Annotated in this window: 54 protein-coding genes (2 of these 54 cut by a window edge); 31 read left to right on the top strand and 23 right to left on the bottom strand. The window is 67.7% G+C overall.

Features of this window, described 5'->3' with window-relative positions; genetic code table 11:
• The 7 genes in view from trkA to def are tightly spaced (at most 23 nt apart) and all read right to left on the bottom strand, a layout consistent with a single transcriptional unit that may run on beyond the window.
• On the bottom strand, positions 1-597 hold the 5' portion of the coding sequence (gene trkA, locus TVD_RS01310; RefSeq protein WP_018144642.1) for a Trk system potassium transporter TrkA. Its footprint begins 783 nt before the window's first position; only the first 597 of its 1380 coding nucleotides appear in the window; the start codon lies at positions 595-597; the stop codon falls past the left edge of the window.
• Between the two features lie 23 nt (positions 598-620).
• Positions 621-2000 carry a sigma-54-dependent transcriptional regulator gene (locus tag TVD_RS01305; RefSeq protein ID WP_047250604.1) on the bottom strand — a complete coding sequence of 460 codons (1380 nt, stop codon included), beginning with the start codon at positions 1998-2000 and terminating at the stop codon, positions 621-623.
• A complete protein-coding gene (locus TVD_RS01300; protein ID WP_018144644.1) occupies positions 1997-4198 on the bottom strand; it encodes an ATP-binding protein in 2202 nt (733 codons plus the stop codon). The genes TVD_RS01305 and TVD_RS01300 overlap by 4 nt, the downstream gene beginning before the upstream one ends.
• Positions 4183-4761 carry a DUF4390 domain-containing protein gene (locus TVD_RS01295; RefSeq protein ID WP_047250603.1) on the bottom strand — a complete coding sequence of 193 codons (579 nt, stop codon included), beginning with the start codon at positions 4759-4761 and terminating at the stop codon, positions 4183-4185. The genes TVD_RS01300 and TVD_RS01295 overlap by 16 nt, the downstream gene beginning before the upstream one ends.
• Complete coding sequence (gene rsmB / locus TVD_RS01290) at positions 4761-6119, bottom strand: 16S rRNA (cytosine(967)-C(5))-methyltransferase RsmB (RefSeq protein WP_047250602.1); 1359 nt, start codon at positions 6117-6119, stop codon at positions 4761-4763. Before rsmB ends, TVD_RS01295 begins: the two co-directional genes overlap by 1 nt.
• The gene (gene fmt, locus TVD_RS01285) at positions 6119-7084 is read right to left on the bottom strand and encodes a methionyl-tRNA formyltransferase (RefSeq protein ID WP_047250601.1); all 966 of its coding nucleotides are present in this window, start codon (positions 7082-7084) and stop codon (positions 6119-6121) included. The genes rsmB and fmt overlap by 1 nt, the downstream gene beginning before the upstream one ends.
• The gene (gene def, locus TVD_RS01280; RefSeq protein WP_019568137.1) at positions 7084-7617 is read right to left on the bottom strand and encodes a peptide deformylase; all 534 of its coding nucleotides are present in this window, start codon (positions 7615-7617) and stop codon (positions 7084-7086) included. Before def ends, fmt begins: the two co-directional genes overlap by 1 nt.
• Before the next feature lie 142 nt (positions 7618-7759).
• Between def and TVD_RS01275 the strand changes: the two genes are divergently transcribed.
• The 16 genes from TVD_RS01275 to TVD_RS01200 all read left to right on the top strand — a co-directional run bounded on the left by TVD_RS01275 (position 7760) and on the right by TVD_RS01200 (position 23175).
• Complete coding sequence (locus TVD_RS01275) at positions 7760-8920, top strand: LysM peptidoglycan-binding domain-containing protein (protein ID WP_047250600.1); 1161 nt, start codon at positions 7760-7762, stop codon at positions 8918-8920.
• 21 nt (positions 8921-8941) lie between these two features.
• On the top strand, positions 8942-10081 hold the full coding sequence (dprA, locus tag TVD_RS01270; protein WP_047250599.1) for a DNA-processing protein DprA: 1140 nt from the start codon (positions 8942-8944) through the stop codon (positions 10079-10081).
• Positions 10078-10563 carry a Smg family protein gene (locus tag TVD_RS01265; RefSeq protein WP_018938919.1) on the top strand — a complete coding sequence of 162 codons (486 nt, stop codon included), beginning with the start codon at positions 10078-10080 and terminating at the stop codon, positions 10561-10563. The genes dprA and TVD_RS01265 overlap by 4 nt, the downstream gene beginning before the upstream one ends.
• Positions 10564-10704: 141 nt before the next feature.
• Positions 10705-13275: a DNA topoisomerase I gene (locus tag TVD_RS01260; protein ID WP_047250598.1), complete on the top strand. Its 2571-nt coding sequence runs from the start codon at positions 10705-10707 to the stop codon at positions 13273-13275.
• Positions 13262-13867 (top strand): L-threonylcarbamoyladenylate synthase type 1 TsaC, encoded by a 606-nt coding sequence (gene tsaC, locus TVD_RS01255; RefSeq protein WP_047250597.1) that lies wholly within the window; start codon positions 13262-13264, stop codon positions 13865-13867. Before TVD_RS01260 ends, tsaC begins: the two co-directional genes overlap by 14 nt.
• Positions 13868-13883: 16 nt before the next feature.
• Positions 13884-14813, top strand: coding sequence for an oxygen-dependent coproporphyrinogen oxidase (gene hemF, locus TVD_RS01250; protein ID WP_019563325.1), 930 nt, complete (start codon positions 13884-13886; stop codon positions 14811-14813).
• A gap of 23 nt (positions 14814-14836) precedes the next feature.
• Positions 14837-15853, top strand: a complete 1017-nt coding sequence (gene hemB / locus TVD_RS01245) for a porphobilinogen synthase (protein WP_047250596.1) — start codon at positions 14837-14839, stop codon at positions 15851-15853.
• Positions 15850-16698, top strand: a complete 849-nt coding sequence (aroE, locus tag TVD_RS01240) for a shikimate dehydrogenase (RefSeq protein ID WP_047250595.1) — start codon at positions 15850-15852, stop codon at positions 16696-16698. The genes hemB and aroE overlap by 4 nt, the downstream gene beginning before the upstream one ends.
• A 103-nt stretch (positions 16699-16801) precedes the next feature.
• Complete coding sequence (locus TVD_RS01235; protein WP_018650581.1) at positions 16802-17464, top strand: YiaD family glycine zipper/OmpA-like lipoprotein; 663 nt, start codon at positions 16802-16804, stop codon at positions 17462-17464.
• A gap of 192 nt (positions 17465-17656) precedes the next feature.
• Positions 17657-18097, top strand: a complete 441-nt coding sequence (aroQ, locus tag TVD_RS01230) for a type II 3-dehydroquinate dehydratase (protein WP_018176254.1) — start codon at positions 17657-17659, stop codon at positions 18095-18097.
• 9 nt (positions 18098-18106) lie between these two features.
• Positions 18107-18562, top strand: a complete 456-nt coding sequence (gene accB, locus TVD_RS01225; protein ID WP_018951815.1) for an acetyl-CoA carboxylase biotin carboxyl carrier protein — start codon at positions 18107-18109, stop codon at positions 18560-18562.
• A gap of 51 nt (positions 18563-18613) precedes the next feature.
• The gene (accC, locus tag TVD_RS01220) at positions 18614-19960 is read left to right on the top strand and encodes an acetyl-CoA carboxylase biotin carboxylase subunit (protein ID WP_018144660.1); all 1347 of its coding nucleotides are present in this window, start codon (positions 18614-18616) and stop codon (positions 19958-19960) included.
• Positions 19961-19991: 31 nt separating this feature from the next.
• On the top strand, positions 19992-20873 hold the full coding sequence (gene prmA, locus TVD_RS01215) for a 50S ribosomal protein L11 methyltransferase (protein WP_019568146.1): 882 nt from the start codon (positions 19992-19994) through the stop codon (positions 20871-20873).
• A gap of 228 nt (positions 20874-21101) precedes the next feature.
• Positions 21102-21749, top strand: coding sequence for a DUF3426 domain-containing protein (locus TVD_RS01210; protein ID WP_082119053.1), 648 nt, complete (start codon positions 21102-21104; stop codon positions 21747-21749).
• Between the two features lie 110 nt (positions 21750-21859).
• On the top strand, positions 21860-22852 hold the full coding sequence (gene dusB / locus TVD_RS01205; RefSeq protein ID WP_018176256.1) for a tRNA dihydrouridine synthase DusB: 993 nt from the start codon (positions 21860-21862) through the stop codon (positions 22850-22852).
• The gene (locus TVD_RS01200) at positions 22849-23175 is read left to right on the top strand and encodes a helix-turn-helix domain-containing protein (RefSeq protein WP_018144664.1); all 327 of its coding nucleotides are present in this window, start codon (positions 22849-22851) and stop codon (positions 23173-23175) included. The genes dusB and TVD_RS01200 overlap by 4 nt, the downstream gene beginning before the upstream one ends.
• A 56-nt stretch (positions 23176-23231) precedes the next feature.
• Here TVD_RS01200 and TVD_RS01195 read toward each other — a convergent pair whose 3' ends face one another.
• Positions 23232-23993, bottom strand: a complete 762-nt coding sequence (locus tag TVD_RS01195; RefSeq protein WP_018176257.1) for an inositol monophosphatase family protein — start codon at positions 23991-23993, stop codon at positions 23232-23234.
• A gap of 161 nt (positions 23994-24154) precedes the next feature.
• On the opposite strand from TVD_RS01195, the gene TVD_RS01190 reads away from it, so the two are divergent.
• Positions 24155-24472 carry a DUF2322 family protein gene (locus TVD_RS01190; RefSeq protein WP_018938908.1) on the top strand — a complete coding sequence of 106 codons (318 nt, stop codon included), beginning with the start codon at positions 24155-24157 and terminating at the stop codon, positions 24470-24472.
• Positions 24473-24490: 18 nt separating this feature from the next.
• On the opposite strand, the gene TVD_RS01185 is transcribed toward TVD_RS01190, so the two are convergent.
• The 3 genes from TVD_RS01185 to TVD_RS01175 are packed head-to-tail and all read right to left on the bottom strand — an operon-like array spanning position 24491 to position 26009.
• On the bottom strand, positions 24491-25075 hold the full coding sequence (locus tag TVD_RS01185; RefSeq protein WP_047250593.1) for a histidine phosphatase family protein: 585 nt from the start codon (positions 25073-25075) through the stop codon (positions 24491-24493).
• On the bottom strand, positions 25072-25629 hold the full coding sequence (gene ampD / locus TVD_RS01180; protein ID WP_047250592.1) for a 1,6-anhydro-N-acetylmuramyl-L-alanine amidase AmpD: 558 nt from the start codon (positions 25627-25629) through the stop codon (positions 25072-25074). The genes TVD_RS01185 and ampD overlap by 4 nt, the downstream gene beginning before the upstream one ends.
• The gene (locus TVD_RS01175) at positions 25626-26009 is read right to left on the bottom strand and encodes a thioredoxin family protein (protein WP_018168378.1); all 384 of its coding nucleotides are present in this window, start codon (positions 26007-26009) and stop codon (positions 25626-25628) included. Before TVD_RS01175 ends, ampD begins: the two co-directional genes overlap by 4 nt.
• A gap of 86 nt (positions 26010-26095) precedes the next feature.
• On the opposite strand from TVD_RS01175, the gene TVD_RS01170 reads away from it, so the two are divergent.
• On the top strand, positions 26096-28147 hold the full coding sequence (locus tag TVD_RS01170) for a UvrD-helicase domain-containing protein (RefSeq protein WP_018176258.1): 2052 nt from the start codon (positions 26096-26098) through the stop codon (positions 28145-28147).
• A 41-nt stretch (positions 28148-28188) separates the two neighbouring features.
• Here TVD_RS01170 and TVD_RS01165 read toward each other — a convergent pair whose 3' ends face one another.
• The gene (locus TVD_RS01165) at positions 28189-29916 is read right to left on the bottom strand and encodes a potassium/proton antiporter (RefSeq protein WP_026330508.1); all 1728 of its coding nucleotides are present in this window, start codon (positions 29914-29916) and stop codon (positions 28189-28191) included.
• Between the two features lie 88 nt (positions 29917-30004).
• Here TVD_RS01165 and TVD_RS01160 point away from each other — a divergent pair, with 88 nt between their 5' ends.
• Complete coding sequence (locus tag TVD_RS01160; RefSeq protein ID WP_018938902.1) at positions 30005-30964, top strand: lipid A deacylase LpxR family protein; 960 nt, start codon at positions 30005-30007, stop codon at positions 30962-30964.
• A 10-nt stretch (positions 30965-30974) separates the two neighbouring features.
• Here the strand turns inward: TVD_RS01160 and TVD_RS01155 are convergent, their stop codons facing one another.
• On the bottom strand, positions 30975-31949 hold the full coding sequence (locus TVD_RS01155; RefSeq protein ID WP_047250591.1) for an MBL fold metallo-hydrolase: 975 nt from the start codon (positions 31947-31949) through the stop codon (positions 30975-30977).
• A 160-nt stretch (positions 31950-32109) separates the two neighbouring features.
• On the opposite strand from TVD_RS01155, the gene TVD_RS01150 reads away from it, so the two are divergent.
• The 3 genes from TVD_RS01150 to dut all read left to right on the top strand — a co-directional run bounded on the left by TVD_RS01150 (position 32110) and on the right by dut (position 34708).
• The gene (locus TVD_RS01150) at positions 32110-32706 is read left to right on the top strand and encodes a DUF502 domain-containing protein (protein ID WP_018176261.1); all 597 of its coding nucleotides are present in this window, start codon (positions 32110-32112) and stop codon (positions 32704-32706) included.
• 302 nt (positions 32707-33008) lie between these two features.
• The gene (coaBC, locus tag TVD_RS01145; RefSeq protein ID WP_047250590.1) at positions 33009-34226 is read left to right on the top strand and encodes a bifunctional phosphopantothenoylcysteine decarboxylase/phosphopantothenate--cysteine ligase CoaBC; all 1218 of its coding nucleotides are present in this window, start codon (positions 33009-33011) and stop codon (positions 34224-34226) included.
• A gap of 20 nt (positions 34227-34246) precedes the next feature.
• The gene (gene dut / locus TVD_RS01140) at positions 34247-34708 is read left to right on the top strand and encodes a dUTP diphosphatase (protein ID WP_018951826.1); all 462 of its coding nucleotides are present in this window, start codon (positions 34247-34249) and stop codon (positions 34706-34708) included.
• Between the two features lie 24 nt (positions 34709-34732).
• Here the strand turns inward: dut and hmpA are convergent, their stop codons facing one another.
• Positions 34733-35914 (bottom strand): NO-inducible flavohemoprotein, encoded by a 1182-nt coding sequence (gene hmpA / locus TVD_RS01135; RefSeq protein ID WP_047250589.1) that lies wholly within the window; start codon positions 35912-35914, stop codon positions 34733-34735.
• 176 nt (positions 35915-36090) lie between these two features.
• Here hmpA and argB point away from each other — a divergent pair, with 176 nt between their 5' ends.
• A complete protein-coding gene (gene argB, locus TVD_RS01130; RefSeq protein WP_018168391.1) occupies positions 36091-36969 on the top strand; it encodes an acetylglutamate kinase in 879 nt (292 codons plus the stop codon).
• Here the strand turns inward: argB and TVD_RS01125 are convergent.
• The gene (locus TVD_RS01125; protein WP_018951828.1) at positions 36959-37627 is read right to left on the bottom strand and encodes a DUF4124 domain-containing protein; all 669 of its coding nucleotides are present in this window, start codon (positions 37625-37627) and stop codon (positions 36959-36961) included. The two genes, argB and TVD_RS01125, sit on opposite strands and share 11 nt — an antisense overlap.
• Between TVD_RS01125 and TVD_RS01120 the strand changes: the two genes are divergently transcribed.
• Positions 37620-38381, top strand: a complete 762-nt coding sequence (locus tag TVD_RS01120) for a sulfite exporter TauE/SafE family protein (protein WP_047250588.1) — start codon at positions 37620-37622, stop codon at positions 38379-38381. The genes TVD_RS01125 and TVD_RS01120 overlap by 8 nt on opposite strands.
• 233 nt (positions 38382-38614) lie before the next feature.
• On the opposite strand, the gene TVD_RS01115 is transcribed toward TVD_RS01120, so the two are convergent.
• The 3 genes from TVD_RS01115 to TVD_RS01105 form a co-directional block, all read right to left on the bottom strand.
• Positions 38615-40798 carry an HAD-IIB family hydrolase gene (locus TVD_RS01115; protein ID WP_047250587.1) on the bottom strand — a complete coding sequence of 728 codons (2184 nt, stop codon included), beginning with the start codon at positions 40796-40798 and terminating at the stop codon, positions 38615-38617.
• A complete protein-coding gene (locus TVD_RS01110) occupies positions 40795-42192 on the bottom strand; it encodes a glycoside hydrolase 100 family protein (protein WP_018168395.1) in 1398 nt (465 codons plus the stop codon). Before TVD_RS01110 ends, TVD_RS01115 begins: the two co-directional genes overlap by 4 nt.
• A gap of 180 nt (positions 42193-42372) precedes the next feature.
• Complete coding sequence (locus TVD_RS01105) at positions 42373-43455, bottom strand: EAL domain-containing protein (protein ID WP_047250586.1); 1083 nt, start codon at positions 43453-43455, stop codon at positions 42373-42375.
• A gap of 113 nt (positions 43456-43568) precedes the next feature.
• Here TVD_RS01105 and msrB point away from each other — a divergent pair, with 113 nt between their 5' ends.
• The 3 genes from msrB to TVD_RS01090 all read left to right on the top strand — a co-directional run bounded on the left by msrB (position 43569) and on the right by TVD_RS01090 (position 46464).
• Entirely contained in the window at positions 43569-43967 is a 399-nt protein-coding gene (msrB, locus tag TVD_RS01100) for a peptide-methionine (R)-S-oxide reductase MsrB (protein ID WP_047250585.1), read from the top strand.
• 54 nt (positions 43968-44021) lie between these two features.
• On the top strand, positions 44022-45221 hold the full coding sequence (locus TVD_RS01095) for an MFS transporter (RefSeq protein ID WP_018951830.1): 1200 nt from the start codon (positions 44022-44024) through the stop codon (positions 45219-45221).
• A gap of 289 nt (positions 45222-45510) precedes the next feature.
• Complete coding sequence (locus TVD_RS01090) at positions 45511-46464, top strand: IS1595 family transposase (protein ID WP_047250584.1); 954 nt, start codon at positions 45511-45513, stop codon at positions 46462-46464.
• A 115-nt stretch (positions 46465-46579) separates the two neighbouring features.
• Here TVD_RS01090 and TVD_RS14860 read toward each other — a convergent pair whose 3' ends face one another.
• The 5 genes from TVD_RS14860 to gshA all read right to left on the bottom strand — a co-directional run bounded on the left by TVD_RS14860 (position 46580) and on the right by gshA (position 54241).
• The gene (locus TVD_RS14860; protein WP_082119052.1) at positions 46580-46786 is read right to left on the bottom strand and encodes a hypothetical protein; all 207 of its coding nucleotides are present in this window, start codon (positions 46784-46786) and stop codon (positions 46580-46582) included.
• A 376-nt stretch (positions 46787-47162) separates the two neighbouring features.
• Positions 47163-50303 (bottom strand): efflux RND transporter permease subunit, encoded by a 3141-nt coding sequence (locus TVD_RS01085; protein WP_047250583.1) that lies wholly within the window; start codon positions 50301-50303, stop codon positions 47163-47165.
• The gene (locus TVD_RS01080) at positions 50300-51412 is read right to left on the bottom strand and encodes an efflux RND transporter periplasmic adaptor subunit (protein WP_047250582.1); all 1113 of its coding nucleotides are present in this window, start codon (positions 51410-51412) and stop codon (positions 50300-50302) included. Before TVD_RS01080 ends, TVD_RS01085 begins: the two co-directional genes overlap by 4 nt.
• A gap of 76 nt (positions 51413-51488) precedes the next feature.
• Positions 51489-52505 carry a glutathione S-transferase family protein gene (locus TVD_RS01075; protein ID WP_019572071.1) on the bottom strand — a complete coding sequence of 339 codons (1017 nt, stop codon included), beginning with the start codon at positions 52503-52505 and terminating at the stop codon, positions 51489-51491.
• 149 nt (positions 52506-52654) lie between these two features.
• Positions 52655-54241, bottom strand: coding sequence for a glutamate--cysteine ligase (gshA, locus tag TVD_RS01070; RefSeq protein WP_047250581.1), 1587 nt, complete (start codon positions 54239-54241; stop codon positions 52655-52657).
• A gap of 175 nt (positions 54242-54416) precedes the next feature.
• On the opposite strand from gshA, the gene TVD_RS01065 reads away from it, so the two are divergent.
• From TVD_RS01065 to TVD_RS01055, 4 genes are all read left to right on the top strand, one after another.
• Positions 54417-55274 (top strand): helix-turn-helix domain-containing protein, encoded by an 858-nt coding sequence (locus TVD_RS01065; protein ID WP_047250580.1) that lies wholly within the window; start codon positions 54417-54419, stop codon positions 55272-55274.
• A gap of 140 nt (positions 55275-55414) precedes the next feature.
• Positions 55415-56503 carry a class I SAM-dependent methyltransferase gene (locus tag TVD_RS01060; RefSeq protein ID WP_047250579.1) on the top strand — a complete coding sequence of 363 codons (1089 nt, stop codon included), beginning with the start codon at positions 55415-55417 and terminating at the stop codon, positions 56501-56503.
• Between the two features lie 152 nt (positions 56504-56655).
• Positions 56656-56796: a globin family protein gene (locus TVD_RS14665; protein WP_167540806.1), complete on the top strand. Its 141-nt coding sequence runs from the start codon at positions 56656-56658 to the stop codon at positions 56794-56796.
• Between the two features lie 34 nt (positions 56797-56830).
• Positions 56831-56902, top strand: partial view of a DUF302 domain-containing protein gene (locus TVD_RS01055; protein WP_047250578.1) — the start only. The gene runs 381 nt beyond the window's last position; the window shows 72 of its 453 coding nt (coding positions 1-72); it begins with the start codon at positions 56831-56833; the stop codon falls past the right edge of the window.

Raw genomic sequence — 56902 nt, 5'->3', positions numbered from 1 at the left:
ACCATCCGGCTGGATCGAGCGATCCTTGCGGAAGATCGCGGCCACCCGGGTCTGGATGCCCGGCATGTCGTTTTGCAGATTCTTCAGCTCGTGCCCGACCAGCGGGCCCCCATAGTAGGCGCGCACCCCCACCAGCGAAACTCGGCCCTCGGCGAATTCCAGCACCTGGAGCGAACCGGGGTGCTCGATCAGGCGCTGGATGTGGCTGGTCACGATGGCCTCGGGCGAGATCAGCATGTCCACCGGCATCGCGTCCTGGGCGAACAGCGCCGGGGTCTCGTGATAGTCGCGGGCCCGCACCCGGGCGATCTTGGTCTCAATATTGAACAGCGTGGAGGCCACCTGGCAGGCAACCATGTTGGTCTCGTCCGAGTTGGTGACCGCGATCAGCATGGACGCGTCCTGCGCACCGGCTGCCTCCAGCACCGAGGGGTGCGCGGCAAAGCCGTGCACGGTCTTGATGTCGAAACGATCCTCCAGCTCCGCCAGCATCTCGGCGCGGTAATCGACCACCGTAATGTCGATCCCGTCGGCGCTCAGCGCCTCCGCCAGCGACTGCCCGACCTGCCCGGCCCCGAGGATGATGATGTGCTTCATGCGTCTCCCGTCCCGAAGCGGGTTCAGCTATCGGATTTCACGCGCTTGGGGTCGATCCCCAGCGCCTTGAACTTGCGGTACAGGTGCGTGCGCTCCAGCCCCACCCGTTCCGCCAGGCGCGTCATGTTGCCCTCGGAGCGCTCCAGCTGTTGCTGCAGGTATTCGCGCTCGAACTGTTCGCGCGCCTCGCGCAGCGGCAGATCGGGGATGGCGACCGTCCCCTCGCCGCCCTCCTCGGCGCGCTGCGGCTGCCCGCTGAGGGTCCGCTCCACCTCGTCGCGGGTGATCTCGTCGCCCGAGCCCAAAATCATCAGCCGCTGCACCAGGTTGCGCAGTTCGCGCACGTTGCCCGGCCAGTGGTACTGCTGCAGCCGTTCCAGGGCCGGACGCTGGAAGGCGCGCGGCGGCAGCCCCTCCTGCTGGTGCAGGTGGCGCATATGACACTCCAGCAGTTCCGGGATGTCTTCGGGGTGCTCGCGCAGGGGCGGGATGGTCAGTGGCAGGACATTCAACCGGTAGTACAGGTCCTCGCGGAAGTGGCCCTGCTTGACCGCCTCGGCCAGGTCGTACTGGCTCCCTGCGATCACGCGCACGTTCACGCTGATGGGCTGGTTGCCGCCGATGCGGGTGATGCGCTGGGTATCCAGCGCATGCAGCAACCGCCCCTGGGTCTGCAGATCCATCTCCGCGACCTCGTCCAGGAACAGCACGCCACCCGCCGCCTGCTCCAGCAGGCCATAGCGCACATGTTCTCCCTGCTCGCTGCCGAACAGCTCGGCGATCGCCTCCTCGCCCGAGAGCGACCCCACCGAGACCACGATGAACGGGCTCTCGCGGCGCGCGCTGCGCGCATGCAGCAGCCGCGCGAAGGTCTGCTTGCCAACGCCTGGCTCGCCGGTGATCAGCACCCAGGTATCGTGCTGCGCCATGCGCTGCACCTGGTCGCGCAGGTTCACCATGGTGGCGCTGTCGCCCACCGGGTCGGCCACCGTACCGGCGTGGCGCTTCAGGCCCACGTTCTCGCGCTGCAGGCGTGCGGCCTCCAGGGCATTGTTCAGGGTGATCAGCAGCTTCTCGATGGACAACGGCTTCTCGATGAAGTCGTAGGCGCCCAGGCGCGTGGCATCCACAGCGGTCTCGACGTTGCCGTGACCGGAGATCATCACCACCGGGCAGGGCAGCCCCTCGTCATCGCCCCACTCCTTGAGCAGGGAGATCCCGTCACCGTCCGGCATCCAGACATCCAGCAGGATCAGGTCCGGGCGGCGACTGCGACGCTGTGCCTTGGCCTCGGCCACGGAGCCGGCGAGTGCTACCTGATAGCCCTCGTCCTCCAGCACATCCTGCAGCAGCATGCGGATGTCCGGCTCGTCGTCGACCACGAGTATGTAGGCTTCGCTCATTCGGGCTCCTCGTGAACCACCGGACCATGCTCCACCGGGATGCGGATGCGGAAGACCGCCCCGCCCGGCCCGGACTCTGCATTATGGCACTCAATCATGCCGCCATGCTCCTCCACGATCTTCTGCGCGACGGCCAGACCGAGACCGGTTCCACGCGGCTTGTCGGTGGTGTAGGGCTCGAAGATGCGCTCGAGGAACTCCGGCTTGATGCCCGGGCCGGTGTCGATCACACGCAATTCGATATGCGGCCCGGCCGAGTCGTCGAGATACGCCGTGGCGACATGCACCTCCATGTCCTCGTGGCCCTCGCCCGCCTCCAGGGCGTTCTTGATCAGGTTGTGCAGCAACTGGCGCAGACGCCCGGCGTCGCCATGGATTCGCGGCAGGGACGCATCCAGCGTGACATCGACCCGCGAGCGCCCGTCCTGGTCCAGGTACAACTCGCAGACGTCCCGGATCAGCTGGTTCAGATCCACCGACGCGCGCTCCAGCTGCGGGGCCTGGGCATAGTCGCGGAAGGCGTTGACCAGGGTCTTCATCGCCTCCACCTGCTGCACGATGGTACCGGTGGCGCGATCCAGCACCTCGCGATCCGCCCCCTCCAGCACCTTGCCCAGACGCCGCGACAGGCGCTCGGCGGACAGCTGGATCGGGGTCAGCGGGTTCTTGATCTCGTGCGCCAGACGCCGCGCCACCTCGCCCCAGGCGGCGTCACGCTGGGCCTTCAGGAACTCGGTCATGTCGTCGAACACGATCGCGTGCAGACCGCGGCTGGACCCCGAGGTCGGCAACCACACGGCACGGGTCATCAGCACCTTGCGCCCGCTACGGGTAAACACCACCACCTGGCGCGACCATTCTTCTTCCTGGCGCACCAGGGCATCGCTGATCGCCTCGAAAAACTGCGCCACCAGCGGGCACTCGGCGCCCACCTCCGACATCACCCGGGTGCGCGCCCGCTGCAGGTCGCACTCCAGGATCTCGCTGGCCGCGGCGTTCGCGGTACGCAGGCGCAGGCTGCCATCCAGCGCCAGCACGCCGGAGCGCAAGTGTTGCAGCACGCTCTCCAGATAGGCGCGCTCGGCGTCCAGCAGGCGGCGGTTGCGTTCCGCCTCGTCGCGCGCCTCGTTCAGGGTGCGCGTCATGGTATTGAACGACTGCACCAGGAAACCCAGCTCGTCGGCGCGCTGCACCGCCAGGCGGGTGCTGTAGTCGCCCTGGGCGACCATGCGTGTGCCCTGCACCAGGTCGGAGATCGGGCGCACCATGCGCCGCGCCACCAGCAGCCCGGCCCAGAGCGCGGCCATCAGCGAGATCGCCAGCGCCAGTGACAGGGTGAACACAAAGCCCTGGATCATCGGCCCGCGCAGGTAGGCGAATTCGCGATAGTCGGCGAAGGCGTCCTGCACCCGTAGCGACAACGCGCTCATGCGCGGGTCCACGGGGTAAATGCCCTGCAGGATACGGTTCTCCGAGCCCGGGCGGCGGCTGCTGGTGGTGGCCACCACGCGGATGATCAGCGAGCCGTCGGGCTGCGGCTCCAGCCGCGAATACGGCTGTTCCGGGCGTACCCGCATCAGAATGTCGGACCCGGGCGGGGTCGGCAGACGACGGATTGGGCTGTCGGTGCTGGAGGCGATAATGCGGTTGTTGGAGCCGACCAGGGTCAGCTCCTGCGCCCCGACCTGGCGGCGATAGTCGTTCAGGGCCAGCGGCACCAGCCCCTCCGAGACCCCCTCGAGATCGCTCATCAGCTCCTGGGTCTCGTTCGCCAGCTGGCGCACCCGCAGATCCAGCGACGAGCGCGACAGCTCCAGCGCATCCTCCAGCGCCGACTCCACGCGCACGTCGAACCAGGAATCCACGCCCTCGTTCAGGAACTTGAAGGAGAAGTAATAGACAACGGACACCGGCAGGACCGCCACCAGCATGAACACCGCAACCAGGCGCAGGGTCAGCCGGCTGCCGGGGACCCCGCGGCGATACTGGATCGCCATGCGCGCGACCTGATAGATGATCAGCCCGCCCAGCGCCACCAGCACGGCGACGTGGAACACCAGCAGCCACAGAAACAGCTGCTCGAAGCGCGCCTGGTTCTGGGCGGCATCGCCCATCACCACCAGCGAGGTCAGCAGCAGCACGAACAGGAGCCCGATGCCGAACAGCCCCCACGGGAAGCCCCTCAGTCCAGCGACCATCGCCGCCACTCCTGTCGTGTCGTCAGATCACCGCGCAACCCGGCATCCAGCTGCAGGGGCAGAGGCAGCGCCGAGTACACCAGCATCAGGCGTGCCGCCAGGTCGAACTCCCCGGGATTCGGGCGCGCCGAAGCGGGAATGCCGTCCAGGCGCAGCCGGCCCAGCCGCCGGGCGACCTGGTCCAAGGCATCCCCCAGGGTCGGTTTCAGATCCATGCGCTCGTCGGTCACCGCGGTTACCAGGTAATGCCGGTTCAGCGCAAAATATTGCAGCTGGACCCGGCGGGTCTCGCTCGCCAGGGTGTCGCGCCCCACCCGGCGACCGCGCTCCAGACGGGTTTCCGCCTCGAACTCCAGGGTCACGCCGTTGGCCAGGGCATCTTCCAGCACGGCGGGCAGACGCATGTCGATATCGAGACGCACCAGCACGGTGGTGTCGTCCAGCCACAGGTGATTGGCGCCGCGGATCTCCACCGCCGCGGCCGGCACAGGCAGCGCCAGCAGAGCAAACAGGAAGCACAGCGCCACGAAGGGCCCGCGCCACGGGGAGGCGCCGCTCGGCATCAGGGGGCCTGCTTCTCCAGGAGCGCATAGTAGAAGCCATCACCGCCCTCGAGCCCCAGCGGCAGCGACACGCCGACCTCGCGCGGCCGGCCTCCGGGGATCCCCGCATCGCCGTTCACGGGAAGTACCCGCGCACCCGCGGTCGCGGCCACGAACGGGGCCACCACGGCCTCGTTTTCCGGCGACAGCAACGAGCAGGTGGCATACAGCAGCCGCCCGCCCGGGCGCAGCAGCTGCCAGGCGCCGGCCAGCAGGCGGGCCTGCTCCGCCGCCAGGCGCGGGATGTCCTCGGCTCGACGCAGGGTCTTGATATCCGGATGACGCCGGATCACGCCCGTGGCAGAACAAGGCACGTCCAGCAGGATCGCGTCGAAGGCCTGGCCGTCCCACCAGTCGTCGGCGGCCTCCAGGTCGGCGGCGACCAGTCGGGCGTCGAAGCCCAGCCGGTCGAGATTCTCGCGCACCTGCTCCAGGCGTTCCGGGTCGTTGTCCAGCGCGGTGAGGTCCAGTTGGCCACCGGCGCGCTCCAGAAGGTGCCCGGTCTTGCCGCCCGGGGCCGCACAGGCATCCAGCACCCGCTCCCCCGGCTGCGGATCCAGCAGTTGCCCGGCCCATTGCGCCGAGGCGTCCTGGACCGACAGCGCCCCGTCGGCAAACCCCGGCAGCGCCCCGACGTCGACCGGATTCTCCAGGGTCAGCGCGCTGGCGAGCACCGGGTGCGGCCGCGCCGGCGTCCCCGCAGCGGCCAGCGCCTCCAGCGCCGCCTCGCGGCTGCCGCGCTGCAGGTTCACCCGCAGGGTCAGCGGCGCCGGCAGCGTCGAGGCCTCCAGCAACGCCTCCCAGTCCTCGGGCCAGGCGTCGCGAATCGCCTCCAGCAGCCACGCCGGAACCGCATAGCGCAGGCCCGGCTCCGCCTCGATCCGGGCGGCCAGCGCATCCTGCTCGCGCAGGGCACGGCGCAGCACCGCGTTGATCAGCCCCACCGCGCCGGGTCGATGGATCTCGCGCGCCAGCTCGGCCGTCTCGCGCACCGCCGCATGATCCCGCGTACCGAAATGCAGCACCTCGGCCAGGCCCTGCGCCAACAGCACGCCGATCACGGCATCCTTCTTGCGCAGCGGCCGCTCGAGAAACCCGCCGACCAGCCCCTCCAGCTGCGGATACCAGCGCAGGGTGGTGTAGGCCAGGGCCTGCACCCAGGCGGCATCGCGCGGCGCGAGCCCCTCGGTCACCAGCTCCACCGCCCGGGTCAGCGACTGCCCCTGCAGCACCACGCGTTCGACCGCCTCCAGCGCACGCTGACGCGGCGAACGCGAATCCACCCGCGAGGGCACCACACGCCTTTGCTTGCCTGCCATCAGACCGCCCCCGTCAGGGTCTGGCCAACCAGGTCGGCATTACGAGCCCAGTCGGCCGCCGCGACCGGGCGGCGCCCCGGCAGCTGCACCGTTTGCAGCCGCAGGATGCCGTCGCCCGTGGCCACGTCAACGCCGTCCACCCCAGTATTTCGAATCGTCCCCGGCGCCGCATCGGCCGGTTCGGCAAGAGGGGTCGCGTTAAACACCCGCACCACCTGCCCCTGCCAGCCGGTCTGGGCCACCGGCCAGGGGTTGAAGGCACGTACCTGGCGATCCAGGGCGACGGCCGGTTGCGACCAGTCCATCCAGGCCTCCTGTTTCTCCAGCTTGCGGGCATAGGTGGCCTGCGCATCATCCTGCGGCAAGGGGGCGGACTCGCCAGCGGCAATCGCCGGGAGCTGCTCGACCAGCAGTTCGGCGCCTTCACGGGCGAGAACGTCGTGCAGGCTTCCAGTGGTGGTCTCCGGTGTAATCGTCACACCCCGGCAGGCATGCACCGGGCCGGTATCCAGCCCCGGGGCCATCTGCATCAGGCAGACCCCGGTCTCGGAGTCCCCCGCGAGGATGGCACGATGAATCGGCGCCGCGCCGCGCCAGCGCGGCAGCAACGAGGCATGGATATTGAGACCGCCCAACAGCGGGATCGCGAGCACCGCGCGCGGCAGGATCAGCCCGTAGGCCGCCACGATCAGGATATCTGGGCGCCAGGCCGCGAGCGCCGCCTGGGCCTCAGGGGATTTGAGGCTCTCCGGCTGCACCACCGGCAGCCCCGCGGCCTCGGCGACCTGCTTGACCGGGCCGGGGCGCAACTTGCGTCCGCGCCCCGCCGGGCGGTCCGGCTGGGTGTAGACCGCGACCGGCGCATGCCCGCTCTCGATCAGGGCCTGCAGCGCCGGGACTGCAAAATCGGGCGTCCCGGCATAGACGATGCGCAGGGAGTCGACGTCCGTGTCCGCCACCCCCATCAGACCGCGGGGACCGCGGCCTTGTCACCCGCCCCGGTGCGGACGCCCTGCTTCTCCAGCTTCTTGCGAATGCGGCCGCGCTTCAGGCTGGACAGGTAATCGACGAACAGCTTGCCGTCGAGGTGGTCGATCTCGTGCTGGATGCACACCGCGAGCAGCCCGTCGATGTCCAGCTCGAAGGGCTGGCCATCGCGCCCCAGGGCGCGCACGCGGATGCGGTCGGCACGCTGCACCTTTTCGTAGAAACCGGGCACGGACAGGCAACCCTCGTCCATCTCCTCCTCGCCGGAGGTTTCCAGGATCTCGGGGTTGATCAGGGCATGCGGCGCGCTCTGATCATCGGAGATATCCGCCACCAGCACACGCTTTTGCACGTTGATCTGGGTGGCCGCCAGGCCAATGCCCGGGGCCTCGTACATGGTCTCGAACATGTCGTCCACCAGGGTACGAATCTCGTCATCCACCTCGGCGACCGGCTCGGCCTTCAGGCGCAGCCGGGGATCGGGGAAGTGCAGGATTTCACGCTTGGCCATGAAAAAACCTCAAACTTTGTACTGTACAGACGTCGCAATTCTGCTAACGTTGGACCGCAATATCCGCGGAGTTGCGTCATCCGAATGGGGCCGGGCCACAGGAAGGCTCGGGGAGCGCGCGGACCTGACAGGGGACACCAAAATGTACAAGACCAGGGCCACCACGACCTTCGTTCTGCCGGGCATTCTCTTCAGTGTAACGCTGTTGCTGAGCGCCTGCGCGGCCACGCCAGAGAATGGCAGCGCCGAAACGGCCGCATCCGGCACCAGCGAAACGCAAGCTGCCGCCCGCGAGTCGCGCAACGCACTGGAACAACGCAGCTCCGCCGAGGCCGAGCCGGAGATCCGCGAATCCGCGCCGGAACGCTACGTCGTCAAGAAGGGCGACACGCTCTGGGATATCTCCGCGATGTTCCTGCAGGACCCGTGGTACTGGCCGGAGATCTGGCTGGTCAACCCCGAGATCGAGAACCCCCACCTGATCTACCCGGGTGACGTGCTGAGCATTCATTACGTGGATGGCCAGCCGCGCATCATGGTCGACGGCGGCCCGCGCGTGCGCCCGACCCATCGCCTGTCACCCGAGGCCCGGGTGGTGGAGCGCGACGAGGACATCTCCCCCATCTCCACCCTGCAGTCGTTCATGTTCCGGCCGCAGGTGCTGGATGAAGAGACCCTGGAGAACGCGCCCTATGTCCTCGCCTCGCAGGACGAGCGCGTGATCTTCGGCCCCGGTGACCGCGTCTACGTGCGCAACGCCGAAGACACCGAACAGTACGAGCTCTACCACATCGTGCGCCACGACGGCATGCTGATCGACCCGGATACCGGCGAGGAGCTGGGCGTCGCGACCCTGCCGGTGGGCGAGGCGGAGATCATCGAGCCGGGCAACGTCGCCCGCGCCGATATCCGCAAGGGCGAACGCGAGGCGATCCGTGGCGACCGCCTGGTACCGTACGCCGAAGAGCAGGATCGGCTGTTCGACATTAGCCGCGCGCCGGCCGGCGCCGAGGGCACGATCATCTCGCTGTTCGACGCCATCAGCCAGATCGGCCAGCTCCAGGCCGCGATCATCAACCGCGGCGAGCGCGACGGCATCGAGAACGGTCAGGTCTTTGCGGCCTTCACCGCCGGACGCGAGGTCCGCGACCCGATCAGTGATCGCGCCAACGACGTCGTCACCCTGCCGGAAGAAGAAGTCGGCACCGTGATGGTCTTCCAGACCTTCGAGAAGGTCTCCTACGTGCTGGTAACCGAGGCGGAACGCACCCTGCGCGAGGGTGACAAGGTTCGCGCCCCCTGACCGGACTTGCGGCCCGGCTTCATGCGTGATGCCGGCACGGCAGCCGCTCCGCACCAGGACTGGCTACGCCTGATCAACACCCCTGGCCTCGGCCCGCGGCGCCTGCTGCAACTGGTCGAGGCCTTCGGCACTCCGGGCCACGCCCTCGACGCCCCCGCCGCCGAATGGCAGCGTGCGGGCATCGACCTCAAGCTGGACGATGCCGCGCGCCAGGCCCGCGACAACGGGGCCGAAGCCGACCGGGCCTGGCTCGATGCCGATCCCCGGCATCACCTCCTGTGCCTCGACGACCCCGCCTATCCGCCCCTGCTGGCCGAGCTCCCCGACCCACCGCCGGTGCTGTACCTGAACGGCAACCCGGAACTTCTGCGCGCCCCGCAAGTGGGGATCGTCGGCAGCCGCGAGGCGACCCCGCAGGGCGAGCGCCTGGCCAGCGAATTCGCGCGCGAGCTGGCCACGGCCGGGCTCACGGTCACCAGCGGCCTCGCGCGCGGCATCGACGGCGCGGCCCACGAAGGCGCCCTTGCCGCGCCCGGCGGGCGCACCATCGCGGTGGTCGCCACCGGGCCCGACCGCATCTACCCTGCCCAGCACCGGCGACTGGCCCACCGCATCGCGGATCACGGCCTGGTGGTCTCGCTCTGGCCTACCGATACCCGCCCACTGGCGCGGAACTTCCCGCAGCGCAACCGGGTGATCAGCGGGCTTTCGCTGGCCACCCTGGTTGTCGAAGCGGCCTTGAAGAGCGGGTCGCTGATCACCGCGCGGCTGGCCGCCGAGCAGGGGCGCCAGGTCTATGCGGTCCCCGGCTCGGTGCTCAGCCCCGCCAGCCGCGGCTGCCACCAACTGATCCGCGACGGCGCCCAGCTGGTGGAGTCGGCCGACGAGATCCTTGACGACCTCGCGGATTGGCTGGGCGTGGCGCCCAACGCCCCTACAGCCCCGGCCGAACCCGCCGGCGAACCGCTGGACCCGGAGCAGGAACGCGTGCTGAACGCGATGGGTTTCGACCCGGTCCCGCTGGAAACCCTGCGCGAACGCACCAAATTGACCATCGAACAGCTTTCATCCATGCTGGTTTTGCTTGAACTTCATGGCCGCGTGGCCGCTCTCGACCACGGGCGTTACCAGCGCCTCGACGCAGGATCCCCCGAATCATGAACGAGAACGTGCTGGATGTGCTCATGTATCTCTTTGAGCACACCATCGACGAGGAATCCGACCAGGAGCCGGACCGCTCGGAACTGGAGCGCCACCTGGTGGAGGCCGGTTTCGCCCGGCGCGAGATTGATCGCGCCCTCGGCTGGCTGGACCGCCTGATGAGCGAAGCCCCGTTGGCAGGCCGCGGCGGGGACGGTGCCGCCCAGCGGATCTACGCCCCCGAGGAGCGCAAGCGCCTGGACACCGAGTCTCACGGCTTCCTGCTGCACCTGGAGCAGAACGGCCTGCTGACGGCCGGCACCCGCGAGCTGGTGCTGGATCGCGTCATGGAGCTGGATGCCGAGGAGATCGACCTCGACCAGCTGCGCTGGGTGGTGTTGATGGTGCTGTTCAACCAGCCCGACGACGCGATCGCCTATTCCCGCCTGGAAGAGGTCATGCGCGACGACTCGGGCCCCAGTGCCGTGGATTATCTGCACTGACTTCGCCGTCTTTCGATGGTTACGCGGTAGCCACGGGCGTTTTCCTCATCTAGTCTTTAGCGCCCGTGAACCCGGTTGCATGCCTGCAACCGCCACCGCCCCGACACGGAACCCGCTGCCACGGAGACGGTCCCGAGCCACATGAGCAAGCACCTCGTCATTGTAGAGTCCCCCGCCAAGGGCAAGACCATCGAGAAGTACCTGGGTCCCGACTACCAGGTCCTCGCCTCGTATGGCCACGTACGCGATCTCGTACCCAAGGAGGGCGCGGTGGATCCGGAAGACGGCTTCCGGATGAAGTACGACATCATCGAGCGCAGCGAGAAACAGATCGAGGCGATCGCCAAGGCGCTGAAGAAGTCCGACGACCTGATCCTCGCGACTGACCCCGACCGTGAAGGCGAGGCGATCTCCTGGCACCTCCACGAGGTCCTGCGCGAACGCGGCCTGTTGGAAAACCGCGACGTGCACCGGGTGGTGTTCCACGAGATCACCAAGAAGGCGATCCAGGAAGCGATCGAGCACCCGCGCGACCTGGCCCAGCCGCTGATCGACGCCCAGCAGGCGCGCCGCGCGCTGGACTACCTGGTCGGCTTCAACCTCTCGCCGCTGTTGTGGCGCAAGATCAAGCGCGGCCTGTCCGCCGGGCGCGTGCAGAGCCCGGCCCTGCGCATGATTGCCGAGCGCGAGAACGAGATCGAGGCCTTCGTCGCCCGCGAGTACTGGACGCTCGACGCCCTGACCGAACGCCAGGGCCAGTCGTTCACCGCGCGCCTGACCCACCTGGACGGCAACAAGCTGGACCAGTTCGACCTCAACAGCACCGAACTGGCGCACGACGCCCAGAAACGCCTGACCGACGCCGCCAGCGGCGAGCTCCGGGTCGCCAAGGTCGAGAAGAAGCAGCGCCGCCGCAACCCGGCCGCGCCGTTCACCACCTCGACCCTGCAGCAGGAGGCCTCGCGCAAGCTCGGCTTCACCGCCAGCCGCACCATGCGCACCGCCCAGCAGCTCTACGAAGGGATCGACCTCGGCTCCGGCGCGATCGGCCTGATCACCTACATGCGTACCGACTCGGTGGCCCTGGCCGGCGAGGCGATCGCCGAAATCCGCGGTCTGATCGAGGAGCGCTACGGGGCCAACAATGTCCCCGACAGCCCGCGCCAGTACAAGACCAAGTCGAAGAACGCGCAGGAGGCCCACGAGGCCATCCGCCCGACCTCCGTGCGCCACGTGCCGAACGAGATACGCGATCGCCTGAGCAGCGACCAGGCACGCCTGTACGACCTGATCTGGAAGCGCACCGTCGCCTGCCAGATGATCCACGCAACCTTCGACACCGTCGCCGCCGACCTGGTCCCGGGCGAAACCAGGCACCAGTTCCGCGCTACCGGCTCCACCCTGGTCGACCCCGGCTTCATCGCGGTCTACCAGGAGGGCCGCGACGACACGCAGGACGACGACGAGGACAAGCGCCTGCCGGAAATGGCCGAGGGCGACAGCGTCAAACTGAACGAAGTCACCGCCGACCAGCACTTCACCGAGCCGCCGCCGCGCTACACCGAGGCCAGCCTGGTGAAGACGCTGGAGGAATACGGTATCGGCCGCCCCTCCACCTACGCCAGCATCATCTCCACCCTGCAGTCGCGCGAGTACGTGGAGATGGATGGCAAGCGCTTCATCCCGACCGACACCGGCCGGATCGTGAACAGCTTCCTGACCCAGCACTTCGACCGCTACGTGGACTATGACTTCACCGCGAAGCTGGAAGACGAGCTGGATGCCATCTCGCGCGGCGAGAAAGACTGGGTCCCCGTGCTGGAAGCCTTCTGGGGCGACTTCCGCGACCGGGTGAAGGAAAAAGAAGAGAACGTGACCCGCGCCGAGGCCGTGCAGTCGCGCGAGCTGGGCCCCGACCCGCAAAGCGGGCGCCCGGTCAGCGTGCGCCTGGGCCGCTTCGGACCGATCGTGCAGATCGGCACCAAGGACGACGAGGAGAAGCCGCGCTTCGCCGGCCTGCTGCCCGGGCAGAAGATGGACAAGGTCACCCTCGAGGAAGCGCTGGAGCTGTTCAAGCTGCCGCGCGATCTCGGCGAGACCCCCGAGGGCGAACCGGTGATGGTCAACATCGGCCGCTTTGGCCCGTACGTGAAGTACGGCTCCAAGTACGCGTCGCTGGGCCCGGACGACGATGTCTGGACCATCGAGCTGCCACGCGCGCTGGAGGTCGTCGCCGAGAAGAAGAAAAAGGACGCCGAACGCTTCATCAAAAGCTTCGACGCGGAAGGCATCCAGGTCCTGAACGGGCGCTACGGCCCCTACGTGACCGACGGCAACAAGAACGCCAAGATCCCGAAAGAGACCGACCCCAAGTCCCTGACGCTGGAACAGTGCCAGGAACTGATCGCCGCCGCCCCGGAACGCAAGGGCCGCGGACGCAAGGGGGCGACCAAGTCCACGGGCAAGACCACTGCCAAGTCCTCTAGCAAGGCCGAGGGCAAGACCGCCAGCAAGACGTCGGCCAAGTCGACCGCCAAGTCGACATCCGCGAAAAAACCGGCGACCAAGAAGAAGGCCACCGCCAGCAAGACGGGCGCGAAGAAGACCACCGCCAAGAAGACCCCGGCGAAGAAGTCGTCTACTGCGAAGTCCGCCGGCGCTGGCGACAACCGCCTGAGTGCCGAGCCCTCCGGCGATCGTGGATCGGAATAACGCCCCGCTGCTGACCGCCGAGATCGATCCCGTCGCGCACCACGTGCGCGACGGCGGGGTGATCGCCTACCCCACCGAGGCGGTCTTCGGCCTTGGCTGCCGCCCGGACGCGCCGGAGGCCATCGAACGCATCCTGACACTGAAGGGTCGACCGGCAGCCAAGGGGCTGATCGTGGTCAGCGACCGGCTCGACCGCCTTGCCCCCTGGCTGGCCCCGCTGCCCGCCGACCGCCAGGCCGAGATCGACGCCAGCTGGCCCGGCCCCACAACCTGGCTGCTACCCGTAACCCCTGACTGCCCCACCCTGCTGTGTGGCGAACACGACAGCCTGGCCGTGCGCGTAACCGCCCATCCAGCCACACGTGCGCTGTGCGCCGCCGTCGACAGCGCGCTGGTCTCGACCAGCGCGAACCGCGCCGGCGCGGAGCCCTGCCGCACCTGGGATTGCGTTACCTCACAACTCGGGGCGGGCATCGATGCGATCCTGCAGGCAGAATGTGGCGGGCGCGACGCCCCCAGCGCGATCCGCGACGCCCGCACCGGGGCCTGGCTCCGGGGTGGACCGGACCCCGACGCGAACACCGACCACTGAACAACCGGGACGCAGCATGAGCCAGGACAACGTCTCCATCGAGCGCGTAATCGACTACCTGCAGGGCCTGCAGGACCGCATCTGCCAAGGCCTCGAGGGCCTGGACGGCCGGGCCCGCTTCGAGGAGGACGCCTGGGAGCGCCCCGCTGGCGGCGGCGGGCGTACCCGCGTGCTGCACGAGGGCGCGGTGTTCGAGCAGGCCGGGGTGAATTTCTCCCACGTGATGGGCGACAACCTCCCGGCCTCGGCCACCGCCCACCGACCGGAGATGGCCGGGCGCTCGTTCCAGGCCACCGGCGTCTCCCTGGTGATCCACCCACACAACCCCTTTGTTCCGACCTCGCACGCCAACGTGCGCTTCTTCATCGCCGAGAAGCCCGGCGAGGACCCGATCTGGTGGTTCGGCGGCGGCTTCGACCTGACGCCCTACTACGGCTTCGACGAGGACTGCATCCACTGGCACCGTACCGCCGAGGCCGCCTGCCGCCCGTTCGGCGAGCACCTCTACCCGGCGCACAAGAAGTGGTGCGACGAGTACTTCCACCTCAAGCACCGCGACGAACCGCGCGGCGTGGGCGGGCTGTTCTTCGACGACTTCAGCGAGGGCGGCTTCGAGCATGCCTTCGGCTACATGCAGAGCGTGGGCAACGCCTACCTCGACGCCTACGCCCCGATCGTCGAGCGCCGCCGCGCCACCGACTTTGGCGAGCGCGAGCGCCAGTTCCAGCTCTACCGCCGCGGGCGCTATGTCGAGTTCAACCTGGTCTACGACCGCGGTACCCTGTTCGGCCTGCAGTCGGGCGGGCGCACCGAGTCGATCCTGATGTCGCTGCCGCCGCTGGTACGCTGGGAGTACAACTACCAGCCGGCGCCCGGCACGCCCGAGGCCGAACTGTACGAACGCTATCTGAAGCCGCGCGACTGGCTCGCCGAGACTGCCGGCTGACTCCAAACACGCAAGGACCTGGCATGACCGCACCGATCGCCCCCTATCCCGCCGGCCGCCCGCGCCGAATGCGCCGCGACGGCTTCTCCCGCCGCCTGATGCGCGAACACCACCTGCGCGCGGACGACCTGATCCTGCCGGTGTTCGTCACCGAGGGCGAGGGCGTGCGCGAGGCGGTACCGTCGATGCCCGGCGTGGAACGCGTCTCCATCGACCAGCTGCTGGAAGAGGCGGCCGCCGCCGTGCGCCTGGGCATCCCGGCACTGGCGCTGTTTCCGGTGGTGCCGGGCGAGAAGAAGAGCCTGGACGCACAGGAGGCGTGGAACCCCGAGGGCCTCGCCCAGCGCGCGGTGCGCGCACTGAAGGCGGCGCACCCGGATCTCGGCGTGATCACCGACGTGGCCCTGGACCCGTTCACCACCCACGGTCAGGACGGCATCATCGACGACGACGGCTACGTGGTGAACGACATCACCACCGAGGCCCTGGTGAAACAGGCGCTGTCGCACGCAGCGGCCGGCGCCGACGTGGTCGCCCCCTCCGACATGATGGACGGGCGCATCGGCGCGATCCGCGGCGCCCTGGAGGACGGCGGGCACGTGCACACGCGCATCCTCGCCTACTCCGCGAAATACGCCTCCGCATTCTACGGCCCGTTCCGCGACGCGGTGGGCTCGGCCGGCAACCTCGGCAAGGGCGGCAAGGAGACCTACCAGATGGACCCGGCCAACGGCGACGAGGCCCTGCACGAGGTCGCGCTGGATCTCGCCGAGGGGGCCGACATGGTGATGGTCAAACCGGGCATGCCGTACCTCGACGTGGTGCGCCGCATCCGCGACGAATTCCAGCGCCCGACCTTCGTCTACCACGTCTCCGGCGAGTACGCGATGCTCAAGGCCGCCGCCGAGCGCGGCTGGCTGGACGAGCGCGCCTGCGTGCTGGAGGCCCTGACCGGCATGAAGCGCGCCGGGGCCGACGGCATCCTCACCTACTATGCGCGCACCGTGGCCGAATGGCTGGCGGAGGACGCGGCGCGATGAGCGAGCCGCGTCCGGATCGCTACGCCGTGGTGGGCAACCCCGTCCACCACTCGCTGTCCCCGCGCATCCACACCCTGTTCGCCGAACAGACCGGGCAACACCTCGTGTACGAAGCCCGACAGGGCACCCCCGGGCAGTTCGCCGAGGAGGTCAACGCCTGGTTCGCCGAGGGGCTCAAGGGCCTCAACGTGACCGTTCCATTCAAGGAAGAGGCCTTCGCCCTGGCCCGGGTGCTGAGCGACCGGGCACGCCATGCCGGGGCAGTCAACACCCTGTGGCGGGACGGCGACCACCGCATCCACGGCGACAACACCGACGGCGTCGGATTCTGTCGCGATCTCGACCGCCTCGGCTTCGACGTGCGCAATCGCCAGGTCCTGATCCTGGGGGCCGGAGGCGCCACCCGCGGCCTGCTGCAGCCGCTGCTGGAAGGCGCACCGGAGGCGCTGATCATCGCCAACCGCACCGTGGCCCGCGCCGAGGGGCTGGTGGATGCCTTCCGGGATATCGCCCCGGCCACCCGGCTCTCCGCCTGCGGCCTGGACGCCCTGCCGCAGGGCCCGTTCGACCTGGTGGTCAACGCCACCGCCACCGGTCTCGGCGACGATGCACTGGCGCTCCCCGCGCACCTCGTCCACGCGGACAGCCTGGCCTATGACCTGGTCTACGGCGCCGGCGCCAAGCGTTTCCTGGACTGGGCCGCCGGTGTGGGCTGTGTACGCGGCAGCGACGGCCTCGGCATGCTGGTGGAACAGGCGGCCGAGGCCTTCTCCATCTGGCGCGGGGTGCACCCCGAGACGGATCCCATTCTGCGTCAACTGCGTCACGAAATCGCTCCCGAATAGCCCACCCACAACCCGGGTTCATGGACGGTTCACGCGCCACAGCGCAAGCTGAACCTATTGCCCCGTATCCGCACGGGGCCAGCGAAATACTGGGAGATTCATCATGCAACGCATTCTCGCCCTGGCCGTCACCAGCGCCCTGGTACTGGTGGTGGGCTGCACCACCACGGATCCGTACACCGGGGAAGAACGCGTCTCCCGAGCCACCATCGGGGCCGGCATCGGGGCCGCCACCGGTGCGGTGCTCGGTAGCGTCACCAGCAGTCGCAACCGCACCCAGCGCGCCATGATTGGCGCCGGCATCGGGGCCCTGGCCGGTGGCGCCATCGGCAACTACATGGACCGCCAGGAGGATGCCCTGCGCGAACAGCTGCGCGGCACCGGCGTGAGCGTGACCCGCGATGGCGACAACATCATCCTCAACATGCCGAGCAACATCACCTTCGATTTCGATCGCAGCGAGATCAAGCCGCAATTCCATGACGTCCTCGACTCGGTCGCACTGGTGCTGGAGGAGTTCGACCAGACCGGGATCGAGATCGCCGGGCACACCGACAGCACCGGCCGGGTGGAATACAACATGGACCTCTCCGAGCGCCGTGCCGAGAGCGTGGGTCAGGCCCTGATCCGCCGTGGCGTACAGCCGGTGCGGGTGCACACCATCGGCCTCGGGCCGCACCAGCCGGTCGCTACCAACGACACCGATGCGGGCCGCGAACAGAACCGCCGCGTCGAACTCACCCTGTTCCCGCTCACCGCCGACTAACCTGCACGTTCCGTGCCCGGCACCCCGACGCTCGCCGGGGCGCCGGGCCGACCCCATTCTGGCGACGTCTCCAGCGCCTCGCGCTGGACACTCCTACCCTTCCTGCGGCAGAATCCCGATCATTCGCTGCATCGTGATTTTTCGGTGCAATCGCGTCCATTCTCGACAGGATCGCTACCGATTCCCCCTGCCATGGCGTCCATACTGCTGCTCAACGGCCCCAACCTGAACCTGCTGGGACAGCGGGAGCCGGAGCGCTACGGCGTACAGACCCTGGCGGACATCGAGACCGACCTTAAAGCCCGGGCAGAACAGGCCGGCGCAACCCTCGACTGCTTCCAGAGCAATCACGAAGGCGACCTGATCGACCGCATCCACGCCGCCGCCGGCGAGGGCGTGGAGCACATCCTGATCAATCCGGGCGGCCTGACCCACACCAGTGTCAGCCTGCGCGATGCCCTGCTGGGCGTCGCCATCCCGTTCTACGAGATCCATATCAGCAACATCCACGCCCGCGAGCCCTTCCGCCAGACCTCGCGCCTGAGCGATGTCGCCGCCGGCCTGGTCAGTGGCTTCGGCGTCATTGGCTACCGGCTGGCGCTGGATGCGGCGCTTGCAGCTATCAAGGACTAAGAGGCTTCCATGGACATTCGCAAGGTCAAGAAACTGATCGACCTGCTCGACGAGAGCGGCATCCACGAGATCGAGATCCACGAAGGCGAGGAGTCGGTGCGCATCACCCGCTCCGCCAGCGGGACGCCCATGGCCGCCGCCCCGGCCCCATTGCCCCCAGCGGCGCCCGCCGCCGCGGCGGCCCCGACCGCAGCCCCGGCCGGCGCGACGGAGGCCGCACCGGAAATGGACGGTCATCGGGTCACCGCACCCATGGTCGGCACCTTCTACCGGGCGCCGAGCCCGGGCTCCAAGCCGTTCGTCGAGGTCGGCCAGACGGTGGAGGCCGGCGAGACCCTCTGCATCATCGAGGCCATGAAGATGCTCAACCCGATCGAGGCCGACCAGGGCGGCACCATCCGCGACATCCTGGTCGAGAACGGCAACCCGGTGGAATACGGGCAGCCGCTGTTCATCATCGGATGAACCCATCCGCCGGGCGTCACACCCCCGGCTTCGCTGGAAACAGGTTCGAGCATGTTTGAGAAAATTCTGATCGCCAACCGCGGCGAGATCGCCCTGCGGGTCCTGCGTGCCTGCCGCGAAATGGGCATTGCCACCGTCGCCGCGCATTCCAGCGCCGACCGCGACCTGAAGCACGTTCGCCTGGCGGACGAGTCAGTCTGCATCGGCCCCGCGGCCTCGGGCGAGAGCTACCTGAACATTCCCGCGCTGATCGCGGCCGCCGAGGTCACCGACGCCGGAGCGATCCACCCGGGCTACGGCTTCCTGTCGGAAAACGCGGACTTCGCCGAACGGGTGGAGTCTTCGGGCTTCGCCTTTATCGGTCCGCGCGCCGAGACCATCCGCCTGATGGGCGACAAGGTCTCCGCGAAGCAGTCGATGCTGGAGGCCAACGTGCCCTGCGTCCCCGGTTCCGGCGGCGCGCTGGGCGACGACGCGGACACCAACCTGGCGCTGGCGCGCGAGATCGGTTACCCGGTCATCATCAAGGCCGCCGCCGGCGGGGGCGGGCGCGGCATGCGTGTGGTGCACACCGAGGGCGCGCTGCTGAACGCCATATCGCTGACCCGCAACGAGGCGCAGCAGGGGTTCGGCAATGACACCCTGTACATGGAGAAGTACCTGGAACACCCGCGCCACGTGGAGTTCCAGATCCTCGCCGACAGCCACGGCAACGCCGTCTGTCTGGGCGAGCGTGACTGCTCGATGCAGCGACGCCACCAGAAGGTCATCGAGGAGGCACCGGCCCCGGGCATTACCGATGACCAGCGCCAGGCCATGGCCGAACGCCTAATCCGCGCCTGTCAGGAGATCGGCTACCGCGGCGCCGGTACCTTCGAGTTCCTGTACGAGAACGGGGGCTTCTATTTCATCGAGATGAACACCCGGCTGCAGGTCGAGCACACCGTCACCGAGCAGGTCACCGGCATCGATCTGGTGCGCGAACAGATCCGCATCGCCGCCGGGGAACCCCTGGGCTACACGCAGGACGACGTGCGCATCACCGGTCACGCGATCGAGTGCCGCATCAATGCGGAAGACCCCCGTACCTTCATGCCCAGCCCCGGGACCATCCAGCAATACCACGCGCCGGGCGGACCGGGCATCCGCATGGATACCCACATCTACAACGGCTACATGGTGCCGCCGCACTACGACTCCATGATCGGCAAGCTGATCGCCCACGGCAACAGCCGCGAGATCGCGCTGGCGCGCATGCGCGGCGCCCTGGGCGAGATCGTGGTGGACGGCATCCAGACCAACGTCGCGCTGCACCACGACCTGATGATCGACGCGAACTTCCAGCGCGGCGAGACCGATATCCACTATCTCGAGAAGAAGCTCAAGGCACAGGCCTGACCCTTCCCCCTCGCGCCACGAGCCTGATGCCATGAGCCTTGCCGAACTTGAATGCCAGATCAGCCCGGAACAAGCCGAGCCGCTGGAGGACACCTTGTTCGAACTGGGTGCCGTCAGCGTCGAGCTGTTCGACGCCGCAGACGAACCCCTCTTCGAGCCGCCCCTGGGCACCCATCCCCTGTGGTCCACCGTGCGCCTGAAGGCGGTGTTCCCGGACACCACGCAGGCGGACCTCGCCGCCGCCGCGCTGGCGCGCCAGGCGCAGGCCCCGGAGGCGATCCAGGTCCAGGCGATCGAGGACCAGGACTGGGTCCGCGCCGGGCTGGACGGTCTTGGCGCCATCCATTGCGGCGGCACACTCTGGATCGTGCCCTCCTGGGAGGACGAACCGGCGATCGAGGAAGGCACCTTCGTGCGCCTGGACCCCGGTCTTGCCTTCGGGACCGGCAATCACCCGACCACCGCGATGTGCCTGGCCGCCCTGGCCCAGCAGCCACCGCGCGATCAAGAGGTCCTCGACTACGGCTGCGGCTCGGGCATCCTCGCGATCGCCGCCCTGAAGCTGGGCGCACGCCATGCACTGGGCATCGACATCGATGAACAGGCCGTGCAAGCCACCCGCAGCAATGCCGACTCCAACGCCATCCCGCCCGCACAGCTGGAGACGGGGCTGACCGATCACCCTGTGCCCGACGCGGCCTATGACCTGGTGCTGGCCAACATCCTCGCCAAGCCGCTGATCGATCTGGCACCGGAGTTGGCTCGGGCGGCGAAACCGGGCGCACGCATCCTGCTCGCCGGGCTGCTCGAACGCCAGGCAGACGAGGTCATCGCGGCCTACTCTGACACCTTCGATATCGGCGTCGAGGACTGTCGCGAAGGCTGGGCCCTGCTCGGCGGCCGCCGGCGCTAGGGAGACGCTGAGTCATGGACGCGCCCGGCCGAGTCGATCGCTCTCAACGGCAAGGCGCCGCAAGCACAGGATCGCCCGGCTGCAGCAACGCGCCGCAAGCCCATCAGCAGGCCCCATCGGGCGAATCCTCGCGACACCTGACGCCCAGCCCGTAGGATGCTGGCCCGCTGCCCCCAATGCGGCGTCACCCACGCCCTCGCCCGCGGGGCCAAGCTCCGTCAGAGGCGAGTGCACTGCTCCAATTGCGATGCCGAGTTCGATCTGTTCCCGGCACTGGAGATCGGCGGCGCGGGCGAACGCGTGTTGGGCCAGGGGCTCCTCCCGGCACGCCAGGCGCCCCTCCACGCCATCGAGCGGGCCCCGGGCGCTGCAATACCCCTCAACATCGAACGCCACGCAAGCCCCCTGGGCTCGGCAGACGCAACACGCCGGCGCTCCTGGCCGGGGATCGTGCTGGCCGCCGCCCTGATGCTGCTGCTGGGCGCGCAACTACTGGCAATCCCGCCCGTGGCACCGGACCAGAGCCCCCAGCTGGCCCAGGCCCGGGCGCAAGTGTGCGCGGCCCTCCCCTGCCCGACCTGGCACCCGCGGCGCGCCCCTGGACAAATCCGGACCTCGGCGCCCGATTTCTTCACCACCAGCGACGGCACTCTGCACCTGCAATTCGTGCTCGAGAGCCCGATCCGGCAGGCCTGGCCGATCCTCGATATTCGCCTGACCGACCAGCTTGGGACGCCCCATGGCACCCTCCGGCTGACCCCCGACGACTACACCGACACCCACGCACCGATGAATGCCCACTCCCCCCATTCCGTGCGTCTGGCCGTTGCCAGCCCTCATGGCCACATCACCGGCATCGAAATCCAGCCCCGGTAATTCCCGGGTCCAAGCTCGCGCGCATTCACATGGTTTCGCGATCGACCGCACCGGAAACCGCGCAGGTTAGCTGCTAGACTGGCCCGCTTGCTCCCGACCCGATAGCCCCGATGCAGCTCGGAACTCACCACTTCCCCGACCCTGTCGTGTTTCTGGCGCCGATGGCCGGGGTCAGCGACCGTCCGTTTCGGTTACTGGCCCGCCGCCTGGGGGCCAGCGCGGCGGTATCCGAGATGGTGACCTCCGACACCCGACTATGGACCAGCGACAAGAGCCGCCACCGCCTGGATCATCGCCAGGAGCCGCGCCCGCGCATCGTACAGTTGCTGGGTAACGAACCCGAGGCCCTGGCCGAGGCTGCGCGCGAGAACGTGCGCCGCGGTGCCGACGTGATTGATCTGAACCTCGGCTGTCCGGCCAAGAAGGTCTGCAGCAAGGCCGCCGGATCGGCGCTACTGGGCGAGCCGGAACGGGTGCGCGAACTGCTCCAGGCGCTCACCACCGCGGTCACGGTCCCGGTGACCCTGAAGATGCGCCTGGGCCTCGACCGCGAACGGATCAACGGCGAGACCATCGCGGCCATTGCCGAGGACTGCGGCATTGCGATGCTGACCGTGCATGGCCGCACGCGGGCCGATGCCTATCGCGGAGAGACGGACTACGCCGCCATCGCGCGCATCGTCCGGGCCGTTTCCATCCCCGTGCTCGCCAATGGCGACATCACCGGCCCCGAAAAGGCCCTGCAGGTACTGGATACGACCCGCGCGGCGGGCGTGATGATCGGGCGTGCCGCCCAGGGCCAGCCCTGGCTCCCGGGCCAGATCCGGGCCGCGCTGGCGGGCGAACCGATACCGCCGGCACCCGGGCGCGCCGCCCGCCTGGCCCTGATCGAGGAGCACATTGGCGAACTGCATGCCCAATACGGCGAACCGCAGGGCGTGCGCATCGCGCGCAAGCACCTGGGCTGGTATCTTCAGGGCCTGGGTCTCGACGAGGCCCGCACCCGGGCGGCCCGGGCTGACCTTCTCGCCGCCCCCACGGCCAGCGAACAACTGTGGCGCCTTCGGGCCCACCTGACGGGAATCGCAAGCGAGGCTGCATGAGCATGAACATGCCACTCGAACAGGACCCAGAGGTCCACGAGACGCCGGTTGCAGGCGTCCTCCCGTCCGACTGTGTGCTGGCCGAGTCCGTGCGCCATGCACTGGACCAGTACTTCGAGACCCTGGATGGGCAGAGCAGCCACGATCTCTACGCGCTGGTGATGAACGAGGTGGAGCGCCCCCTCCTGGCCAGCGTGCTGGAGCGCTGCGGGGGCAACCAGAGCCGCGCGGCGGCCCTGCTCGGGCTCAACCGCGCCACCCTGCGCAAGAAGCTGCGCACCCACGGACTGGTGGGAACCAACGGGAACGGCGCCGGAGAATAACCCCCCGGCGCCGGCAACCCCATGCGCCCCGATCGGGGCGCATGGGAAGGCGCTGACTAGCCCTTCCAGCCCAAGCGGGTCAGGGCCGTACGATGCAGTTCCGGGGTGGCCGCGGCCAGGACATTCGCGGTCTGCAGGTCCAGTTCGCCGCCAGAGAGGTTGGTGAACACGCCCCCCGCCTCGCGCACGATCACCGCCAGTGCGGCGATATCCAGGATATTCACGTCCGACTCGACGATCAGGTCGATGCTGCCGCGCGCCAGCAGGTGGTAGTGGTAGAAGTCGCCGTAGCCACGGGTGCGGTTCACCTCGGCCGTGATGCCGCCCAGTGCCTTCCAGCCTTCAGCATTCTGCGCCAGGGACTTGAGGTTACCGGTGGACAGGGAGGCCCGCCCCAGATCGGTGGTCTTCTCGACCGCGATCGGGTCGCCATTCAGGAACGCGCCCTGGCCCTTTTCCGCCCAGGCCCGCTCACCAAACTGGATGCCATTGGACAGCCCCAGGATCAGGTCGCCCTTGTACATCAGCGCGATCTGGGTGGAGAAGAACGGGTAGCGACGCACGAAGCTCTTGGTGCCGTCGATCGGGTCAATCAGCCAGACATAGTCGGAATCCATGTCCGACTGCCCGGTCTCCTCGCCGTAGAAACCGTGATCCGGGAAGTGCTCGCGGATCACCTGGCGGATCGCCTGTTCGCTCTCCACGTCGGCCCGGGTCACCGGGGTATCGTCGGGTTTGGTTTCGACGTCGACACCCGCCTCGTAATAGTGGCGGATTACCTTCTCGGCGGCATCGGCGGCGGCCTGGGCGGCCTCCATGAACGCGCTTCGCGACATGTTCGTGTCCCCTCGACAAAAGCCGCTATCTTAGCATGTGGCGCCTTCGTCGCTGACCCGGCGCGACCCTGCCGCCTTCGCGGGTTGGTTGTCGCCACCGGGTCATGCCCCGATAATGCCGCCATTATTTCGAGGAGCCCGACATGTCCAAGAAGCTGCCCGACGTCAGCAATATCGAACGCCTGGAATTGTTTGGCGAAGACTACAACCCCACCGCAACCATCGAAAACGTGGAAGGCCAGAGCCTGTCGCTGCAGATCTACTACCAGCTGGCGCTGGACTTCGGCGGCATCGGCCCCAAGGCGGCCAACTCGGGGCTGCTGATGTACGGCAGCCACGCCGATGACGCCCGCGCCAACCCCGGCAAGCACCCGAACATCGATCGTCTGATCGACGTGCTGAACAACGACTTCTACCTGTCGGTGAAGGCCGTCCCCAAACGCAGCAACCAGGCCGGGTAAACCGGAGCGGCGTCCGACTCAAACCCGGTTGGCGTGGATCAGGCGCCAGCCCCGGGTCGGGTGCCGGTGCAGGCGGGTGCGGCTGGCATAGTCGCATTCCAACTGGAACAGCCGCGCGTCCGGCACCCCCATCACCCAGCCCACCAGGGCGCGGATCACCCCGGCGTGCACGACCAGCAGCACGCGCTCGGCCTCCAGGGGCCGCAACGCTGCCTCGAAGCCGGTCTCCACCCGCCGCCGAAAGTCCGCCAGCGGCTCGGCCCCTGCCGGCCGCGCGTGGACTGGGTCGGCGTAGAAGGCGCGGTACTCCTCCGGCCGGTCACGCTGAAGCTCAACCCGGGTCCGCCCCTCCCAGTCGCCGAAGCCCACCTCGCGCAGATCCTGCGCCAGGGACAGCGGTAAATCCTGTCCGGCGGCGAAGCGTTCAGCGAAGGCGCGGCAACGCTGCATCGGCGAACTGACCACGTACTGCCAGCCGGCCTCGCCTTTCACCGCCTGCTCCATCTGGGCCCACCCGCGCGGGCTCAGCGGATCGTCGCAGCCATGACCGCGATAGCGCTGACCGCCCTCCGGCTCCCCGTGGCGCAACAGATCCACAATCATGCCGTCACCGCCTGCAATTCCCGCCGCAGGCGCGTCCAGTCGAAGCAGGGCCCGGGGTCCGTCTTGCGCCCCGGCGCGATGTCGCTGTGACCCACCAGCCCATCCGCGCCAATACCGGGGTAGCGTGCCCGGAGCCAGCCCACCAACCGCGCCAGTTCGGCGTACTGCGCCGGGGTGAACGGGTCCTCGTCGGTCCCCTCGAGTTCGATCCCGATGGAGAAATCGTTGCAGCGCTCGCGTCCGCACCACTGCGACGCCCCTGCATGCCAGGCACGGCGGGAGAACGGCACGAACTGGGTAGCCCACCCGTCGCGGTTAATCAGCACATGGGCGGAGACATGCAACGCCGCGATCTCGGCAAAGTAGGGATGGGCCTGCGGATCCAGCCGGTTCTGGAAGAGCTGGGCGATATGCGGTCCGCCGAACTCGCCGGGCGGAAGACTGATCGCATGCACCACAATCAATTCCGGGTCCTGTCCCGGCGGGCGGGCATCCTGGTTCGGGCTTTCCACCACGCGCGCGGGCGGCCACCAGTCGATGTCGTTCGAGGTCATGGTGCCTCCTCGGGTGGGCGCGCGAGGCAGGCGGTCAGCGCCTCGCGCAGCAGGGGCAACCGGGGCGGGGCCTCCAGGCGACCGTGGTAGGCGCCCGCCTGGAACACGAACAGCGCCGGCAGATGGAAGACCTCGAATTCGCGCACCAGGGCGGTATCCGTCTCGGCGTCCACCACGAACAAGGCAGGCGCATCCGCGGCCGCCTGCCACTCCGCCAGGACCCGCCCCATCACCTTGCAGGCGCCACAGCCCTGGCGCGTGAACAGAATCACCGCCGAGCCCGGCACATCCATCAGGCGCTGATGAAAATCAAACTGGGTCAGACGCGGGAGCGACCCGTCCGTCCCGGCCGCGGCTGCAGTGCCCGACACATCGGTCAATGGCTTACCCTCACCGTTACTGTCTTTATGAATGCTGGATCGTGGGTTAGTTTACGCGCCCCGCTGAGAAGGAATCGATCACCCCGGTGTCTGAACTGAATCCTCAACAACAGGCCGCCGTGACCACCACGGACCACCCACTGCTGGTGCTGGCCGGAGCGGGGTCGGGCAAGACGCGCGTGATCACCGAGAAGATCGCGCACTTGATCGAGCAGCGCGGGCTCGAGGCGCGCCGCATTGTTGCCATCACCTTCACCAACAAGGCCGCGCGCGAGATGCGCGAGCGCGTGCAGGGCCGCCTGGCGCGCGAGCAGGCACGCGGGCTTAGCGTCTCCACCTTTCACACCTTCGGGCTCAATTTCCTGCGCCGTGAACTGCAGGCGGCCGGGCTGCGTGCCGGCTTCTCGATCCTCGATCCGGGCGACTGCCGGCAGTTGCTGCGCGAGATCACCTACCGCGACGACACCGGCTCCGAGGTGGACGCACTGGTCGGCCACATCAGCCGCTGGAAGAACGACCTGATGACGCCGGCGGAGGCGCTGCACGAGGCGAGTCAGATGACCGATGCCCCGGAGGCCATCGCCGCCGCCAACCTCTACCCACGCTACGAGGACGCCCTGCGCGCCTACAACGCGGTGGACTTCGACGACCTCATCAAGCGCCCGGTGGACTGCCTGCGCGATGATCCGGAGCTGCGTAACCGCTGGCAGGACCGCATCCGCCACCTGCTGGTCGACGAGTACCAGGACACCAACTCCGCGCAGTACCAACTGGTGCGCCTGCTGGTTGGCGTCAGTGATGGACTGACGGTGGTGGGTGACGACGACCAGTCGATCTACGCCTGGCGCGGCGCGCGCCCGGAAAACCTCGTGCGCCTGCAGGACGATTTCCCGCGCCTGGAGGTAATCAAACTGGAGCAGAACTACCGCTCCACCAACCGCATCCTGCACACCGCGAACGCGCTGATCGCGAACAACCCGCACGTGTTCGAGAAGCGCTTGTGGAGTGCGCTGGGCGAGGGCGAAAAGATCGAGGTCATCGGCTGCTCCGACGCCGACACCGAGGCGGCGCGCGTGGTCTCCGAGCTGATGCGCCGGCGTTTCCGTCTCAACGCGGGCTGGGGGGATTTCGCGATCCTCTACCGCAGCAACCACCAGTCCAGGCTGTTCGAGAAGCTCCTGCGCGAGCAGGGCATCCCCTACCGCCTGAGCGGCGGCCAGTCGTTCTTCGAGAAGGCCGAGATCAAGGACCTGGTTGCCTACCTGCGCCTGCTCGCCAACCCGGACGACAACACCGCGTTCCTGCGCGTGGTCAACGTCCCGCGCCGCGAGATCGGGCCAGCCACCCTGGAAAAGCTCGGCCACTACGCCAACCAGCGCGGCACCTCCCTGCTGCAGGCCGCGCGCGGCGCCGGTCTTTCCGAATACATGGATGCCCGCGCCCAGGCCCGGCTGGAGCGCTTTACTGACTGGATTGACGGCTTTCAGCGCCGCGGCGCGGAAGAGTCCCCGGACGTCCTGCTCCGCGCCCTGGTCGAAGACATCGACTACGAATCCTGGCTGTTGGAGAACAGCCCCAACCCGCGCGCAGCGACCCGGCGCATGGACAACGTGCGCGAATTCATCGACTGGGTCGGGCGCATGGGCGGAGCGAACACCACGGCCGAATACGGTGATGACGAGGCCGAGGACACCCGCAGCATGGGTCTTGCCGACATCGTCAATCGCATCAGCCTGATGGACATCCTCGACCGCAACCGGGATTCCCAGGACGGCAACGAGTCGGTACAGCTGCTGACCCTGCACACCGCCAAGGGCCTGGAGTTTCCGCATGTCTGCCTGGTCGGCTTCGAGGAGGAACTGCTGCCACACCGCGTCAGCGTCGAAGACGACTCCATCGAGGAGGAGCGCCGGCTGGCCTATGTCGGCCTGACCCGCGCCCAGCAAACCCTCCTGATCACCTACGCCCAAAGCCGAAGCCGCTACGGCGAAAGCATCGATTGCGAGCCCTCGCGCTTTCTCGACGAACTCCCCGGGGAGCATCTCGACTGGCCCGACGCCAAGCCGCCGGACCCCGAGACCCAGCAGCTCACCGCCCGCGCCCACCTCGCCGGCCTGAAGGCCATGCTGGAAAAATAGGGCCCCTTAGAGATTCAGGCCTCGCACCGCCGGACTTACACTCAAGAAGGCTTCAGCAGCTTCAGGCCGACGCGGGTGATGCGGGCGCCGTCCATCTCGCGGATGACCAGGCGCATCGGTCCGAGATCGACGGCATCGCCGACGACCGGTTCGGCCTGGAGCTCGCGACGCAGATAGACCTCCAGGGTTTCACCCTGGCGTTCGGGCGGGACCGGGGCGCCATAGGCCATGCCGACTGCGCCGAGCTGGGCGTCGCCGTTGAGCGCAAATTCGCCGAACACGCTGCGCTCGGTGAGGCGTTCCGGCACCTCGTCCTTGGGCACGAACAGGCGGTCGAGGTCATGCAGATCCGCGGGCGTGACCATGATGTAGAGATGGTCGCCGGCGTGCAGATCCAGCAGCTCCAGGGTCTCGAGCAATTTGCCCTTGCGCAGATGCGCCACCACCCGTGCGCTGCCCGGTAAGCGGAAGTTCGACCAGGCCTCGCGCACCACCGGGGTGGTCTCCGCCAGACGGTAGCCGACCAGCTCCATCTCCTGCTGCCCCGGGATGTCGAGCTCGGTGCGCTGCACCCGCGCGGTGGTGGGGGGCAACTCCAGCCCCAGCCAGCGTGCCGAGGTGGCGACGGTCCAGCCCTGCACCAGTAGCGAGATCAGCACGACGAAGAACACCACGTGGAAGAAGTAGCCAGCCAGTTCCAGCCCGGCCAGCAAGGGGAACAGCGCGAGGATAATCGGCACCGCCCCGCGCAGACCGACCCAGGAGATGAACACCTGCTCGCGCCAGGGAAAGCGGAATGGGTAGAGGCAAATCCACACCGCCAGCGGCCGCGCGATCAGGATCAGCACGGCGGCGACCAGGCCGGCGTCCAGCGCCACCGGCGGGAGCTCGGACGGGGCGACGATCATGCCCAGCATCAGGAACATGCCGATCTGCGCCAGCGAGGCGATGCCGTCGTGGAAGCGCTTGATGTTCTGCGAGGCCTCCAGCGGTCGGTTGCCGAGCAGCAGCCCCGCCAGGTACACGGCGAGGAACCCGGAACCGCCGACCAGCCCGGTGAGCCCGAAGATGGCCAGTGCCCCGGCCATGGCAAACAGCGGATAAAGCCCGGCCGCCATCGGGACCCGGTTGATCAGCGCGAGCAGGGCAAAGCCGCCACCCACCCCGAGCAACGCGCCCAGGCCCATCTGCTGGATGAACTCGACCAGCACCACCAGGCCGAACTGCTGTTCCGGCAGCAGCAGCAGCTCGATCAGCACAATGGTGAGGAAGATCGCCATCGGGTCGTTGGAGCCGGACTCGATCTCGAGCGTGGCGCCGACACGGCTCTTCAGCTCCAGCCCGCGCGAGCGCAGCAGGGAGAACACCGCCGCAGCATCAGTGGACCCGACAATCGCCCCGAGCAGCAGCCCCTCCAGCCAGGACAGTCCCAGCCACCACACGGCAAACGCCCCGGTCAGCCCCGACGTGACGATGACCCCGAGTGTGGCCAGCCCCAGCGCCGGCTTCAGCCCGATGCGGAAATTGCGCGCCGGTGTGCGCATCCCGCCGTCGAACAGGATGATCGCCAGCGCCGCCGAGCCGATCAGATAGGCAACGGTGATATTCTCGAACACCAGACCGCCCGGGCCTTCCGGGCCCAGCAGCATCCCGATGACCAGGAACACCAGCAACAGGGGCACACCCAGCCGCGAGGTGATCACGCTCGAAAGGATGCTCCCCAGCAGCACGATCGCGGCCAGGAAGATGATCTGGTTGGAGAGGTCCATGCGCCAATCATACCGGAACACCCCCGCATCCCGACGGCGCTCCACCCGCTGGAGAGAGGCTGGCCTGCTGGCCACGGCACTCCTGTGCGTGGCGGTCGCCAGCCCAACCAGCCTGGCCGGGAGCGGCGTCGATGCCCTGCACTTCGAATTCGAGAACGACCTGTTCGGGGGCGAGGATCGCTACTACACCAACGGGGTTCGCATCGGCTGGACCCGCAGCGAGGGCCGCGTGCCACCGTGGCTGCGGACTGTGGCGGACAGCCTGCCGTTCTTCATCCGTCGCGAGGAGCCCGAACGCCTGAAGGCGGCGATCCACCTGGGTCAGAACATGTACACCCCGGAGGATATCGAGCGCACGACGCCGGACCCGGATGATCGCCCCTACGCCGGCTGGCTGTACCTGAATTTCAGCATGGCCGCGGAACACGACAACCGCCTGGACCGCCTGCAGGTCACGCTGGGTACGGTCGGCCCGGCCTCCCTGGCCGAACGCACCCAGAGGGAGGTCCACAGCTGGTCCAGCGCACCGGAGCCAAAAGGATGGGATCACCAGATCGGCAATGAACCGACGCTGATGCTGGCCTACGAACGCCAGCTGCGCGGCCGGTCACACCGCACGCCAAACGGCTGGGGCGCCGACTTGACCCCGCACTGGGGCGCGGCTGCCGGAACCCCCTTCACCTTCGCGAATGCCGGTGCCATCGTGCGTGCGGGGCGCAACCTGCCGGGCGATTACGGCCCGCCCCGGATCCGCCCGGCCCTGTCCGGCACCCACACCTTCGAGACCACCGCGCGCGTCGGCGGCTATGCGTTTGCCGGTATCGACACGCGGCTCATGCTCTACGACCTGTTCCTGGACGGCCCGGTCTTTCGTGACGGGCCCTCGGTAGACAAGCACCCCGTGGTGGGCGAACTCACCGCCGGGGTCGTGTTTCATGTAGGCGGGGTGCGCCTGGGCTACACCCATGTCTGGCGCTCGCGCGAGTTCAGCGGGCAGGCCAAGGGCGCGGCCGAGTTCGGCTCGCTGCACGCCACCTGGCAGTTCTGAACACGGGGATTCAGAACACCGCAGCCTCGACATCCGGGTAGGTGGTGGCCACCGAGCGGTCGATCTTGTCGTCGAAGCCGGGGTAGTAATCGATCAGGTCACCCATGCGTTCGCGCACCAGCGGCACGGTCTCGAAAGCGGCCAGCCCCTGTTCCACACCTTCCTCGATCGCCTCCCAAAGCGTGACCAGATAACGCTGCAGCCGATCCAGCGTCTGCGCATCCTCCAGCCGACCGTGGCCGGGTACGACCACCGCCGGCTCCAGCGCGATCAGCTCGTCCAGCAGGTCGATCCATTGCGCGACATCGCCATCCCAGACCGACGGCGCACGATCGCTGTAGACCACGTCCCCGGCCAGAAGGACCCGCGTCTGCGGCAGCCAGATGCTCAGATCGCCCGGCGAATGGGCACCCCCGGAGGGAAGAATCACCACCTCGGTGCCGCCAAGGTCACGGGTGATACGCTCGTCCACCGCAACATTCGGCAACAGCGGCGTGGTGTCACCGGTCGCGCCCTCGGTCATCTCGCGGAAATTCTCGACCCAGCCTTCGGCCTCCGTCTCCATACGCGCGGTCGCGGCGGAACCGGCCATGATCTCGGGGTCGGAATCGGCGAAGGCGTGGTTGCCCAGCCAGTGATCCCCGTGGCTGTGGCTGTTCACGATCCAGCGCACCGGCTGATCGGTGACCTCGGCAATCGCCTCGCGCAGCGCCACACCCATGGTCTCGGAGGAACCCGTGTCGAATACCAGCACCCCGTCGCCGGTCACCACGAACGCCATGTTCGCGTTCCAGCCGAGGTTCTCGCGACTGGGGAGATCCCGCGCCGGCGTCATCACCGCATAGACGCCCGGCGCCACCGCCTCGGGCGTCATCGCGTAGTCCTCGGGCGCGGCCGCGTCCGACTCCCCCGCGATGGAGGCCTGCGGTAGGGCAACCGCCGAGACTACCAGCGCCAGCACACCCAACCCGGTCCATCTGCTCATGATTCACTCCCTCTACCGGCAACAATGCCGCTCAAACCCAATTCATAGACTGCACCCGATCACGGAAGTGCCGCCCCGAGCAAGCGTGGACCGGCAGCCGACCGTGCTGCGGACGCGGATGCGTTAGCATTCCGGAGATCCCCCCTGCACGGAGCCTTTTGTGCGCCGAATCTCCCGCACCTTCCTGACCGGCCTGGCCGCGATCCTCCCGGCCGCGATCACGCTGGCCCTGCTGTGGTGGCTGGGCAGCACCGCCGAGGATGTCCTCGGGGGCCTGCTGCAGGCCGTCCTGCCGGATCTGCTCTACTTCCCGGGCATGGGGATCCTGGCCGGCATCGGCCTGATCTTCGGCCTCGGGGTGTTGCTGCAGGCCTATGTCGTGCGCTGGCTGTTCGACTGGCTGGAGGGCCTGATGCAGCGCATCCCCGTGATCAAGACGATCCACGGCACCGTGCGCGACGTCACCAACCTGCTCTCCGGCGACATCCATCAGCGCTTCGGGAAGGCCGTGCTCGTCACGTTCCCCGGCACCGACTTCAAACTGGTCGGCTTTGTCACCCGCGAGGATTTCGAGGGCCTGCCGGACAACCTGGGGGGGCCGGAGACGCTCGCGGTCTACATGCCCATGAGCTACCAGATCGGCGGCTACACCCTGATGCTGCCGCGCGAGCGGGTCGAGCCGCTGGACCTGCCGCTGGAGGATGCGATGCGCTACGCCCTGACCGCCGGCGTCTCCGCGCGCCAGGACAAAGGCTAAGGAGACGCTGATCAATTCGCACGTCCGCGTTGGTGCACCATTTTTCCCGAGACAAGGCGCGGTGCGCAGTGCCGTAGTCACTCTACGGTCAAGCGGCGCAACGCAGAATCGGGGAAAATGGGGCGCCAACCCCTTGAGGGCTCGGCCGCCTTGCCTTCTGGATTCGGGCCCGCAGACGGCGTTGCGGCTCGCTTATGTAGCTCGGCTACACTTCGCTCGCCGCGCCTTGTCATCGAGCAAAATCGACTCGAGCGCGAACGTGCGAATTAATCAGCGTCTCCTTAAGGGGTAGAATCCGCCACATGACGGATCACGACACCCAGCCCCGGATACTGGTCGGCGTCAGCGGCGGCATCGCCGCCTACAAGGCCTGCGAGCTGGTGCGCGAGCTCAAGCGCGCCGGCTGCGCGGTGCGCGTGGTGATGACGGCGGGTGCCCGCGCCTTCGTGACCCCGCTGACCTTCCAGGCCCTGTCCGGCGCGCCGGTGCGCACCGAACTGCTGGATGCCGAGGCCGAATCCGGCATGGACCATATCGCCCTGGCGCGCTGGGCCGATCGCATCGTGGTCGCCCCCGCGAGTGCCAACCTGATTGCCCGCTACGCCCAGGGCCTGGCGGACGACCTGCTGAGCACCCTGCTGCTGGCCACCACCGCGCCGGTCACCCTGGCGCCGGCGATGAACCACCGCATGTGGGCACACCCGGCCACGCAGGCCAACATTGCGGCCCTGGTCGAACGCGGCGTGACCCTGATCGGACCCGACAGCGGCGACCAGGCCTGCGGCGAGCAGGGCGAAGGCCGCCTGAGCGAGCCGGCCGCGATCGCGCGCGAGCTGCTACAGCCGGCCGACGCCCCGCTGGCGGGCCGCCAGGTGCTGATCACCGCCGGCCCCACCTTCGAACCGATCGATCCGGTGCGCTTTATCGGCAACCGCAGCTCCGGGCGCATGGGCTTCGCCCTGGCCGCGGCCGCGCGTGATGCCGGGGCACGCGTGACCCTGGTGCATGGCCCGACCGCGGAAGCCATGCCCGCTGGCGTCGAGGGCGTTGCCACCGAAACCGCCGCCGCCATGCATACAGCGGTCATGGAACGCCTGCCCGCGACCGACATCCTGATTGCAGCGGCGGCCGTGGCCGACTACCGCCCGGCCGCACCACACGCCCAGAAGATCAAAAAGTCCGACCCCACGATGAACCTGGCCCTGGAACGCACCGAGGATATCCTCGCCGACGCCGCGCGCCAGGCGGCCACGCTCCCCCGGCGCCCATTCCTGGTGGGCTTCGCCGCCGAGACCGAGCACCTGCGCGAGCACGCCGACGCCAAGCGCCGAAACAAGGGGCTCGACCTGATCGCGGCCAATCGCGTCGGTGAGGGCCTCGCCTTCGGCACCTCCGACAACGAGCTGCTGTGTCTGTGGGAGGGCGGCGAGCGCACGCTGCCGAACCAGCCCAAGGCCCAACTGGCGCCGGCGCTGATCGACCTGGTCATCGAGCGCCTGAACGCACGCGAAACAGATTAGTCATTGCCAAGGAACCCCGAATGTCCGTCCCCGAGATTGACCTGAAGATCCTCGACCCACGCATGGGCGCGGACTTCCCGCTGCCCGCCCCGGCCACCGACGGCTCTGCCGGCGTGGACCTGCGGGCAATGATCGAGGCCCCGCTGACGCTGGAGCCGGGCACGGCCGAGCTGATCCCGACCGGGCTGTCGATCCACATCGAGGATCCGGGCTATGCCGGGATGATCCTTCCGCGCTCCGGGCTCGGGCACAAGCACGGCCTGGTGCTGGGGAATCTCGTGGGCCTGATCGACGCCGACTACCAGGGCCCGCTGATGGTCTCCTGCTGGAACCGGGGCGCGAGCGCCTACACACTCGAGATCGGCGAGCGCCTGGCCCAGCTCGTCATCGTCCCGGTCATCCAGCCGAAGTTCCGCGTGGTCGAGGACTTCGAGGAAACCGTCCGCGGCGCGGGCGGCTTCGGGTCTTCGGGCCGGGGCTGACCCCGGCCCGGCACCCCAACCGCATCAGGTCTCCAGCGCGGAGGCGGGCCCGAAGAACTCGTAGTTCACCCGGTCGTCCGGGATACCCAGCCCGCGCAGGTGGGCGCGCACCTGCTGCATGAAGGGCTTCGGTCCCAGGAAATAGACATCCACCTCGCGGCTGTCGGGCAGCCACTCGGCGAGCTGCTCCCGGGTCAGGAAGCCTTCCGCATGCGGCTGGTCGCCGGCACGCGGTTCGCTGTAGCAATAACGACGCGTCAGAGCGGACACCTGTTCTGCCTGACGTTCCACCCAGTCATGGAACGCATGCACGCCACCGTGTCGGGCACAGTGGAGAAAGTGCACCTCGCGACCGTCCGCCAGCGCCGCCTCGGTCATCGCCACCGCGGGCGTAATCCCGACCCCCGCGGTCACGAAGGCCACGGGGCGATCCGACGCCCGCAGCACGAAATCGCCGGCCGGCGGGAAGACATCCAGCACGTCGCCCTCCTGAACCCGGTCATGCAGGAACGTCGAGGCAACACCGCCCGGCTCGCGCTTGACGCTGATGCGCAGGCTCTTGCCGTTCGCCGCCGCCGACAGGGAATAGTTCCGCCGTACCTCCTTGCCGTCGATCATCAGGCGCAGCCCGAGGTATTGCCCTGGCTGGTGCGGCGGGACGGGCTGACCGTCCACCGGCTGCAGATAGAACGAGGTGATCTCCTCGCTCTCGGGGGACTTGCGCTCCACATGAAAGGCGCGGGCACCACGCCAGCCGCCGGGTTGCTGCTCGTGCGCGGTGTACACGCCCTCTTCGGCCTCGATCAGGATGTCGGCCAGTTGCTGATAGGCCGCGCCCCAGGCCTCCAGCACCGCATCGGTCGCGACCTCCTCGCCCAGCACCTCGCGCATGGCCTGCAACAGGCAGGTGCCGACAATCGGGTAATGTTCGGGCTGCACCTGCAACGAGACGTGCTTGTTGACGATCTGGCCCACCAGCGGGCCCAGGGCCTCCAGTTGGTCGATGTGCCGTGCGTAGTTCAGGACCGCATTGGCAAGGGCCCGTGCCTGCTCGCCACTGGCCTGGTGCGCCTGATTGAACAGCGGCTGCACCTCCGGGTAGTCGCGCAGCATGATCTCGTAGAAGTGACGGGTGAGGGCTTCGCCGCCGGATTCCAGCAGCGGCACGGTTTGCTGGATGATCGCCTTCTGTTCGGTCGAGAGCATGGGACACCTTCATTTGCTGTATATGATGCGCAGCTTTATACCCGCCACGGCGTCACCGGTCAAACCATGCATATAGAATCGACCTTCAAGGAGACGCTGACCTATGGCCGCCCCGACGCACCCACAAGGCGGGGTGCTAAACTGCGCGGCTGCGAAACCCGACAACCGGACCCGCCATGGATACCCAGACGGCCCATTCCGTTGCCCACGTACTAATTGAAGCGCTGCCCTATATCCAGCGCTTCGCAGGCAAGACCATCGTGATCAAGTACGGCGGCAACGCCATGACCGAGGACCACCTGAAGGCCTCGTTCGCGCGTGACATCGTTCTGCTCAAGCAGGTCGGCGTGAATCCAGTGGTCGTGCATGGCGGCGGGCCACAGATCGGCGAACTGCTGAAACGCCTGGGCAAGGAGACGGAATTCGTCAACGGCCTGCGCGTGACCGACCGCGAGACCATGGACGTGGTGCAGATGGTGCTCGGCGGGCTGGTGAACCAGGAGATCGTGTCGCTGATCAACCGCTTCGGCGGCCGGGCCGTCGGCCTGACCGGCAAGGACGGGCAGATGATCCGCGCGACCCCGTTGCGCGACTACGGCGCGGCCGAGGGCGAACCCAGCGTCGACCTGGGCCATGTCGGCCAGGTGGAAGGTGTGGACCCGAGCATCGTCCACACCCTGGATCAGAGTGACTTCATCCCGGTCATCGCCCCGATCGGCTTCGACCGCGACGGCAAGGCCTACAACATCAATGCCGACACCGCGGCCGAGAAGCTCGCCGTGGTGCTGGATGCGGAAAAGCTGTTCCTGCTGACCAACACCCCGGGTGTACTCGACGGCAGCGGGGCGCTGCTACCGCGCCTGGCCGCGCCGGAGGTGGATGCCATGATCCGCGACGGCACCATCCACGGCGGCATGATCCCGAAGATCCGCTGCGCCCTGGATGCCGTGCGCAGTGGCGTGAACGCCACCCACATCGTGGACGGCCGAGTGGAACACGCGGTACTGCTGGAGCTACTGACCGACCAGGGTGTGGGGACGTTGATCAGTCGTTAACGCGGCCGTTCAGCACCAGTTGCTGAAAGTCGCGGCGGTCCAGATCCAGGCGCTCGTGGATCGCGGACAGGCGCTCACGCTGACCCCGACGATACTGGCGCTCGCGGGCAATGCGCGCGTCCAGCTCGTCCAGCTCCGCCCGGTAACGATCCGCCAGCGGGGAGTTTTCATTGACGCCGTCCAGCTGCCGGCGGATGCGCTCGCGTTCACGCAACAGGGTCTTTTCCTGGGCCTCGCTGCGCAGGACGTTGCCGCCAATCGATCGCTCGCGGCGCTCGCGCAGCTCCTCGATCTCCTCCAGCGAGGTGTAAGCCCGGCGCAACTGGTGCTCGCGCGCAACTCGATCCTGTCGCGCGCGCTGCGTCGCCTCCAGGTTGCGTTCCGCCTGCTCGCGCTCGGCCGCGGCCTGCGCCCGCTCCTCGGCGCTCATCGGGGCCGGCAGGATCTCGCGCATACGCCCCTCGGAGTCGTAGATGCGGCGTTCGCGCTGGCTGGTCTCGGGCTGCGGGGTGCTGGAATAGTGTACGGTCCCGTTATCATCCACCCAGCGGTAGATATCCGCCTGGACCGGGACCGCGAGCCCCAGCAACAACGCACCGGCCAGCGCCGGGCGAAAAACCCCTGACCGCTGCCCGTTCCACACACCCCAAATGACCATTATCGAACACCTCGGACTCGTCTTCATCGCCATCGTGGCCAACGGGTTCTCCGCGTTGGCCGGTGGCGGGGCGGGCCTGTTGCAATTGCCCGCCCTGATTTTTCTGGGCCTTCCCTACCCCGTGGCACTGGCCACCCACAAGATCGCATCCGTGGCTCTGGGTGCCGGTGCCGGCCTGCGCCACTTCAAGAAAAGCACATTCGAGCCCACGCGCCTAGCCATTATCCTGCTGGCCGGTCTGCCTGGGGTGTTAATCGGTGCCTGGCTGGTGTTGGGGATCCCGCCACGGGCCGGCGAAATCGCCCTGGGCCTGCTGACCATCGGCCTCGGCTGGTACTCCTGGCGCCGCCCGCAGCTCGGGCAGGTGGTGCGCGAGATCGGCTTTTCCTGGAGCCACGCCCTGATCGGGGCGGCCGGTCTGTTCCTGATCGGCATCCTGAACGGCTCGCTGGCCTCGGGCACGGGGCTGATGGTCACCCTGTGGCTGGTGCGCTGGTACGGCATGAACTATACCCAGGCGGTCGCCTACACCATGGTCCTGGTCGGCCTGGTCTGGAACGGGGCGGGCGCCCTGATGCTCGGGACGCTCGGCACGGTGCAGTGGGACTGGCTGCCGGCGCTGCTGGTGGGCAGTTTTGTTGGCGGATACCTGGGCGCCTGGGCGGCCCAGCACTACGGCAACCGCCTGGTCAAACGCGCCTTCGAGGTCGTCACCGTCCTCACCGGGATCGCCCTGCTGCTGCCCGTGCCCTGACGCCCTGCCTCACCAGGGCAATCCACCATGAAGCATACGAAGGCACGAAAGGGGACCATGCGCTTCGTGCAGTAAGGGCATGGCCTGGAAGTGATTGGCCGTCCCCGCAAATCCGCAGAGCGAAATGGGTTTGCCGGCAACATCCACCCACTCCGCGATCTTCGAGCCCTCTGTGGCGCAACGGCCTTGGCCCTTCTTCGGGCCTTCCCGCGCTTGGCGCTAGCAAACGCGGGCTATTCTTCGGCCTCGGCGTCGCCCGGGCTTTCGCAGCGGTTGAGGAGGTCGAAGTGCTCGATCCCTTCGAGGAGGCCCCGCGCGTGCGTGGCCCCGGCGAAGAAGATGCGCTGGAAGCCGCGCAGGCTCTCCAGCTCTGGCTGGTGGTTGCCCACCACCGTCCCCAGCAGGCGCCCGCGCAGCATGTCCTCGTCGTTGCCGGAATCGCCGGCGACCAGCACGTGTTCCAGCGGGATGCCCCACTTGTCGGAGAGATAGCGCACCGCCAGGCCCTTGGAGGCGCGCACCGGCAGCAGGTCGAGGAACCGGTCGTGCGAGTAGATCACCCGGGCGTGCAGGTCCTCGCGGTACAGCCGGGTCTCCACCGTCTTCGCATCCAGACTGCCGGGCGGCTCGACGAAAAAGCTGACCTTAAATGCGCGCTGGTCCACATCCGGCTGAAGGACCAGATTTTTCTCCTGCTGCAGACATTCGCGCAGCCGGTCCGGCTCCCAGCGATGACTGATATGGCGCGCCCAGCCGCGATCCTCGGTCTGCTTGGTGCCGTAGTGGATCTCGCTGCCCACCGAGGTGATCCAGACGTCCGGGGTGGGCACGCCATGCTCCTCGAGGATCGCCGCGGCCGAATCGATGCGCCGGCCGGTGGCGACACCAAAGGCAACCCGCTTGCGATTGCGCTTGAGCCAGGCGACGAAGGCACGAGTGGCCTTGTCATCGCCCAGCAGGGTGTTGTCGATGTCGGTGATCACGGCGCGATCCATCTGCGCCAGATGACCGGAGACCCGGCGCTCGTGGTGGCGCTCCTGGCGCACCTCGCGGGTCAGCGACTTCACCAGCTTGACGTATTTCTCGGCGTGGCCGTCCCAGGAATAGTGCTGGCGCACGCCCTTGAGCCCGGCGCGCGAGTAACGCTGCCAGCGCGGACGATCCGCCAGGATGCCCTGGATCGCGTCGGCGATGCCTTCCGGGTCCAGCGGATCGATCAACTGGCCGTTGTGGCAGCGCGAGATGATCTCCTCCGGTCCGCCATCGTTGGTGGCCACGATGGGGGCGCCGCTGGCCGCGGCCTCGATCAGGGTCAGGCCGAAGGGCTCGGTCAGCGCCGGGTTCACGAACACGCCCTTGCTGGAGGCCACCAGGCGGTAGAGATCCGGCACGTCGTCGGAGTCGTGGTGCTTCGGATAGGCCACCAGGCCATGCAGGTCGTGGCGATCGATCCGCAGGAGCAGATCGGTCATGACATCGCGCGCGCCCTTGTCGAGGTCGGCGATGTCGTCACGGTTACCGGCAACGATCAGCAGGTTCGCGTTCTCGCGCAGCCAGTCATTCCCGGCGTAGGCCTCCAACAGGCCGCGGATGTTCTTGCGCTCGTCGGCGCGCGACAGGGCCATGATCAGCGGGCGGTCAGGGGTTTCCAGGAAGCGCCGGACCGCGGCCCAGATCGGCGGCTTGCGCTGGCCCCGTTTCGGCGGATGGAAGCGCGTCAGGTCGGTGCCCGGCGGAATCACCTCCATGCGCTCCGGCTGATAGTTGTCGTAGGTCGCGTACTGTTCGCCAATCTCCTGGCGGGTACTGGCAATCACGCGGTGGGCATGGGCCAGCGCCTCCTCCTCCGCATGAATGCGGGTGGAGATGTTGTAGCGCGCCTCGATGTCGGCATCCGACATCCCGTTCTCGCGCAGACGTTCGCGCTTGACCCGCCCCAGCGAGTGGCCGGTCTGCAGCATCGGCGCGCCCAGCAGGTTCGACAGCTGCACCGCGACATGCCCGGCATCGGCGTAATGTCCGTGGATCACGTCCGGCCGCAGCCCCACCCGCCGGATATGCCCCAGGGCGTTGTCGGCGAAGCAGTCCAGATAGGGCCAGAGCTTCTCCTTGCGCAGGTAGCGCCGCGGGCCGCAGTCCAGACGCACGATATGGGCCCCGTCGCCCAGGTCTTCTTCCGGTTCGGCGTAGTCGGCGGATACCTTGCTGTCGACCACCCGCCGGGTCAGCAGGTCGACCCGGCCAACCTGCGGATGACGGGCCAGGGCCCGTGCCAGCTCGACCACGTAGAGCGTCTGCCCGCCGGTGTCGGCGTCACGGCCCAGCTCCAGCTCCCGTCCGCGGACCAGGCCGTGGACACTGATCAGGACGAGATAAAGGCCTTCACCGTCGCGTGACTTGCTCTGGGTCTTTTTCATGGCACCTCGGGTTCCGGGCTGTCGAACAGGCTGAGGGTCTCGGGGTTGTCGATCAGGCCCTGCGAGACAAGCACCGCGGTCGCCGACCAGGTCTGGCGATAGTTGGCTCGCCGGCCGACCAGACGACCATGGCGCCCGTCGTAGTACTCCGGCCAGTTATCGCGATACAGGCGCTCGGCCGCGACCGCATGCACGCTACGCGCGAGATCCGGCCGCCCGACGCGCAGGGCCGCGCCGGTGAACGCCCACAACAGTGCCGGCCAGTTGCCGCCGTTGTGGTAGGACCACGGGGTGTTCTTGGGATCGGACCCGGTCAGCAGGCGCCACTCCTCGCCCACCATCGCCGGATAGCAGATCTTGACCGGCATGGTCCCGATCAGGTCCTCGAAGCGCTGCTCGAAGGTCTGCATGATCGACCGCGACTGGTGCTCGTCGGCCAGCCCGAACAGCACCGCCAGCAGGTTGCCGAAACTGAAGAAGCGAAAGTCCATGCGCCCGGGGCCGAGGTTGCCGACCAGGTAGCCGCTCTCCGAGGGGATCCAGTCCACCAGCCAGTCGGGGATGCTCTCGGGGTAGATGTTCAGCGAGTTCTCGGACTCGTGGCCGAAGTGCTCGGTGCGATAGCGATGGATATCGTTCAGCCGCTCGAGATCCAGCCAGTAGTAATTGCGAATGTAATCGGACAGCTGCCGCGTACGAATCGCGGACTGCTCGCACAAGAGCTCCGAGTCCTTGTCGCAGGGTTCGAGCATCGCCAGCGAGGCCTTCAGCATCCCGTAGAACAGGGCCTGGATCTCCAGCGGGTGGCCGAACACCCCCATGCGCCGGTCGATCATGAAGCTGCCGTCCGGCACCAGCAGGGTCGGGAAGACCTCGAAACGGTCCTGCAGGCAGATGCTCAGGATCAAGCGGATGCCGCGCTGCACATCGGCACTCTTGATGAAATCGGTATCGCCCGTGCGGTTCTGGTAGGCCCGCAGCAGCAGCACCCACCACATCATCGAGTCGACCGGCGCCACACGCCCGATCGCGCGATCGCCGAAGTCCGCCGCCAGGGACTCGCGCCCGTTCTCGTCGGTGAACACGCGGAAGCTCGCCGGCATCACCCGCGGCAGGCGGCGGTGGCCCTCGATCTCTTCCTGGGTATCGCGGATCTGCAGGATCAGCGCGAGGAAGTCGCGCACCACCTCGGGCTCGTCGTTCAGCAGATAGACCAGCCCCGACGGCACAAAGTCACGGATGAAGCAGTCGGCATAGTTTTCCGCAGGCGCCCGCTCGTCCAGGCTGGCCACCGTGCCCACCGTGCGCCCGCGATAGCGCACCTCGGCATCGTGCAGCAGCTGGTAGGCGGATTCGAGCGTCGGATTGCGGGCGTCGGGCGGGAGCTGATTCATAAACACCGGGTTCAGGGAAACGCTAGTTGATAATGTACTCACTCGCGCGCGAGTCGATTTTGCTTGCAGACACGGCTCGGCGAATGAGGTGAAACCATGCTACATGAGCGCACCGCCGCGCTGGATACGGCCACGCATCGACCGCCTCCTCTTTCACTGGGTCGAGCCGCATCACTCCGATCAGGCCTGCTCGGGGTGACGCGGCAGCGGCGGCTCCGCGGCCGGGCGCGCGAACAGGTAGCCCTGACAGAGATCCACGCGTTCCTTGAGCCAGCGCCACTCGTCCACAGTCTCCACGCCCTCGGCCACCACCCGGATATCCAGATCCTTGGCCAGCTCGATGATCTTTTCGAGGATCTTCTGCTGGTAGATGTCCTGGTCGATCCCGCTGACCAGTTCGCGGTCGATCTTCACGAAATCCGGGCGCAGTTGCGACAGCATGTTGAGCGATGCGTACCCCGCCCCCAGGTCGTCCAGGGCGACCTGGAACCCGGCGCGGCGATAGCGCTCGACGATCCGCGACAGGTGCTCCATGTCGTTGACCTGGTCGCTCTCGATCACCTCGAACACGAAGCCGGCGGGCCCCGGCTGGCCCGGCACGCGTGACATGATCTCGCGCACGGTCGTTTCCAGGCAGAAGGCCGGGTCATAAATCGCGGTCGGGTTGAAGTTGATGAACAGATGGCTACGGACCCCGCGCTCACTGGCCCGACGGATGGCATTGATCCGGGCGGAACGATCCAGATGGAACAGCAGCTCGGCATTCCGCGCCGTCTTGAACAGGTCCAGCGGCGGGATGATGTCGCCGCCCGGTGTGGAGGCGCGCACCAGGGCCTCGTAGGCAAAGACCTCGGTGGGGTTCGCGGCATGCACAATCGGCTGGAAGTGGAAGTCCAGGGTGTCGTTGGCCAGGATCGCCGAGAGATCGCGCGCGTTGTGCCGCGCAATCAGCGTGGACAGCAGATGGGTGTCCTGCAGATGCGCCAGCCCGAAGTCCTCGCCTTCCGGCACGAAGGTCGCGCGGCAACCGGCCTGCTCGGAGCTGCTCAGGGCCTGCTCCAGCCGCACCAGCATCTCGCCCAGCCCGCCGGCACCCTTGACCGGCAGGGCCAGGATGCCCGAGCTCGGCTCTGCGCAGGGCAATTGCTCGTCCACCATGCGTTGGCGCAGGGCCGCGCGGGTGTGCGCCAGCACCGGTGCCAGGTAAAGAGTGCCGGAGGCCGCCGGCAGCAGATCGATACGTTCGCAATCGGGACAACCCACGACCACCTCCAGCGGTCCAGTCTTTGGCCACCCGGCCGAGAACCGGGGATAATCCCGGTCCACCGGAAGACCCATTCTCGGTTCGCAAACAATAGCATCAACCCGGAGATCACATGAGTTCATCCCCACGCCCGACCGACGCCGAACTGCGTGACCGCCTGACACCGGAGCAGTATCACATCGCCCGCGAGGGCGGGACCGAGCGGCCATTTACCGGCGCCTACAACAACCACAAGGCCGACGGCCTCTATCACTGTGCTGCCTGTGGCGCGGCGCTGTTCGATTCAAAGGCCAAGTTCGACTCGGGTAGCGGCTGGCCCAGCTACACGGCCCCCGTATCCGCTGCCGCCGTCGACGAACACCGCGACCGCACCCTGGGAATGGAGCGCACCGAGGTACGCTGTGCCGCCTGCGACTCCCACCTGGGCCACGTCTTCCCGGACGGTCCGGAACCCACCGGGTTGCGCTACTGCATCAACTCGGCGGTGCTCGAGTTCCATCCGCGCGGCTGACCCAGTTACCCGAACCGGGCCATGAGGCCCGGGCCCAATGCCGAAGGGAATCTCATGCCCGGCCAGACCACCCCGCGCGAGCGCGCGAACGTCCTGATCCTTGCCCTCGGCCAGGCCCTGTTCCTGATCGCCGCGGTCACCGTGATGACCCTGAGCGGCGTGGTCGGCGAGCGCCTGGCCAGCGACCCGTCGCTGGCCACCCTGCCGGTCGCCGCGATGATGATCGGGACCCTGGTCATCACCCTGCCGGCGTCGCTGTTCATGAAACGCTTCGGAAGGCGCACAGGCTTCCTGCTGGGGGCGGGTGTCGGCGGCTTCGGCGGGGCGGCAATCGCCGCGGTCGGGGTATTCGCCGAGGCCTTCTGGATCTTCGTGCTCGGCAATCTCCTGCTGGGCGCCTACCAGGCCTTCGCGATGTACTACCGTTTCGCCGCGGCGGATGTGGCCAGCGACGCCTTCCGCCCGCGCGCCATCTCGCTCGTTATGGCCGGGGGCGTGGCCGCGGCCTTCCTCGGCCCGTGGAACGCCCACCATGCCCAGGCCCTGCTGCCACAGACGCCGGAAGCCGGTCCCTACCTTCTGCTCGGGGCACTGGCCCTGCTGGCCATGCTGCTGCTGGCCTGGCTGCGCGTACCAGCACCCCCGGCAGCAGAACGTGCCATATCCCGCCCCCTGCGCGAGATCATGCCCCGGGGCCGCTTCGTCGTTGCGCTGACGACGGCCGCCCTGGGCTACGCGGTGATGATCCTGCTGATGACCGCAACCCCGCTGGCCATGCGCCAGGCCGGCTTCGACATGGGCCAGGTCGCCCTGGTGATGCAGTGGCACGTGCTCGGGATGTTCGCGCCATCCTTCGTCACCGGCCATCTGATCACGCGATTCGGGCTTACCCGCGTGCTCGCAATGGGCAACGCCCTGGTGCTTTTCAGTGTCGCCATCGCCGCGCATGGCGAGACGCTGGCGCACTTCTGGCTGGCGTTGTTCCTGCTGGGGGTCGGCTGGAACTTTCTGTTCATCGGCGGTAGCACCCTGCTCACCACGACCCATACGGCCGGCGAAAAGGGCAAGGTCCAGGGCGTGAACGACCTGACGGTGTTCACCCTGGTCGCCGCCGGTTCGTTGCTGGCCGGTGCGCTACTGCGACCGCTGGGCTGGGATGGCCTGAACCTGGCGATGCTACCGGTGATCGCGGTACTGACCGTCGCCATCCTCTGGCTCTGGCGCGACGACGCCCACGCCCCGGAACGCGCCTGACCGGTCCATTCCCGCCGACCACGCTCGTCCTCCCGCCGTGCGGTCCGCGATCATGGCGCATCATCGGGTGTTTAAGGTGGCTTCGGTCTGCCACCTGCCATGTTGTGGCAGGCCCCGGTTCGTCATCGGTGTTTACGTGCCTTCGTCCGGCCGCCTGCCGAGCGCTGACTCGCCAGCGCGCCGCGAGGTACTTTCTTGCTCCTGATTAGCGACGAGAGTCAGCCAGGCTCACTGGGTGAGCCACCCCCGGGCGTACGCTGAGGCTACACAGTGAGCGGGGAGTGGCCTCATGGCGCAGAATCGGATTCAGTTTCAGCCGGGGATGTCGTTGCCGGCATTCATCGCCCAGTACGGCACCGAGGCCCAGTGCGAGGCGGCGCTGGAGCGGGCCCGATGGCCGGCCGGCTTCCGCTGCCCGCGTTGCGGGTGCCAAGCCCACTGCGTCCTGCACGGCAGCCCGCGCAAGATGTTTCAGTGCAACGCCTGTCGGCATCAGGCCTCGCTGATCGCCGGCACCGTAATGCAGGGAACGAAGCTGCCCCTGACCACCTGGTTTCTGGCCATCCATCTGCTCAGCCAGGCCAAGACGGGGCTCTCGGCGCTGGCGCTCAAACGCCAGCTGGGCGTCAGCTACCGCACGGCCTGGGCCCTGCAACACAAGCTGATGCAGGCGATGACCGAGCGGGAAGCGCGCTATGGCCTCAGTGGCACCGTGCAACTGGACGATGCCTACCTGGGTGGCGAGCGCACCGGCGGCAAGGCCGGCCGCGGGTCGGAGAACAAGGTTCCGTTCGTCGCGGCCGTGTCGCTCAGCGACGCGGGGCATCCCCTGCGGGTTAAGTTGACCCCAGTCACGGGCTTCAGCTTCCACGCCGTTACCGAATGGGCGCGGGCCTATCTGGCTCCGGGAAGCACGGTTCACTCCGATGGCCTGGCGTGCTTCCGCGCCGTCGCAAGGGCCGACTGCCGGCACCAGCCGACGGTCGTGGCCGGGCGCAAACCCCAGGATCTTCCCGAATTCCAATGGATCAACACCGTGCTCGGCAACCTCAAGACCAGCCTCAGCGGGAGCTACCATGCATTTGCGTTCGCCAAGTACGCGGCCCGTTACCTCGCGGCATTCGCCTACCGCTTCAACCGACGCTTTGATCTGGCGACGTTGCCGGCGCGACTGCTGGTCGCCGCCGTGCACTGCCGGCCCGTGCCCGAGCGGGTTCTGCGACTGGCTGACTCTCGTTGCTAATCAGGTTCTTGCTTGCCCAAGAAAGTACCCTTCGAGGCGCACCCGGATTCCGCCCGGGAACCTTGCTCCAGGGCCCTCGGGCCGGCGGCGCTGAACTCGCTGCGCTGCGCTTCGCTCAGACATCCAGCGCCTTCTCCCGGCCCGAGGACCCTTCCGCAAGGGGCTCCATACGGGAGGGGGAGGTCAAAACCGAACGTATCCCCACGCTTCTGCCTAACCATAGGCATCGCCGCCCGAACACCCCCGGCGCCCGCTTCGCGGGCGCGGCACGCCATGGCCGAAGGCCGAGCGTGCCGAAGATGCTCGAAGACCTAGCCATCATCCACTGGCAAGAACGCTGGGATCGCCGTTGTTTGGACCTTCCTCCCCGTTGTCGTCGCGCCGAGTGGAGAGGCTTTTCGCGGGAGAAAAGGCGCTGGATGTCTGAGCGGAGCCGCAGGCGTAGCGAGTTCAGCGCCGCCCGCGAAAAGCCTCGGAGCGAGGGAAACCCCGGTCCGCGCAGCGGGCCGGGGTCGCGGCAGTCGGGCGTGTTTCTTGGGTACTTCTTTGCACGAGCAAAGAAGTACCTCGCGGTGCGCTCGCGAGAGAGCGCGTGGCAGGCGGTCAGACGAAGGCACGTAAACACCGGAGGATGAACCAAGCCTAGCCACAACCGTCGCCGGCAGCAGTCCGCAGCCGTCTGCCGAAATCCTGAGCGATCAGGACGAGGCGCGGGCGCCCCGACGCTCGCCATCGACGTCCTCGACCTCGGCGTCGAGGTCGTGCAGGCGGCGGGTGGTCGCCAGCGGCGAGGTCGTGCCGCGGGCGACCAGGCGGTAGGCCGCCGGGATCACGAACAGCGTGAACAGCGTGGCGAACAACACCCCGGAGAACACCGCCACCCCGATCACGAAGCGCGTCTCCTCACCCGGACCAGAAGCCAGAATCAGCGGGATCGAACCGGCCACGGTGGTCAGCGCGGTCATCAGCACCGGACGCAGGCGCATACGCGAGGCCTCGAGGATCGCGGTGTCGAAGTCGCGCCCGCGATCGCGCAGCTGGTTGGCGAACTCCACGATCAGGATGCCGTTCTTCGCTGCCAGCCCGATCAGCATGACCATGCCGATCTGGCTGTAGATGTTCAGTGTCTGACCGGTGACCGTCAGCCCGATCAGCGCCCCGACCACCGCCAGCGGTACGGTCAGCATGATCACCAACGGGTGCACGAAGCTCTCGAACTGCGCCGCCAGGACCAGGAACACCACCAGCAGGGCCAGCGCGAACACGAACAGGATCGCCTCGGAGCCGGTGCGCAGGTCCAGCGACTCGCCCTTGTAGTCGATCCCGGCCTCGGCCGGCAGCAGCTCGGCCGCCTTCGCATCCAGGGCGTCCAGGGCCTCGCCCAGGGTCATGCCGTCACGCAACCCGGCGGTCAGGGTCACCGCGCGCGAACGGTTGTAGCGCTCCAGCGACGACGGGCCGGCCTGCTCCTCGTAGGTCACCAGGCTGGACAGCGGCACCATCGAGCCAGAGCTTGAGCGCACGTAGAGGTTGTCGATATCCCCGGGCGTGCGGCGCTGGTCGGCCAGACCCTCGATGATGACGTCGTATTCCTCACCACGGTCGACAAAGGTGGTCACGTCGCGGCCGCCCAGCACGATGTCCAGCGTGCGCCCGACATCGCGCATGGAAACGCCCAGGTCCCCGGCCCGATCCCGGTCCAGACGCACGTTGAGCTGCGGCTGGGTGGGTTCGTAGTCCAGGTCCACGCGGGTCAGGCCGTCGATGCCCTCGGCGGCCTCGCGCATGATCTCGCCCCATTCCTCGAGCTGATCGTAGTCCGGCCCGGAGATGACAAACTGCACCGGCGGACCGATACGGCCACTCGAGAGCCCCTGACGCATGATCACCCGCGCCTCGACTCCCGGCATCTCGTCGATGATGCCGCGGATCTGGTTGATGACCTCCTGGCCCGAGACGTCACGGTCATCCCAGTGCTCCAGGATCGCGATCACGAAGCCATTGTTCATCAGCTCCGAACCACCAAAACCGCGCGGCGTGCGAACCAGTGCACGGCGAATCGGGCCATCCTCGATCAACGGCTGGATGCGTGCCTCGACCTCGGCCATCTGCCGGCTCATGTACTCGAAGTTGGCACCCTCGGGGCCATCCACCAGCACGAAGAAAGATCCGCGGTCCTCCTGCGGGGCAAATTCTTCGGGCAGTTCCGCGAACAGGTACCAGCCGCCCACCAACACGGCGGCGAGGAGCGGCAAGACCAGCCAGGAGCCCTTGAGCCCCTTCGCCAGTATCCGACCGTAGCCGGCCTCCAGCGCGGCAAAGCCGCGGCCGATATAACGCGCCACGCCGGTCTCGTCGTCGCCCTTGTGCATGAGGCGCCCGGCCAGCACGGGGGCCAGGGTCAGTGCCACGATGCTGGAGAAAAACACGGCAATGGCCATGGCGATGGCGAACTCGGTGAACAGCCGGCCCACCGTGCCGTCGAGGAAGGCCAGCGGCACGAATACCGCGATCAACACGGAGGTCGTCGCGACGATCGCGAAGCCCACCTGCCCGGCGCCGCGATAGGCCGCCAGCAACCCCGGCTCGCCGCGCTCGATGCGCCGGTGGATGTTCTCCAGCATCACGATCGCGTCATCCACGACCAGGCCGACCGCCAGCACCAGCGCCAGCAGGGTGAGCAGGTTGACCGAGAATCCGAACAGGCTGATGCCGATGAAGGCCGCGGTGATCGCCACCGGGACGGTGACCGCCGGGATCAGGGTCGCGCGCCAGCTGCCCAGGAACAGGTAGATCACGAACACCACGGCCGCGGTCGCCACCGCCAGGGTGATGTAGACCTCGCGGATCGCGCCTTCGATGAACACCGATTCGTCGTAGGTGGTCACCAGCGAGGTACCCTCCGGCAGGGAGCCCTGCAGGCTGGCCGCCATGGCCTTCACGCCGTTGGCCACCTCCAGCACGTTGGCGTTGGACTGGCGGATGATCCCCAGCCCGATCATGTCCTCGCCATTGCCGCGGAACTCGCTGCGCTCGGTATCCGCCCCCACGTTCACCTCGGCGACATCGCCCAGGCGCACCAGTTGTCCGCCCTCGCCTCGCTTCAGCACCAGACCGGAGAAATCCTCGGGCGTGCGGTACTGGCGTTCCACGCGTACGGTGAACTCGCGCTCCAGCGAATCCAGGCGCCCGGCGGGCAGTTCCACGTTTTCCTGCTGCAAGGCGTCAGCGATGTCGGTCACGGTCAGCTCGCGCGCGGCGAGGGCCTCGCGGTCGACCCAGATGCGCATCGCGTAACTGCGGGCGCCGCCCCGGCGCACCAGCCCCACGCCATCCACTACCGAGAGGCGGTCGATCAGGTTGCGCTCGGCGTAGTCCGCAAGCTCCAGCGCATCCATCGTGGTGCTGGCAAGGTTCAGCCACAGGATCGGGTTGGAATCAGCATCCGCCTTGGTCACCTCGGGCGGGTCGACTTCGTCGGGCAGATCGCCCAGTACCCGGCTGACCGCCTCGCGCACGTCATTCGCGGCGGCGTCGATGTCGCGACTCAGATTGAACTCGATGGTGATGCGCGAGCGCCCGTCCTCGCTGGAGGACTGCATGAAACGGATCCCCTCGATCCCCGCGATGCGGTCCTCGATCCGCTGGGTCACCTCGCGCTCGATGATCTCGCCACTGGCGCCCGGATAGATGGTGTCCACCGACACCACCGGCGGATCGACATCGGGATACTCGCGCAGAGGAAGGCTGTCGTAGGCGATCAGGCCGAAGGTGATCAGCAGCAGGTTGAAGACAATCGCCAGCACCGGCCGGCGATTGGCGACGTCCGAGATAATCATGTGTCGGCCCCGGCCTCGCCGTTGCCGTTATCGGAATCCGGTACGCGCGGCGGGAGCACTCGTACTTCGCGCCCGTCACGGACCCGCGAGACCCCTTCGGAGACCACGGTATCCCCCGGCTCCAGGCCATCCAGCACCTCGGCGTAGCCCGGGTCGCGGCGGCCAATACGGATGCGCACGCGCTCCACCGTGCCGTCGTCGCGCAGCCGGAACACGAAGTGCTGATCGGCGACCTGCTGGATGGCACCCTCCGGCACCCCCGGGCGTTCGACCGGGTCCAGCGGCAGACGGATGTTTACCAGCATGCCGGGGCGCAGCAATAGATCGGGATTCTCGACCAGGGCGCGCACGGTCAGGGTACGGGTAGCCACGTCCAGACGATTGCTGACCGCCGCCACCTGCCCCGCGAACTCTCCGCTCGCGCTGCGGCCCGCTACTTCCATACCCAGACCGATGGCGGCGGCATGGCGCTCGGGCACGGCGAAATCGACTTTCACCACCGATACATCATCCAGCTCCACGATCGCGGTACCCGGACTCACCAGGGAGCCGGGGCTGACCTGGCGCAAGCCCAAACGGCCGCTGAACGGGGCCCGGATCACCCGGTTCGCAACCCGCGCCTCCGCGGCGGCCAGACGGGCCTCGGCCTCGTTCAGCCGCGATCGCTGCTGATCCACCTGCTGCTGCGTGACCACGCCATCGGCCACCCGGTCGCGCACACGGTCCAGTTCGCGCCGGGCCTCGTCCACCTGCACGCGGATCTCGCGCAGGGCGGCGCGTTCTTCGTCGGCGTCCAGGCGCACCAGCACGTCTCCGGCCTCGACCGCATCGCCATCATCGAACAGGATTTCGACCACACGCTCGGTCACGCTCGCGGTCACCACGACCGACTCGTTGGCCTCCACCGTGCCCAGGGATTCGACCATGGTCTCGAAGGTGCGCGGAGCCACCTCGCTGACCCGCACCGGCGTGCGCTCGTCGCGTTGGGACGCGGCGGGGGCATCGCCTCCCTCGTCACGGGCGCCATGCTCGGGGCCGAACGCAAACCAGGCCGCGGCCACGATCGCCACAACCAGGACCAGCCCCAGGAACCCGCCTATCGCCTTCACTTGCCTTTCCCCCGACACGAATGCGGCCCGGCATCTAGCCGGGCCACGGTTGAACGTCCCAACAGTGTAACGACCGTCACGTTTCGTCGACGTTCCGCAACGCGGCCGGCAGGTCGCCCAGGGGGCGGCCATGCGGCCGGGTGTAGTCAATCATTGGACCCTTCGGCACGATGCCGCTGGGATTCAGCATCGGGTGACTGCCGTAGTAATGCGCCTTGATGTGGTCCATGCGCACCGTCTCGGCCACCCCCGGGCGCTGGTACAGCATGCGCAGATAGGCGGAGAGGTTCGGGAAGTCCAGCAGCCGCTGGCGATTGCACTTGAAATGGCTGTAGTACACCGGATCGAAGCGCAGCAGCGTGGTGAACAGCCGCCAGTCGGCCTCGGTCAGTCGCTCGCCGACCAGGAACGGCTGGCGTGCCAGACGCTCCTCCAGCCAGTCCAGGGTCTCGAACAGACGGTCGAAGGCCGCCTCGTAGGCCTTCTGGCTGGTCGCGAAGCCGCTGCGATACACCCCGTTGTTCACGTTCTCGTAGACCCGCTCGTTGACCGCATGGATCTCCTCGCGCAGATCTTCCGGATAGAAATCCAGGGTGTTGCCGGTAATGCCGTCGAACGCGCTGTTGAACATGCGCACCATGTCCAGCGACTCGTTGTTCACGATGCGGTCGGTCTGGGTGTCGAACAGCGCCGGCACGGTGATGATGCCGGTGTAGTTTGGATCGGTACGGGTGTAGAGCTCGTGCATGTAGCGCGAGCCGTGCACCCGGTCCCCGGTGCAACCGTCGCAGTCATCAAACGACCAGCCGGCGTCACCCATGTAGTGGTGCACCACCGAAACCCCGATATGCGGCTCCAGACCCTTCAGTTTGCGCAGGATCAGCGTGCGGTGTGCCCAGGGGCAGGCGTAGGAGACATACAGGTGATAGCGCCCTGACTCGGCCGGATACCCGCCGTCACCCATCGGGCCCGGCGAACCATCCCTGGTGACGTAGTTACGGTACTGCTGGTCCTGGCGCACGAACTCGCCGCTCTCGTCCGACTCTTCTTCCAGCCAGCCCTCGCGCAATTCACCGTTGATCAAAAGACTCATGCCATGCTCCTGCCGTCTGTGCCCGACACCGAATGCGCGCACGCCTCAACGGCTGAATGTATGTGATAGCCCGATCATCCCATCGATTTTATCGAAGATAAATCGCGTTAAATGCGGTCGACCGTTCTACAAAATCGAACGAATCCGGTTCAGGAGGCCCGCAGGGTGCCGTCGAAATAGCGCGTCAGGAAGGTATCGAAATCCAGCTCGTCCGCCTGCTCGATGGCCGCCTGATCGGCCAGGCTCTCGCGGGCCAGGGCCTCCAGCGTCTCGGCGCGCGGCAGCGGCCCGTTCAAGCGAAAGGCCTCGCGGTGCTGGGCCGACAGGCGACGCGCGTAGGAGTAGAACCCCTCCTCGCGCGCCATCATGTCTTCCAGCATGCGCGCGGACGGGGTCAGATCCGCCTGCTCGACCTTGCCCCACTGCTCACTGAGCGCCCGGCGGTAGGGGTCACCCGGCAATTCCTGATCCAGAACGGCCGCCACCGGTCGCATCAGCGCCAGCAGCTCGCGCGCCCAGGCCTGGAGCGCAACGCTCTCGCCCCCCCGGCGCAGCTCAAGGCCCGGGCGACGCCCGTAATGCGCGACGTCCAGCAGGTTGCGGTCGATCGCGTCCAGCTCGCCGTCGGCCAGCAGCGGGCTTGGCTGCAGCAGACAGGCCAGCGCGAACACCTCGAGAAAACGCAGCTGGGTCTCGTCCACCCCCAGTGGGTGCTGGGCGTTGATGTCCACCGAGCGCAGTTCGACGTATTCGATGCCCCGCGCCTCCAGGGCGTCGGTCGGCTTCTCGAAACGCTCCAGCGGCTGCTTGGGCCGCACGGTGGAGTAGTACTCGTTCTCGATCTGCAGGATGTTGGCATTCAGCTGGCGATACTCGCCATCCACCTTCACCCCGATGTGTTCCCACTCGGGGCTGGGGGTATTGATCGCACAGCGCAGGGAGTCGACATAGCCGGCCAGCGAGTTGTAGTCCGCCTTGATGCCGGTGTCCGCCTCCTTGCGGTTGGTGTAACCGATATCGCCCATGCGCAGGCTGGTGGCATGCGGCAGATAGGAGGTGTCGTCGTCGAAGTCCTCCAGCACCGCGCCGTGGCCTTCGAGAAAGGAGTTGCAGACCGCCGGCGACGCCCCGAACAGATAGGGCACCAGCCAGCCAAAGCGCAGCAGGTTGCGGATCATCCCCATCATGCGCTCGTCGCGGAAGGCGCGGCCGTCGGGCGCACCGAGCACCTCCGCCAGGGCCGGCCAGAATTCCGGGCGCGGGGAGTAATTGAAGTGGACCCCGGCGATCACCTGCATCTTGCGTCCGTAGCGGTGCCCGAGACCGATGCGGTAAACGGTCTTCATGCGCCCGGCGTTGGAGGTACCGTACTGCGCGACCGGAATCGCATTGTCATCGGCCGTCACACAGGGCATGGAGGTCGACCACAGGGTCTCGTCGCCGACGTTGGCGGCGGCGAAGGCCTGCAGGTCGTGCAGGAAGCCGAGGGTCTCGCGTACATCCTCGAACGGCGGCGTCACCAGTTCCAGCAGCGCCTCGGAGTAATCCGTGGTGATGTATGGATGCGTCAGCGCGGATCCCAGCGCGGCCGGGTGCGGCGTAAGCGCCGGCGAGCCTTCCGGCCCGACCCTCAGGGTCTCCTTTTCCAGCCCGATCTGCCCGTGCAACCCGACACCCGCCAGCGCCTCGGCCAGCTGGTGCGTCAGATCCTGCAGCTTGCGCTCGTCCGTACTCACGTGATGGTAACCCTGCGGTCATCGAAACCCGGCGAACATACCCGAATGCAGCGCCACGGTCACATACGACCCGGCGCGGTCCGCGAGGTTCGTGCGACGCCTGCACCGCAAGCGTTTCCCAAATGGCCTATAACAAAGTTGCGGGGTACACGGAATGCTGCAACGTTCATCCAGCATGCTCGACTTCTTCGCCCGGGGACGTGACGCGCCGTTCCTGGAGGAGGCCCGTGCGCGACCCGATCTCCCGGTGCCGATGATCGAGAACGCGCACCCGGCCGGCCACCTGAGCACCCCGCCAGTCTGCGAACTGATGCTGAGCCAGTCCGTGGGCGCCCCCTTTCGCTACCACTGTGACATCGGGGCCGGTCCGTTCTCCGGTTGCGCCGGCCCGCGCGAATTCGTGGTGATCGCCCCGCAGGTCGCGGGACGCTGCCATATGCGGGACCCGGCACGCATGCGGTTTTTCGGCATCCCGCCCGAGCTGGCCCGGGACTGCCTGGAGCGCGACCCCGGCGATCCGCTGGACTTTGGCCACCTGCATACCCGCCACCACCGGGACCCCCTGATCACCCAGGCCCTGGATGCCCTGTGGCAGGAGATGGGCCGCGACGACCCGGCCGCGCAACTGTTCGTCGAGAGCATGCTCGCCGTTCTGGTTGTGCGCCTGGCCCGCATGGCCGAACATGACCGGGACCTGGACAGGCGCCGGGGCGGCCTGGCACCGCACCAGTCGGCACGGGTGATTGACTACATGCAATGCCACCTGGATGAGCGCATCACCCTGCGCGATCTGGCGGCCCTGACCGGACTCTCGCCCTGGCACTTCGCGCGCGCCTTTCGCGATACGCACGGCCTGCCACCGCATCGCTATCTCACGCGCCTGCGCGTGGAGCGCGCCCGCGACCTGCTGACCCGAACATCACTGAGCATCACCGAGATCGCTGCCGCGACCGGGTACTCCCCGCAACAGCTGGTCCGCCATTTCCGCCAGGCCCTGGGTGTCGCCCCCGCGGCGTACCGGCGCCTGCATTAAAACGGATCCATGCGCCCCTGAACTCCACCGCAAGATTCGCCCCACCCCCGCAAGATCGTGACCGCCCGCAAGGGCTTCCCCGCCTAGGCTCGAAGTAACGCCGACACCCGGCCCGGCTTGTCCTGGCGGAGGTCCACTGCATGTCGTCAGCCCCGCAATGCCTGTCACCCCCATCTGCCGCCGAGGCCTTCGGCGAGCATCTGGTCAGCGTGCTCAACCACGGCGCGCTGTGCCTGACCCTGTCGATCGGGCACCGCACCGGGCTGTTCGACCACATGCGCGACCGGCCGCCTGCCACCTCCGGCGAGATCGCCGCAGCCGCGGGCCTGAACGAGCGCTACGTACGGGAATGGCTCGGGGCCATGGCCACCGGCGGCATCGTCAAGGTGGATGCGGATGGCCCACGGTTTGCCCTGCCCGCGGAACACGCCGCCTGCCTGACGCGCGCGGCAGCGGCCGACAACCTGGCCGTGTTTGCGCAGTACATCGGCCTGCTGGGTGGGGTGGAGGACACGATCGTTGCGAAATTCCGCACCGGCGGTGGCGTGGGGTACGAGCACTACACGCGCTTCCACGAGGTGATGGCCGAGGACAGCGGCCAGTCCGTACTGTCGTCACTGGAAAGCGACATCCTGCCCCTGGTTCCGGGCCTGACCGACCACCTCGAGCGCGGCATTCAGGTCCTGGATATCGGCTGCGGCAGCGGGCGCATCCTCAACCAGTTGGCCACGCTTTACCCGCACAGCCGGTTCACCGGCCTGGACCTGTCCACAGAGGCTATCGAGCGCGCCCGCGCCGAGACACGCGCCACCGGGCTGGGGAACGTCGAATTCATCCAGGCCGACGCGGCCGAACTGGATCGGCATGTCGCCGCGCAACAGTTCGCGCTGATCACCACCTTCGATGCCATCCACGACCAGGCCGACCCGCTGGGCGTACTGACGGGCATTCACCGCGCGCTCGAGTCCGAAGGCATCTACCTGATGCAGGACATCCGCGGCTCCGGGCAGATTCATGGCGATCTCGAGCATCCGCTCGGACCTTTTCTCTACACCATCTCCTGCATGCACTGCATGCCGGTATCGCTCGCCCGGGGCGGACCCGGCCTGGGCGCGATGTGGGGCGATCCCAGGGCACGTGACTACCTGGAGCGTGCCGGCTTTCACGACATCCGGGTCCACCAGCTGGTCCACGACCCTCAGAACAACTGGTACGTGGCCACCCGTTAACGACGGCGCGAGGAGGACTCATCCATGACCGCAGCCAATCCCTACGAACGCCTGGGCAGCAAGGCAGCATCTTCGGCGAGTCGAACACGGATGCATCTGCAACGGCACCGGCGGCCTGCAGGGACCGCGACAGGCTGACCATCCATCGCGGCATGAACATCCGCGAGGAGGCGTTCGCCGCCGTGGTCGACAACCTCGCCGAGACCCTGGACGGACTCGGGATTGGCCAGCGCGAAAAGGAAGCGCTGCCGATGATCTCCGAGTCACTGAAACCGGAGATCGTTCGCGTCTGACGCGCCTTCACCCACCCACCTGGAGGACACGATCATGAAAACACGCACACCCATCGCCGCCTTCACGCTGGCCACTGCACTGGCGCTGTCCGCCCCGCTGGCAGCC

The organism is Thioalkalivibrio versutus (assembly GCF_001020955.1).
GTDB lineage: Bacteria > Pseudomonadota > Gammaproteobacteria > Ectothiorhodospirales > Ectothiorhodospiraceae > Thioalkalivibrio > Thioalkalivibrio versutus.
The sequence above is the reverse complement of the archived record's forward strand: the minus strand, read 5'-3'. Positions and strand labels throughout refer to the sequence as shown.

Bases quoted from the DNA above. Each gene is read 5' to 3' on its own strand.
- hemF (WP_019563325.1), top strand. From the start codon at position 13,884: ATGAGCCAGGACAACGTCTCCATCGAGCGCGTAATCGACTACCTGCAG.
- TVD_RS01295 (WP_047250603.1), bottom strand. From the start codon at position 4,761: ATGCCGAGCGGCGCCTCCCCGTGGCGCGGGCCCTTCGTGGCGCTGTGC.
- TVD_RS01115 (WP_047250587.1), bottom strand. From the start codon at position 40,798: ATGAAAAAGACCCAGAGCAAGTCACGCGACGGTGAAGGCCTTTATCTC.
- TVD_RS01235 (WP_018650581.1), top strand. From the start codon at position 16,802: ATGCAACGCATTCTCGCCCTGGCCGTCACCAGCGCCCTGGTACTGGTG.
- dut (WP_018951826.1), top strand. From the start codon at position 34,247: ATGTCCGTCCCCGAGATTGACCTGAAGATCCTCGACCCACGCATGGGC.
- TVD_RS01075 (WP_019572071.1), bottom strand. From the start codon at position 52,505: ATGAGTCTTTTGATCAACGGTGAATTGCGCGAGGGCTGGCTGGAAGAA.
- TVD_RS14665 (WP_167540806.1), top strand. From the start codon at position 56,656: ATGAACATCCGCGAGGAGGCGTTCGCCGCCGTGGTCGACAACCTCGCC.
- TVD_RS01200 (WP_018144664.1), top strand. From the start codon at position 22,849: ATGAGCATGAACATGCCACTCGAACAGGACCCAGAGGTCCACGAGACG.
- aroQ (WP_018176254.1), top strand. From the start codon at position 17,657: ATGGCGTCCATACTGCTGCTCAACGGCCCCAACCTGAACCTGCTGGGA.
- def (WP_019568137.1), bottom strand. From the start codon at position 7,617: ATGGCCAAGCGTGAAATCCTGCACTTCCCCGATCCCCGGCTGCGCCTG.
- prmA (WP_019568146.1), top strand. From the start codon at position 19,992: ATGAGCCTTGCCGAACTTGAATGCCAGATCAGCCCGGAACAAGCCGAG.
- TVD_RS01155 (WP_047250591.1), bottom strand. From the start codon at position 31,949: ATGAGCAGATGGACCGGGTTGGGTGTGCTGGCGCTGGTAGTCTCGGCG.
- dusB (WP_018176256.1), top strand. From the start codon at position 21,860: ATGCAGCTCGGAACTCACCACTTCCCCGACCCTGTCGTGTTTCTGGCG.
- TVD_RS01090 (WP_047250584.1), top strand. From the start codon at position 45,511: ATGGCGCAGAATCGGATTCAGTTTCAGCCGGGGATGTCGTTGCCGGCA.
- TVD_RS01120 (WP_047250588.1), top strand. From the start codon at position 37,620: ATGACCATTATCGAACACCTCGGACTCGTCTTCATCGCCATCGTGGCC.
- TVD_RS01300 (WP_018144644.1), bottom strand. From the start codon at position 4,198: ATGGTCGCTGGACTGAGGGGCTTCCCGTGGGGGCTGTTCGGCATCGGG.
- TVD_RS14860 (WP_082119052.1), bottom strand. From the start codon at position 46,786: ATGATGGCTAGGTCTTCGAGCATCTTCGGCACGCTCGGCCTTCGGCCA.
- fmt (WP_047250601.1), bottom strand. From the start codon at position 7,084: ATGGGGGTGGCGGACACGGACGTCGACTCCCTGCGCATCGTCTATGCC.
- TVD_RS01190 (WP_018938908.1), top strand. From the start codon at position 24,155: ATGTCCAAGAAGCTGCCCGACGTCAGCAATATCGAACGCCTGGAATTG.
- accB (WP_018951815.1), top strand. From the start codon at position 18,107: ATGGACATTCGCAAGGTCAAGAAACTGATCGACCTGCTCGACGAGAGC.
- TVD_RS01275 (WP_047250600.1), top strand. From the start codon at position 7,760: ATGTACAAGACCAGGGCCACCACGACCTTCGTTCTGCCGGGCATTCTC.
- dprA (WP_047250599.1), top strand. From the start codon at position 8,942: ATGCGTGATGCCGGCACGGCAGCCGCTCCGCACCAGGACTGGCTACGC.
- TVD_RS01185 (WP_047250593.1), bottom strand. From the start codon at position 25,075: ATGATTGTGGATCTGTTGCGCCACGGGGAGCCGGAGGGCGGTCAGCGC.
- rsmB (WP_047250602.1), bottom strand. From the start codon at position 6,119: ATGGCAGGCAAGCAAAGGCGTGTGGTGCCCTCGCGGGTGGATTCGCGT.
- TVD_RS01085 (WP_047250583.1), bottom strand. From the start codon at position 50,303: ATGATTATCTCGGACGTCGCCAATCGCCGGCCGGTGCTGGCGATTGTC.
- TVD_RS01095 (WP_018951830.1), top strand. From the start codon at position 44,022: ATGCCCGGCCAGACCACCCCGCGCGAGCGCGCGAACGTCCTGATCCTT.
- TVD_RS01110 (WP_018168395.1), bottom strand. From the start codon at position 42,192: ATGAATCAGCTCCCGCCCGACGCCCGCAATCCGACGCTCGAATCCGCC.
- aroE (WP_047250595.1), top strand. From the start codon at position 15,850: ATGAGCGAGCCGCGTCCGGATCGCTACGCCGTGGTGGGCAACCCCGTC.
- TVD_RS01165 (WP_026330508.1), bottom strand. From the start codon at position 29,916: ATGGACCTCTCCAACCAGATCATCTTCCTGGCCGCGATCGTGCTGCTG.
- TVD_RS01195 (WP_018176257.1), bottom strand. From the start codon at position 23,993: ATGGAGGCCGCCCAGGCCGCCGCCGATGCCGCCGAGAAGGTAATCCGC.
- coaBC (WP_047250590.1), top strand. From the start codon at position 33,009: ATGACGGATCACGACACCCAGCCCCGGATACTGGTCGGCGTCAGCGGC.
- ampD (WP_047250592.1), bottom strand. From the start codon at position 25,629: ATGACCTCGAACGACATCGACTGGTGGCCGCCCGCGCGCGTGGTGGAA.
- TVD_RS01265 (WP_018938919.1), top strand. From the start codon at position 10,078: ATGAACGAGAACGTGCTGGATGTGCTCATGTATCTCTTTGAGCACACC.
- TVD_RS01060 (WP_047250579.1), top strand. From the start codon at position 55,415: ATGTCGTCAGCCCCGCAATGCCTGTCACCCCCATCTGCCGCCGAGGCC.
- msrB (WP_047250585.1), top strand. From the start codon at position 43,569: ATGAGTTCATCCCCACGCCCGACCGACGCCGAACTGCGTGACCGCCTG.
- hmpA (WP_047250589.1), bottom strand. From the start codon at position 35,914: ATGCTCTCGACCGAACAGAAGGCGATCATCCAGCAAACCGTGCCGCTG.
- TVD_RS01065 (WP_047250580.1), top strand. From the start codon at position 54,417: ATGCTCGACTTCTTCGCCCGGGGACGTGACGCGCCGTTCCTGGAGGAG.
- hemB (WP_047250596.1), top strand. From the start codon at position 14,837: ATGACCGCACCGATCGCCCCCTATCCCGCCGGCCGCCCGCGCCGAATG.
- TVD_RS01125 (WP_018951828.1), bottom strand. From the start codon at position 37,627: ATGGTCATTTGGGGTGTGTGGAACGGGCAGCGGTCAGGGGTTTTTCGC.
- TVD_RS01260 (WP_047250598.1), top strand. From the start codon at position 10,705: ATGAGCAAGCACCTCGTCATTGTAGAGTCCCCCGCCAAGGGCAAGACC.
- accC (WP_018144660.1), top strand. From the start codon at position 18,614: ATGTTTGAGAAAATTCTGATCGCCAACCGCGGCGAGATCGCCCTGCGG.
- TVD_RS01305 (WP_047250604.1), bottom strand. From the start codon at position 2,000: ATGAGCGAAGCCTACATACTCGTGGTCGACGACGAGCCGGACATCCGC.
- argB (WP_018168391.1), top strand. From the start codon at position 36,091: ATGGATACCCAGACGGCCCATTCCGTTGCCCACGTACTAATTGAAGCG.